Here is a 55,944-nt window from a genome sequence, read left to right as displayed (position 1 = left end):
CTGCCAGGCGACCTGATGATGCAGGGCAGTTCCTATGATGTGCGATCCCATCAAGAACAGTATCGCCGCGATCAGCGCGAAAGGCATCAGCAAATAGCGCGAAAGAACAAGCACCGCGCCCCCCCCGGCTCGACTATGGCTGCAGGAATATTATCCGACGTGTCTTTGAAACGCATTAAGCGGGTCGCGATAGTTTAAGCGATATCGAACCGGCGCAACCCGCTCTCGGTCAGTATTTCCGGAATGATGACGTCGTGGTCTTCATTGGGCACCAGCGGCACTTCCTGGCAGTCGAAGGCGATGCCGATCAGCCTGGGCTCGATGCCCTTGTCGGCGAGCTTGGCGATAGCGCGGTCGTAATAGCCGGCGCCATAGCCGATCCGGTGGCCGCGGGCGTCGAAGGCGGCGAGCGGCACCAGCATGAGCGTCGGGTCGAGCACCTCCGCCTCTTCATGCGGCCCGACCGTGCCGAACCCCATCTCGACCATCGGCGCGCCGCGCACCAGCTCGCGGAAGACGATCGTGGTCTTGTCGAGGATCGCCGGCAGGCAGAGTCTGGCGCCCTTTTCGCGCAGCGCGAACATCAGCGGCCGCACGTCGACTTCCGAGCGCATCGGCCAGAAGCCGGAGACGATCCGGCCGGGCTCGAAATCGATTTTTTCCTTCGCGGTCTCGGCCATTTCGAGCGCGATTTCCACGCGCCAGAATTCGTCGAGCGCATCGCGTCGCGCCAGCGCTTCCTTGCGAAGCTGTTTTTTCAGGTCTTTGGAAGGTGACATGCGGGGACGCTAGAAAAGGCCGAGCTTGGACGGCGTTGCAGGAACGACGTTTTCTAGCGTAATTCCAGGAAAGTGCGCAGCGCTATTCCGACCGGAATTGCGTCAAAACAGAGTGCAGGCGCAAGTCTCCCGAAATCGGCTACGCTATGCACACATCTTCCGTGACTGGCGTGACTGATCCGGCCGAGGCTTGATTGCCTCGTGGTTCCCCCAATCGGTCGCTGCTTCGCAGCGCCACCTTCCCCCGGAGGGAAAGGAAGGGAGCGTTGCAGAAAGCTCAGCGCCTTTCCTCTACCCCGTCGATCGGGGGAGAGGTGGCTCGGCGAAGCCGAGACGGAGTGGGGGTCGACCAGCGCTGCGTTGGACAATGCATGCGTCAAGCTGCCATGCTCGCCAAAGACCAGCCGTTTGTGTGCATGCCGTAGCCGAAATCGGGAGAGTGGCGATCCACACAACCGGTGGAGAGGTCGATCCCGGGTGCCTACAAAGTAGGTGGGCGCCGTGTGAGAAAACCCACGGGTCTTCCCAGGGACAGCTCCCTAAGGATCGATAAGGCCCCGGGGATAAGTTTCTCCTGCCGGGAAGCGCAGACCGCCGGGAGCAAATATAGGCCGATGGTTGGCCGTGCGCCAGAGAAACGAGCGACCATTGCGCGTAATTCGCCTTGCAGACCATCCCGACCAGAGGCTCTTCGGCAGCCGCCCTTGCGCGGCCCGTCCGGCCTCCTTACGGTCGCCGCAAAACGGCCAGGAGAAAAAATGCGTTTCGAAGGCACAGCGGCTTATGTCGCCGACAAGGATTTGATGGTCGCGGTCAACGCCGCGATCGCGCTGGAGCGGCCCTTGCTGGTCAAGGGCGAGCCGGGCACCGGCAAGACCGAGCTTGCCCGCCAGGTGGCGACCGCGCTGGGGCTCGAGTTCATCGAGTGGAACGTCAAGTCGACCACCAAGGCGCAGCAGGGCCTTTACGAATATGACGCCGTCTCGCGGCTGCGCGACAGCCAGCTCGGCGACGAACGCTTCAACGACATCGCCAACTACATCAAGCGCGGCAAGCTTTGGGACGCCTTCGCTGCCGGTAGGAAGGTCGTGCTGTTGATCGACGAGATCGACAAGGCCGACATCGAATTCCCCAACGACCTCCTGCAGGAACTCGACCGGATGGAGTTCTTCGTCTACGAGACCGGTCAGACGATCCGCGCCGAATTCCGCCCGATCGTCATCATCACCTCGAACAACGAGAAGGAACTGCCGGACGCCTTCCTGCGCCGCTGCTTCTTCCACTATATCCGCTTCCCCGACATCGACACGCTGCACCGCATCGTCGAGGTGCATTATCCCGGCATCAAGCAGAATCTGGTGCGGGCGGCGCTCACCCAGTTCTACGAGATCCGCGAGGTGCCGGGCCTCAAGAAGAAGCCCTCGACCTCCGAGGCGCTCGACTGGATCCGCCTTTTGGTCGCCGACGACATCGCGCCCGAGGATCTGCGCGCCGATCCGAAGAACATGCTGCCGAAACTGCACGGCGCGCTGTTGAAGAACGAACAGGACGTGCACCTGTTCGAAYGCCTGGCTTTCATGGCCAGACGGCAGCAATAACGCATGTCGCCCAGAAGTGTGCAGCGGTTCTGGGACAACGACATGCGTAAAAACAAGGAGCTAAAGCGCGTCGCGCTTTAGCTGCCAGCAATAGCGCTTTCCCGGTCCGTGGACCGTTGCCGGCCAGTCGTCCTCAGCGCAGCTTCGGCCCAAATGTTGGAGGAGAAAATGTCCGAGATCATCATCCGCCCACTCGCGCAGTCCGACCACGCCGACTGGCGCCGGCTGTGGACCGACTATCTGACCTTCTACGAGACCAAGCTGCCGGAAGAGGTCTACGCCATCACCTGGAAGCGGCTGTTCACGGACGGCGAGTTCGAGCCGAAGGGTTTCATCGCCAGGCTCGACGGCAGGGCCGTCGGCCTCACCCACTATCTCTATCACCGCTCCGGCTGGTCCGAGAAAAACAACTGCTACCTGCAGGACCTGTTCGCGGACCCTGAAGTGCGCGGCAAGGGCGTGGGCGCCGCGCTGATCAAAGCGGTGCAGGACGAGGCCGGCAAGATCGGCGTGAAGAACGTCTATTGGATGACGCACGAGACCAACGCCACCGCGCGCAGGCTCTACGACCATGTGGCGCGGCGGACGGGCTTCATCGAATACGATCTGCTATAACGGCTTGATGTTCATCCCCTTCTTCCTCGAACTGAAGGCCGCGCGGGTTCCCGTTTCGCTCAGGGAATATCTGTCGCTGCTGGAAGGGCTGGAAGCCGGGTTGGTCGATTATGACGTCGAGGCCTTCTACTACCTCGCGCGCTCGGCCCTGGTGAAGGACGAGCGCCATATCGACCGTTTCGATCAGGTCTTTGCGCATGTCTTCAAGGGCGTCGAGGCGCTTGGCGGCCCTGACGCCGTCGATGTCGCCAATATCCCGGAAGAATGGCTGCGCCGTTTGGCCGAAAAGCATCTGACCGAGGAGGAAAAGAAGCTGGTCGAGGCGCTGGGCGGCTTCGACAAGTTGATGGAGACGTTGAAGCAGCGGCTGGAGGAGCAGAAGGGCCGCCATCAGGGCGGCTCGAAATGGATCGGCACCGGCGGCACCTCGCCCTTCGGTGCCTATGGCTACAATCCGGAAGGCGTGCGCATCGGCCAGCATGAAAGCCGGCATCGTCGCGCGGTGAAGGTCTGGGACAAGCGCGAATTCCGTAACTTTGACGACACCGTCGAGCTCGGCACCCGCAACATCAAGGTGGCGCTGAAGCGGCTGCGCCGCTGGGTGCGCGAAGGCGCCGAGGAGGAGTTCGACCTGCCCGGCACCATCCACGCCACCGCCGAGCACGGCTATCTCGACGTGAAGACCAGGCCCGAGCGTCGCAATGCCGTGAAGCTCCTGATGTTCTTCGATGTCGGCGGCTCGATGGACGACCATATCCGCGGCGTCGAGGAATTGTTTTCCGCGGCGCGCGCCGAGTTCCGCCAGCTCGAATATTTCTACTTCCACAATTGCCTGTACGAGCGCGTCTGGAAGGACAACCGCCGGCGCTTGGCCGAGACGATCCCGACCTTCGACCTGATCCACAAATACGGGCCTGACTATAAGGTGATCGTGGTCGGCGACGCCTCGATGAGCCCGTACGAGATCGCCCATCCCGGCGGCTCGGTCGAGCATTGGAATCCGGAGGCCGGGAGCGTATGGCTCACGCGCCTGTTGCAGCAATGGCCAAACGCGATTTGGCTCAATCCAGAAGCCGAGAAGAACTGGCGCTACACGCACTCGATCGCCATGATCGGCGAGATCTTCGGCGGCCGCATGTTCCCGCTGACGCTGGCCGGGCTGGAGGCTGCGACAAGGCAGTTGTCGCGCAAGCATTAGTTCCCCAGCACAGGGATTTTGACCGGTCGGCTCTGTTTGCGTTGGCAGATGGCATGCTTTGGAGATTGGCCGAAACGCCCATCGCGGTCGTCATTCCAGGGCGGAGCAGGAGCGAAGCTCCGTCGCGAAGACCCTGGAATCCATGCCGTTCCCTTCGCCAAGGCGTGCAACGGAGCAGAATTCTGCACCGCGGCGGCGCTTCGAAGTCACGGCATGGATTCTATGGTCTGCGCCGCGTCGCTTCGCTCCTTGCTCCGCCATAGAATGACGAGGTTGGGGCGGCTTCGACCAATCCCCGGCGTTTGCGCTGATTTCACGGACATGAACGGAAAATCTTGCACCAAGACAAACGGCAACCTTTCAAAATCGCTGCGTCGGTGAACGTCAAGCTCGCTTTCGCTGGCAGCGCTTGTAACAAACGCCTATGTTTCGGCGAATACCCGTTGCAAGCAACAACGAGCCGCCAAGGCCGAGGAGATTTCATGGACACCCACGCCTATCCCGTCACCCGCACCGATGCCGAATGGCGCGCCCGGCTGACGCCGGAGCAATATGCCGTCATGCGCAACCACGGCACCGAGCGCCCCGGCAGCTGCGCCCTGCTCTACGAAAAGCGCGCCGGCACCTTTTATTGCGTCGGCTGCGACCAGCCGCTGTTCGAATCCAAGCTGAAGTTCGAGAGCGGCACCGGCTGGCCGAGCTTCAACGATCCGGTGCCGGGCTCGATCGAGACCACCATCGACCGCAGCTACGGCATGGTCCGCACCGAATGCCATTGCGCACGCTGCGGCAGCCATCTCGGCCATGTCTTCGAAGACGGCCCGCCGCCGACCGGACTGCGCTATTGCATCAATGGCGTGGCGCTGCGCTTCGAGCCGGCGGCTTGATGCCTCGGAAATGACCTCGCAAAGGGCGGCTTCGGCCGCCCTTTTTCGTACAGCTCACGCCACGACCGTCGCGATCAGCCAGAGCGCCGAGCCCAGCATCATCAGCTGCGCCTTCAAGCCGCCGCTCTTCTCCGCCGTTCGCCAGACGGCGATCGTCAGGAAGATGTTGTAGGGAACAGGCAGGAAATGCACCGCCAGCACCAGCCAGAGCGGCAGCTTGAACCCGAGCAGGATCAGCGCCAGCGCCGAAGAGGTGACGTTCAAGATCGTCCCCACCAGCAGCATGTCGCGCCAGAACAGCTGGTCGAGCGGCGCTTCACCCCTCCAGCGCGCACGGAAAAAGTCGATCATGACCTATTTCTGCCCCAGGACGTCGGTCACCGCTTCTTCGAAGCGCGAGCACTCCGTCACCAGCCAGTCGGTCATGGCTGGCCAGTTGTCCTCGGCATAGCAGTTCACGTGCCATAGTGAATTGATGCCGAGGTCTTGCGCGCTCTGTTCGGGCCTGAGCTTCAGCCTGGCCTCGATCGCCGGCTGGAACGGTTTCAGCCGCGACCACGATTGCGTGGCCCCGAGCTTCTCGTTACGCCCGAAGAAGACGCCGACATGGTTCTGCGCCGGCGCGACATACATGGAAAGCACCAGGGCGAAATCCGGCAACCCACGCTGCCAGAACCAAGGCCCGCGTCGCGCCATCCTTGGCCTTTCCTCCGGGTGCCGCTCGGCGAACAGCGCCCAGAAGCCGCGATGGCGGAACTCCGAGGCGCGACGGCCGCCGAAGTCGAATTCGTTCATGGCCGGCTCCCGGCCATGAGCCTTACACCATGCCGAGAGCGGCCTTGTAGAGATCGAGGATCGACTCCTCCTCCTGGCGCTCGGCCTGATCCTTCTTGCGCAACCGCACGATGGTGCGGATCGCCTTGGTGTCGAAGCCGGTGCCCTTGGCCTCGGCATAGACGTCCTTGATATCGTCGGAGATCGTCTTCTTCTCTTCCTCGAGCCGCTCGATGCGCTCGATGATGGTGCGCAGCTGGCCGGCGGCTACAGTCTGGCTGGTCTCGGTGATTTCGTCGGCCATTTTTCTCTCCGCGTCTTCTGGAGCCAAGGCGATTCCCGCCACGGCGAATTGGAGCGGGTTCCCTGCCCGAGCGGGCGCGGCGGGTCAAGCCACTTGTCGAACGGCTGTGGACGGCTGCTGTCAGTCGTCCGTCCGACTTCCAGTTCGGCCGTCACTTAAAGGCTATGAGCAGATCCTTCGCATCGATCTGGTCGCCGGCCTTGACCAGCACCTCTGCGATCTCGCCGTCGCGTTCGGCATGCAGCGCGGTTTCCATCTTCATCGCCTCGATCGACAGAAGCACGTCGCCCGCCTTGACCGCCTGTCCGGCCGCCACGGCAAGCGCCGACACGACGCCGGGCATCGGCGCGCCGACATGCCCCTCATTCCCGGGCTCGGCCTTGCGGCGCGCCTTGGCGGCGGAAGCGCCATGCGCCCTGTCCGGCACCTTGACGCGGCGCGGCTGGCCATTGAGCTCGAAGAAGACGGTGACCATGCCCTTGTCGTCGACGTCGCCGAACGCCTGGCAGCGGACCACCAGCGTCTTGCCCTTCTCGATGTCGAGGAAGATCTCGTCCTCAGACTTCATGCCGTAGAAATAGGTCGGCGTCGGCAGCACGCTCACCGGCCCGTAGGTTTCCTGCGCCGCGGCGAAGTCGGTGAACACTTTCGGATACATCAGCCACGACGCGAACTCGTATTCCGACAGCTTGCGCTCGAGCTTGGTCTCGATGTCCTTGCGGCTGGCCTTGAGATCGGCGGGCTTCAACAGCGAGCCGGGCCTGACCGTGATCGGCTTCTCGCCCTTCAGCGCCTTCTTCTGCAGCGCCGCCGGCCAACCGCCGGGCGACTGGCCGAGATCGCCGCGCAGCATCGAGACGACCGAGTCCGGGAAGGCGATATCCTTGGCTGGGTTCTCGACATCGGCGACGGTGAGATCCTGGCTGATCATCATCAGCGCCATGTCGCCCACCACCTTGGATGACGGCGTCACCTTCACGATGTCGCCGAACATCAGATTGACGTCGTGATAGGCCTGCGCCACCTCATGCCAGCGCGTTTCCAGGCCAAGCGAGCGCGCCTGTTCCTTGAGGTTGGTGAACTGGCCGCCCGGCATCTCGTGCAGATAGACTTCCGAGGCCGGCCCCTTGAGATCGCTTTCGAAGGCGGCGTACTGGTTGCGCACCGCCTCCCAGTAGAAGGAGATGTGGCGGATCCATTGCGGGTCGAGACCGGGATCGCGCTCGGTGCCCTTCAGCGCCTCGACGATCGAGCCGAGGCAGGGCTGCGAGGTGTTGCCGGAGAACGAATCCATCGCCGCGTCGATGGCATCGGCGCCGCTCTCCACCGCCGCCAGCACCGTTGCCGCGGAAAGCCCCGACGTGTCGTGCGTGTGGAAATGGATCGGCAGGTCCGTCGCCTCGCGCAGCGCCTTGAACAGCACGCGGGCAGCACTCGGCTTGAGCAAACCGGCCATGTCCTTGACGGCGATGATGTGCGCGCCGGCGGCCTCCAGCTCCTTGGCGAGCCCGACATAATATTTGAGGTCGTATTTGGCGCGGGCCGGATCGAGGATATCGCCGGTATAGCACATCGCCGCTTCGACCAGCTTGCCCTCGGCGCCGACGGCGTCCATGGCGACCCGCATGTTCTCGACCCAGTTCAGGCAGTCGAAGACGCGGAACAGATCGACGCCGCCGCTTGCCGCCTGGCGGACGAAATGCTGGACGACATTGTCGGGATAGTTGGTGTAGCCGACGCCGTTGGCGCCGCGCAAAAGCATCTGCAGCAGAAGGTTGGGCGCCGCCTCGCGCACCTTGCTCAGCCGCTCCCACGGATCCTCGGTGAGGAAGYGCATGGCGACGTCGAACGTGGCGCCGCCCCAGCATTCCAGCGACAACAGCTGCGGCAAGGCCCGAGCATAGGTGCCGGCGATGCCGACGATGTCATAGGTGCGCATGCGCGTGGCGAGCAGCGACTGGTGGCCGTCGCGCATCGTCGTGTCGGTGACCAGCACCTGGCGCTGCTCCCGCATCCAGCTCGCGAATTTCTCCGGGCCGAGCGCATTGAGCCTCTGCTTGCTGCCGTCCGGAATATGGCCGTTCAGGTAGGGCACCACGGGTGCCGCCGCATTCGGCTTCGGCATTGGCCGGCCGCGCGTCTCGGGATGGCCGTTGACGCTGACATCGGCCAGATAGGTGAGCAGCTTGGTGGCGCGGTCCTGCCGCTTCACCTGCTCGAACAGTTCCGGCGTCGTGTCAATGAACTTGGTCGTGTAGGAATTGTCGGCGAAGCGCGGGTGGTTGATGATCGCTTCGAGGAAGGTGAGGTTGGTGGCGACGCCCCGGATGCGGAACTCGCGCAGCGCCCGGTTCATGCGCGAGATCGCCTCGGCGGGCGTCGGCGCCCAGGCCGTTACCTTTTCGAGCAGCGGATCGTAGAAGCGGGTGATGACCGCGCCCGAATAAGCGGTGCCGCCATCGAGCCGGATGCCGAAGCCGGCCGCCTCGCGATAGGCGGTGATGCGGCCATAGTCCGGGATGAAATTGTGCTCCGGATCCTCGGTGGTGATGCGGCACTGCAGCGCGTGGCCGTTGAGCCGGATGTCCTTCTGCGCCGGCACGCCCGATTGCTTGGTGCCGATGGCGAAGCCGTCCAGGATGTGTATCTGCGCCTTGACGATGTCGATGCCGGTCACCTGCTCGGTGACGGTGTGCTCGACCTGGATGCGCGGATTGACCTCGATGAAGTAGAATTTGCCGGTGTCGGCATCCTGCAGGAACTCGACCGTGCCGGCGCCGATATAGCTGGTCTCACGCGCGATCTTGAGCGCATAGCCGCAAAGCTCCTGACGCAGCTCTTCGCTGAGATAGGGTGCCGGCGCGCGCTCCACGACCTTCTGGTTGCGGCGCTGGATCGAGCAGTCGCGCTCGAACAGGTGCACGGCGTTGCCGTGGGTATCGCCCAGCACCTGCACCTCGACATGGCGGGCGCGCTCGATCAGCTTTTCGAGATAGACCTCGTCCTTGCCGAAGGCGGCCTTGGCCTCGCGCTTGCCCTCCATCACCTCGCGCGCGAGGTCGGCCTCGGAACGGATGGCGCGCATGCCGCGGCCGCCGCCGCCCCATGAGGCCTTGAGCATCACCGGATAGCCGACCTCCGCCGCGAGCTTCTTCACCTCGTCCATGTCGTCGGGCAGCGGATCGGTCGCCGGCACCACCGGCACGCCGACCTCGACCGCCAGGTTGCGCGCGGCGACCTTGTTGCCCAGCCGGCGCATCGTTTCCGGCTTCGGACCGATGAAGGTGATGCCGGCCGCCGCGCAGGCTTCGGCGAATTCGGGGCTTTCCGAGAGCAGGCCGTAGCCGGGGTGGATGGCGTCGGCGCCCGACAGCCTGGCGACCCGGATCACCTCCTCGATCGACAGATAGCTCTCGATCGGGCCCATGTCCTTGGCAAGATGCGGTCCGCGCCCGACCTGATAGCTCTCGTCGGCCTTGAAGCGGTGCAGCGAATATTTGTCCTCCTCCGCCCAGATCGCCACGGTTTTGAGACCGAGCTCGTTGGCCGCGCGGAATACGCGGATGGCGATTTCGGACCGGTTGGCGACAAGGATCTTCGTGATGGCCAAGGACTGGGCTCCAGCAGCGGAAGGGACGATGAACCGGCGCAATGATTAGCGTGAAAATGCTGCAGTGCAAACAAATTTGCGCGACACCTAAAGCGATTTAACTCGCTTGTTTGCGTCAGACCGTCATTTGCTTTTCCGCCGACATCGGCGGTCTGGGGCGGGTATTCCGGGCGCGCGGCGCGGGAGCTCTCCTGCAAGGGCCGCAAACCCGCAAACGAAAATGCCCGGCGCACGCGCCGGGCATCCCGAAAAGTCGGCTTGAATTGGCCGGCTTATTTCTCGAAGTAGGCGTACTTGCCGTCGTCGCCCTTCTTCCATTCGTAGATGACATAGTCAGGACGGGTGATGTCGCCCTTGGCGTCGTAGCCGATGTCGCCGATGGCCGTCTTCCAGGTGTTGGCCCGGATGGTTTCGGCAACCTTCTGCGCGTCGTCGGCCGAGCCGGTCTTGGCGATGGCCTGGGCGATGATCTGCACGGCGGCATAGGAGTAGAGCGTGTAGGCTTCCGGCTCGAAGCCGGCGGCGCGGAACTTCTCCACCACTTCCTTGGCGGCCGGATTCTTGCGCGGATCCGGAGCGAAGGTGTTGAGCGTGCCGGCAACGGCGTCGCCGGCGATCGAAGCCAGTTCGTTGGAGACGATGCCGTCGCCCGAGAACAGCGGCGCCTTCAGGCCCTGGTCGGCCGACTGACGGATGATCAGGCCGGCTTCGGTGTGCAGGCCGCCCCAGTAGATGAGCGTGACGCCGTTTTCCTTCATCTTGGCGATGAGGGCCGAGAAGTCCTTGTCGCCGACATTGACGCCTTCATACATCACTTCCTTGATGCCGTTGGCGTTGAGATTCTTCTTGGTCTCGTCGGCGAGGCCCTGGCCGTAAGGCGTCTTGTCGTGGACGATGGCGATTTTGGCGTCCTTGAAGTTCTTGGCGATGTAGTCGCCGGCCACCTTGCCCTGCTGGTCGTCACGACCGCAAGTGCGGAAGGTGTTCCACATGCCGCGCTCGGTAAACTTCGGGTTGGTCGCGGCAGGCGTGATCTCGAGAATGCCGTTTTCCTGATAGACTTCCGAGGCCGGGATCGACACGCCCGAGTTGAAGTGGCCGTCGACATACTTGACGCCGTCGGCGACGAACTTGTTGGCGACCGAGATGCCCTGCTTGGGATCGGACACGTCGTCGCCGATCTCGAGCTTGAGCTGCTGGCCGAGGATGCCGCCCGCCGCGTTGATGTCGGCGATCGCCTGTTCCGCGCCCTTCTGCAGCTGTGCGCCGAAGGCGGCGTTCGGGCCGGTGATCGGACCGGCGACGCCGATCAGGATGTCAGCGGCCCACGCGCTGCCGCTGAGCGCGACGAACGCGGTCAGCGCAACGGCGGACAAGAGTGATTTTTTCATTGAAACGCTCCCATTTACGGAGTGGGCGTGGATGATACTTTCATGCGATGCCCACCCTTATCGCAGAAAGCATAGAATGCCGATTTTCAGGCACTTGTCACGCCGATTCATCCCCGAGACGGCGTTAATCATGAACGTCAACCTTTCGGTTTCCAGCTTAATAAGGAAGCTCTTTCATAGAGCCAGTTATACTGGGTGACCATCTGGTTGGTGCGCGTGTATTGATAGCCGAGGAAGCCAAGGATCATCAGCACGATGGTGTCGACGATATAGTAATGCAGCGAGAACATCGTGCCCTCGAACAGGGCATGATGGATGAACCTGATGCCGACGCCGAGGCCGAGCATGTAGAAGAACAGCTGCAAGTGGCTGCTCCAGGTCTGCGCCGCCGCCTTGCCGGTCATCCACGCCGCCCAGCCGCCGAGCAGGCATGTGACGAACAGGAACTGCCAGATCGAGGCCTCTTCGTAGAGAATACCCATGATTGATCTCCCCCGATCTCAGTGATGTCCGCCTTCGAGATAGGCGGCGCGCACTTCCGGATTGGCGAGCAGTTCCTTGCCGGTGCCGCTCATCGTCACATTGCCGTTGACCATGACATAGCCGCGATTGGCGAGCTTGAGCGCGCCGAAGGCGTTTTGCTCGACAAGGAACACGGTCAGTCCCTGCGCCTTGTTGAGCTCGCGTATGGCGTCGAAGATCTGCTTGACGATCAGCGGCGCCAGACCCAGCGACGGCTCATCGAGCAACAAAAGCTTCGGCCGCGCCATCAGCGCGCGCCCGATCGACAGCATCTGCTGCTCGCCACCCGACAGCGTGCCGCCGCGCTGGGCGATACGCTCTTTCAGCCGCGGGAACAGCGCGAACACTTTCTCGACGTCCTCGTCGTAATGTTTGAGGTTGTCGAGGCTGGCGCCCATCTGCAGGTTTTCCATCACCGTCATGCGCGGGAAGATGCGGCGTCCTTCCGGCGACTGGGCGATGCGCAGGCGGGCGATCTCGTGCGTAGGCAACTGGGTGATGTCGGTGCCCGCGAAGGTGATGGTGCCGGCTCGCGCGCGCGGAGCGCCGAAGATGGTCATCATCAGGGTCGACTTGCCGGCACCGTTGGCGCCGATCAGCGCCACGATCTCACCCTGGTTGACCTGCACGTTGACGCCGTTCAGCGCGCGGATGTTGCCGTAGTAGGTCTCGACGCCCTTGATGTCGAGCAGCGTTGTGCCGGCCATTATTTGCGCCCTCCACGCGTCGCGGGCTTGGCCGCCGCTTCCTTCGCCAGCGCTTTCGCCTGGCCGATCCAGTCTTCGCGCTCGATGCGCCCGTCAAAGGCGAGATAGGCTTCCGCCGCTTCGATGTCGGCCTTCTTCCAGGCGGCGATCTGGTCGAAATGGAAGATGCCGTGCTCGTTCAGCTTGCGCTCGTTGACCGGGCCGATGCCCTTGATGCGGATCAGGCTGTCGGCCTTGCCGCCGCGCGGCGCGTCGAGGCGGTTGGAGATGCCGGCGGTTTTCGCGGCGGGAGCCTTCGCGGCCGCCTTTGTCGATCGCGCTTTTGCTGCCGGCTTCTTCGCCGCCGGAGCAACGATCGGCTTGCTGGCGATCGACGCGGAGCGCGCGTCGACCTGGGCCGCCTTCGAGGCCCCTTTGGACACCGTGACCCGCTCGCCCTCGTTGGCATGTTCGACGCTGTCCGAAACCGGCCCCGCCATCATCGAAGCGGAATTGCCCGGCCCGTGCGCCRGGTCGGGGCCCGTATCGAGCTGCTCGATGACATCCTCGTCGCCGACTTCGGTGAGCACTTCTTGCACCTCCTCGTCGTCGACGCCGAGATAGGCGGCGATGACGCGCGGATCGGTGCGCACCGACTGCGGATTGCCGTCGGAAATCTTGCGGCCATATTCGAGCACCACGACGTGGTCGGAGATCTGYATCACCACCGACATGTCGTGCTCGATGAGCAGGATCGAGGTACCGGTGCTCTTGATGCCCATCAGGAGCTCGTTGAGCGCGGCCGATTCCTTCGGATTGAGGCCGGCGGCCGGTTCGTCCAGGCACAGAAGCTCCGGCCCGGTGCACATGGCGCGCGCGATTTCCAGCCGCCGCTGCGCGCCATAGGGCAGGTCGCCGGCCGGATCGTCGGCGCGGTCGACGAGGCCGGCCTTCTCCAGCCAATGCCTGGCGAGCTCGATCGATTCGGCCGAGGCCTGGCGATAGCTCGGGAAGCCGAACAGGCCGAGGAAGGTATAGCCCGAGGCCTTCATCAGCTTGTTGTGCTGCGCAACCAGAAGGTTCTCCAGCAGCGTCATGCCCGAGAACAGGCGGATGTTCTGGAAGGTTCGCGCCACATTGGCGCGCGCCGGGATCTCGTGGTTGGGCAAGCGTTCGAGCAGATAGGTCGAGCCGTCACGCTTGTTGAGCGTGATCATGCCCTCGGTGGGCTTGTAGAAGCCGGTGATGCAGTTGAACACCGTCGTCTTGCCGGCGCCGTTCGGCCCGATCAGCGCGGTGATCTCGCCGCGCCTGGCCTGGAACGACAGGTCGCCGATGGCGACAAGGCCGCCGAACTTCATCGACAGATGCTCGACCTGCAGGATGAAGTCGTTCGAGGAAGGGGTCGCGTTCATCAGCCGTGGCCCTCCTTGGTGAAGGAGGCTGAGACCGCTCTTCGCTCCTTCAGGAAGGCTGTCGGTTCCCGGCTGCCGACGAAGCCGCGCGGCTTCCACAGCATGACGATGACCATGGCCATGCCGAACAGAAGCATGCGGTAGAGTTCAGGCGTGAAGTCCGGCCCGAACACGGCCTTGAGGAAGTCGAGCTCGCGCAGGATTTCGGTGCCGCCGATCATCACCAGCGCCGCCACGGCGATGCCGCCGAGCGAGCCCATGCCGCCAAGCACGACGATGGCGAGGATGATAGCCGATTCCAGGAAGACGAAGGATTCAGGGCTGACGAAGCCTTGCCTTGCCGCGAAGAACGAGCCGGCGAAGCCGCCGAACATGGCGCCGGTGGCGAAAGCGGTCAGCTTGGTGGTGGTCGTGTTGATGCCGAGCGAGCGGCAGGCGATCTCGTCCTCGCGCAGCGCCTCCCAGGCGCGTCCCACCGGCAGGCGACGAAGCCTGATGGTGACGAAGGCGGTGAGGAAGCAGAGCGCCAGGATCAGATAATAGAGGAAGATCTTGTAGTAGGCGCCCGACTGAGCGATGTGCAGCACCTTGGCGATATAGTTCGGATCCGAGACGTTGAACGACATCAGGCCGAAGAACGACACTTTCGGAATGCCGGAGATGCCGGCCGAGCCGTTGGTCACCTCGCGCCAGTTGATCAGCACCAGACGGATGATCTCGCCGAAGGCCAGCGTGACGATAGCCAGATAGTCGCCGCGCAATCTCAGCACGGGAAAGCCGAGCAGGACGCCCCAGAAGGCGGCCATGGCCCCGGCGGCCGGCAGCAGGATCCAGAATGACAGGCCGAAATGCGTGCCGAGCAGCGCATAGGCGTAGGCGCCGACAGCGTAGAAGGCGACGTAACCGAGATCGAGCAGGCCGGCGAGACCGACGACGATGTTGAGGCCCCAGGCCAGCATCACGTAGATCAGGATCTGGATGCCGAAATTATCGACCCACTTCAGCGAGCCCTGGAAGCCGAAGGCGAGCACCATCGCAATGGGGTAGAGGATCAGCAAGGTGGCGCCGATCTTGTTGAAGTTCCGCCTGACAAAGCCGGGCTCGGCGACAATGGCGGGCGCTCCTGCCTTCTCGGCCTTACGCCGCTCCATGGCCGGGACGGCGTAAGCCACATAGAGGAAGCGGCCAACGGTGACGGCGCCCACCACGATGGCGAGCAAACCCCAGCGCTTCACCAGGATCAGCTCGTTGCTGATGTTCTGGTCGGTCCTCAGGCCGATGAACAGCACGAACAGGCCAAGCGAAATGGCGCCGGCGTAAAGCGCCTCGCGAAAAGCGCGTTGTACGGGAGTAGCGACGTCGTCGCGCTCCGAAGACACGGTAGCGGCCATGAGGATCAGACCTTTTCGACTTCAGGCCGGCCGAGGATGCCGGAGGGCAGGAAGATCAGCACGATCGCCAGGATCGAGAAAGCGGCGACGTCCTTGTAGTCGATCGAGAAATAGGCCGACCACATGCTCTCGATGAAGCCGATGAGCAATCCGCCGAGCACGGCGCCGGGCAGCGAGCCGATGCCRCCGAGCACGGCCGCCGTGAAGGCTTTCACGCCCGGCACGAAGCCGTCCGAGAACACCACGACGCCGTAATACATCAGGAACAGCGTGCCGGCGACGGCGGCAAGGGCCGCGCCCATGATGAAGGTGATGGAGATGGTGCGGTCGACGTCGATGCCGAGCAGCGCGGCCATCTTGCGGTCCTGCTCGCAGGCGCGCTGCGCCCGCCCGAGCGCCGTTCGGTTGACGAGGTACCAGAAGATCGCCAGCAGCGCGATGGTGACGATCACGATGATGATCTGTTTCAGCGAGATGCTGATGCCGTCGATCGTGTAGACCTGGCTGACCAGCGGCGGGATCGGCTTGTTGCGCGGACCTTGCGTGACCTGCACGAAGTTGGACAACGCGATCGACATGCCGATGGCGGTGATCAGCGGCGCCAGGCGGAACGAGCCGCGCAGCGGACGGTAGGCCACCTTCTCGATCGTCCAGTTGTAGAGGCTGGTGAGAAGCATAGCCACGATCATCATGATCAGAAGCGCCACCACGACCGGCACCGAGTAGAACAACGCGCCAAGGATCAGAAAGACGATGAGCGCGGTGAAGGCGCCGATCATGAAGATGTCGCCATGGGCGAAATTGATCATGCCGATGATGCCGTAGACCATCGTATAGCCGATCGCGATCAGCCCATAGATCGATCCCAGCGTCAGCCCGTTGATAAGCTGCTGGACGAAATATTGCATATTCATGCGGCTCCCCTGGAATGTCGCCTTTCAGGACGCATTCCTTTTCGTATTTCCCCTAGTCGTAAAGTTTCGAGCCCGGATTGCAACGTGATTTTTCAATCGCTCCGCGTGGTTTGGAAGCACGCCGTCCGATTGCCCGTTTTTTCGCACCCGACCCCTGGACTATCGCGGACCCTATCATTGGCACAACGCAATGTCTTTGACGATTCAACCTTATGATGATCCTCCTGTCGAAGGAATCAGCGTCAAAATAAGTTGATAAGAAGAATCCTTGCATGAACCGAAGCGCTCGGTTTTGCATCGCCGCATCTTCCGTAAGGTCAGGATTCCGCTCTGTGTGACGGCCACGTGACGGTGGGACGCCCTCGATGGAATGCGCCTCTCCAAATAGAAACGCCTTGAAGCAAAGTCTCGGCAAGCAGAGCCTGAGATCGGTTCTCAATCCCTTTGAGCGGCGGATGAAGGCGCCCACCAAGGCCGGAGCGCATGCCGGCTGATCCCGTCACGTCACGATGAACCCGTGCGCGAACGGATCGCGGTCGTCGATGAAGATGGTGTTCAACCCCGTCATCCGCGCCCAGCCGCCGATCGAGGGGATGATCGCCGGCTTGCCCGCCACGCTGACCTCCTTTTCGACCCTGCCCTTGAACAGCGAGCCGATGATCGATTCATGCACGAAACTGTCGCCTTCCTTGAGCTTGCCCTTGGCGTGGAGCTGCGCCATCCGCGCCGAGGTGCCGGTGCCGCAGGGCGAGCGGTCGATCGCCTTGTCGCCATAGAAGACGGCGTTGCGGGCGTCGGCCTCGGCCTTCTTCGGCTTGCCGGTCCACAGCATGTGCGACAGCCGGTTGATGCCGGGGTTCTCCGGATGCACGAAGGAGTATTTCTCGTTGAGGCGCTGCCGCACCACCGGGCTCCAGGCGATGAGGTCGCCGGCCGAGTAGTCGGCCATGTCGCGATAATTCTTCTGCGGCTCGACGATGGCGTAGAAATTGCCGCCATAGGCGACATCGACGCTGATCTCGCCGAGCACCGGGCATTCGACGGTCAGCCCTTCGGCATGGAGGAAGGACGGCACATTGGTGATGCGCACCTCCTCGACATATTCGCCGACCTGTTTGTATTCGGCGATGACCAGGCCGGCCGGCGTGTCGAGCCTCAAGACGCCGGGCGTCTTCGGCTTCACCAGCCCGTGCTCGATCGCCATCGTCACGGTGCCGATCGTGCCGTGGCCGCACATCGGCAGGCAGCCCGAGGTCTCGATGAACAGGATCGCGATGTCACAGTCATCGCGCGTCGGCGGATAGAGGATCGAGCCCGACATGACGTCATGGCCGCGCGGCTCGAACATCAGCCCGGTGCGGATCCAGTCATATTCGGCGAGGAAATGAGCCCGCCGCTCCATCATCGTCGAACCCTCGAGCAATGGCCCGCCGCCGGCGACCAGGCGCACCGGGTTGCCGCAAGTGTGGCCGTCAATGCAGAAGAAGGATTTCTTGGCCATGGTTGCTCTCTTGCTGTCAGAACCGTTGCGGACGGAAGGGCGTGAGGTCGAGCGGCGGAGTCTGCCCGAGAACGAGATCGCGGATCAAGCGGCCGGTCGCCGCCGACTGGGTGAGGCCGAGATGGCCATGACCGAAGGCATAATAGATATTCGGCGCGCGCGCCGCGCCGATCACCGGCAGCGAATCCGGCAGCGACGGGCRATAGCCCATCCACTCGCGGCCGCCCGACGCGTCGAGCCCGGGCAGGAAACGCTTCGCCTTCTCCAGCATCGCCTTGGAGYGGGCGAAGTTGGGCGGCCGCTCGATGCCGCCAAGCTCGACGGCGCCGCCGACGCGTAAGCCGGTTTGCAGCGGCGTGATGACGAAGCCATGCCCAGAAAAGATCAGCTGCCGCTTCACGTCGAAGGCCGACACCGGTAGCGTCGTGTTGTAGCCGCGCTCGGTTTCGAGCGGGATGCGGTCGCCGAGATTTTTTGCCAGGAGATGCGACCAGGCTCCCGCGGCGACCAGGAGCTTGTTCGCCCTCCGCCTGGTGCCGTCGGCCAGAACGATCGTCGCGCCGTTTGCGCCTGCTTCGATGCGCTCCACCCGCGCATGCTCGAAACRGGCGCCGAGCTTCTCCGCATAGGCCCACACCGCCTTGCCGAGCAGCTTGGGATCGGCGACCGTCTTCCAGCCCGGCACGAAGGTGCCCTTGACGAAGCGCGGCGCCAGGCCCGGCTGGAGCGCGGCCATCTCTTCGCCCTCGACATGGCGGAAGCCGATGCCGAAACGCTGGCGCTCGGCCCAGCCCGGCAGCGAGGCGCGGAACTCCGCCTCGCTCTCGTAGAATTCCAGCGAGCCGTCCTCGCGCAGCATCGGCCGCGTGCCGGAGCGGTCGAGCAGGCCCATCCATTCGGCTTCGGCGAGCTTCATCATGCCGGCCTGCGTGGCGAGGCTCGTCTCATAGTGCTTCGCCGCGCCCGCGCGCCAGAAGCGGACCAGCCAGGGCAGGAGTTTCGGYAGATAGGCCGGCGGAATGGTCAAAGGCCCGAGCGGGTCGGCGAGCCATTTCGGCAATTGCCGGATCATCCCCTTATGCGCCAGCGGCAGCACGTCGGAGAAGGCGAAGGCGGCGGCATTGCCGGAGCTCGTCTCCTCGCAGATGCCGGTGCGGTCGAAGACGGTGACGCTGCGCCCCGCCTCCGAGAGCAAGGCCGCGGCGCAGATGCCGATGATGCCGCCGCCGACGATGGCGATGTCTTCCGCTTCTCCCCGCGAACGGGAGGAAGATGCCCGAAGGGCGGATGACGGGCCGCCCCCCTCCTCGGAATTTCCCTGCACGCGAATGCTACCTCTTATTCGGCCGCCACCAACTTGTCCGTCGATCGGGGAGACGTCTGCAGCGACGGCAGCTTCGGCCGCGCCGCCAGCGCATCCCGGACGATCTTTTCCACCGCCTTGCGGCGTTCGCCCGACAGCGGCTGGCGCGGCATGCGCACGCGGTCATTGGTACCGATCGCCAGCACTTCGGCAAGCTTGATGTTTTGGACCAGATAGGTCGACACATCGAGGTCGAGCAAGGGCCGGAACCAGCGGTAGATCGCCAGCGCCTCGTCTCGGCGGCCCTGCCGCATCAGCTGATAGATCGCGACCGTCTCGCGCGGGAAGGCGGTGACCAGGCCAGCGACCCAGCCGATGGCGCCGACCGACAGCGCCTCGAAGGCAAGGTTGTCGACGCCGGTGAAGAGATCGTAGCGGTCGCCGAACCTATTGATGATCTCGGTCGAGCGGCGGATGTCGTCGGAGGATTCCTTGATGGCGACGAAGCGCTTGTCCGACGCCAGCTCCTCCATCAGGTCGACGGTGACGTCGACGCGATAGGCGAGCCGATTGGAATAGATCATCACCGGCAGGTCGCCGGCCTCCGCCACGGCGCGAAGCGCCGCGACGGTTTCTTCCGGATTGGTGTGGTAGATCGAGCTCGGCACCACCATCAGCCCGTCGGCGCCTTCCTTGGCGGCGCGCCTCGCGATAGCAGCCGCCTCGCGGGTGCCGGGCTCGTTGACGGTCAAGAGCACCGGCTTCTTCCCGGCGACTTTCTGCGCCGTCTTCAGCACCTCGATCTTCTCGTCAGGCGACAGCATCGGCCCCTCGCCGAGCGAGCCGCAGACGATGATGCCGTCGCAGCCGGCCTCCATTTGCAGCGAATAACAACGCTCCATCTCGGCATGGTCGAGACGATCGTCGGCGGTGAATTTGGTCGTGACGGCGGGGAAAACTCCGGTCCACATGGCTGTCTCTCCGTTGATATATCAGTCGTATATCTATTAAGAGCTGGCTCGTCAATGCTGAATCCGTTATGATATATGAAAAATATATCAGGAGCCCGCCATTGATCTCCCCACTGATATCCGCTGACGCGAACACGAGTTTCGAGCCGGCGGCGACCAAGGCCTATCGCGCGCTGGAGCATATGATCGTCACGCTCGAGCTGGCGCCGTCGAGCTTCGTCACCGAAGGCGCGCTGATCGACCGGCTGGGTCTCGGACGCACGCCGGTGCGCGAGGCGATCCAGCGGCTGGCCTGGGAAGGGCTTCTCGACATCAGGCCGCGCGCCGGCATCGCGGTCGCGCCGCTTCACGCCGGCGACTGGCTGCGGGTGCTGGACGCGCGGCGCGGCATCGAGGTCGTGCTCGCCCGCTCGGCCGCCCGCTTCGTCACCCGAGAGGCCGCCGACCTGTTCCATGAGGCGGCGCTCGCGATGCAGAAGGCCGTGATCTCGGGCAACGTGCTTGCCTTCATCCAGGCCGACAAGGCGCTTGACGAGGCGCTGGCCATCGCCGCCGATAATCCCTTCGCGGCGCGTGTCGCCGCTCCCTTGCAGACCCACAGCCGCCGCTTCTGGTATCGCTACAAGGCCGACACCGGGCTGGCCGAATCGGCCGAGCACCACGTCGCGCTGATCCGCTCCATCCTCGACGGCGACGAGGAAGGCGCCGCCAAGGACGCCAAGAAATTGATGGCGCTGCTGCGCGGCCACGCCGAGGTCGCCGCGACCCGATAAGTCCACTCCAGGCGATGACTCTCAGCTCGCGCGCGGTCCGATATCTCCGGCTGGGTTAAGGCATGTCTCCCGAAGCGGGAACCGGTTTCGCGACGCGCTTTAGGCGCCTGGCATCGCCGCCCTGATCGTCGGGCTGTCCCAGCCCTCGCCGACCGACAGAACGCAACTTTGCCCCTTGGTATCGGAAGCGAGCACGGTCCAGCTGCCCTGGTCCGAGACAAAAATCTCGAGCACGACGTTCGGGTTGATCAGGCCGCGCCCGGCTTCGGTTTCGTGGAATTTGTCGCCAAGGGCCTTGATGATGTCGGCGCGCGCCGCGCATTGCGCCGCAGCACTCGCCGGCGCGGCTCCAAYGGTCAGCGTCGCCGCCAATATCGTGGCCATAAGAAATCGTGTCATCCGACACCTCCTCGCGCCAGACGAGACCCCGGCTGAACCGGCGCTGTTTGATTGCCTGCACGCATGGCAGGAATACAGCCTAAGGCGAATGGTGGTCTGTTGGTTCCATCACGCGGCGATGGAATTATTAGAAGATGCGTATGCTCTCTCGACGTGCCGCGCTTCGAATCGAGCACCTGAAGCTGTGCCGCGACGACGACGCGCCGAAAAAGCGAGAGGTTGACGCGGCATAAAAAGAAAGCGCGGTTCGCACCGCGCTTTCTCAATGTCTGCTTGGAAACCGTCGGGCTAGTTCATCGTCGGAATGACGAACTCGGCGCCGTCCTTGATGCCTCGCCGCGCGCCCGCAGCCACGAAGTGGCGAGGACGCGCAAACGAGGAAACCGTCGGGCTAGTTCATCGTCGGGATGACGAATTCCGCGCCATCCTTGATGCCCGACGGCCAGCGCGAGGTGACCGTCTTGGTCTTGGTGTAGAAGCGGAACGCGTCCGGGCCGTGCTGATTGAGGTCGCCGAAGGACGACGCCTTCCAGCCGCCGAACGTGTAATAGGCGATCGGAACCGGGATCGGCACGTTGACGCCGACCATGCCGACCTGAACGCGGCTGGCGAAGTCGCGCGCGGCATCGCCGTCGCGGGTGAAGATGGCGACGCCGTTGCCCATCTCGTGGTCGTTGGCGAGCTTGATGGCGTCCTCATAGCGCGGCGCGCGCACCACCGAGAGCACCGGCCCGAAGATTTCTTCCTTGTAGATGCGCATGTCGGCGGTGACGTTGTCGAACAGGCAGCCGCCCATATAGTAGCCGTTCTCGTAGCCCTGCATCTTGAAGCCGCGGCCGTCGACGACGAGCTTGGCGCCTTCCTTGACCCCGATATCGACATAGCCCTTCACGCGCTCCAACGCCTGCGCCGTCACCAGCGGGCCGAAATCGGCGGAAGAATCCGTCGAGGGGCCGACCTTCAGGCTTTCGACGCGCGGCACCAGCTTTTCCATCAGCCGGTTGGCGGTATCGTTGCCGACCGGGACCGCCACCGAGATCGCCATGCAGCGTTCGCCGGCCGAGCCGTAGCCGGCGCCGATGAGCGCATCGACCGTCTGGTCCATGTCGGCGTCGGGCATGATGATCATGTGGTTCTTGGCGCCGCCGAAGCACTGCACGCGCTTGCCCGATGCCGTGCCGCGCGAATAGATGTAGTGCGCGATCGGCGTCGAGCCAACGAAGCCGATCGCCTTGATGTCCGGATCGTCGAGGATGGCGTCGACCACTTCCTTGTCGCCGTTGACGACGTTGAGGATGCCGGCGGGAAGACCGGCCTCGATGAAGAGCTCGGCGATGCGGATCGGCACGCCCGGATCGCGCTCGGACGGCTTCAGGATGAAGGCGTTGCCGCAGGCGATGGCCGGCGCGATCTTCCACAGCGGAATCATCGCCGGAAAGTTGAACGGGGTGATGCCGGCGACGACGCCGAGCGGCTGGCGCATCGAATAGACGTCGATGCCGGGGCCGGCGCCGTCGGTGAACTCGCCCTTCATCATATGCGGCGCGCCGATGCAGACCTCGACGACTTCGAGGCCGCGCTGGATGTCGCCGCGCGCATCGGCGATGGTCTTGCCGTGCTCGCGCGCCAGGATGTCGGCCAGCTCGTCATAGTCGCGCTGGACCAGCTCGAGGAACTTCATCAGCACGCGCACGCGGCGCTGCGGGTTGGTGGCGGCCCATTTCGGCTGCGCCGCCTTGGCGTTCTCGACCGCGGCGCGCAGCTCCGCCTGCGAGGCAAGCGCCACCGTGCCGCGCACGGAACCGTCCATCGGCTGCATCACATCCTGCTTGCGCCCGCTGGTGCCGGCGACACGCTTGCCGCCGATGAAATGACCGTATTCGATCATGGTTTCTCTCCCTGGATTTGGTGATGGCGCATTGTCCGCCTTTGCGACGGCGATGGCAACGCGAGGAAGATCGCAACCGTTGTGCGGAAAATGGACAGCGGTGATGGAGTGTGCATTAATTGTCGCAAATGACAGCGTCGCTAAGATATCCCAAAGGGACAACAGATTGAGTTCCTTCGCGCCCCCCTCTGTCCTGCCGGACATCTCCCCCACTTGGGGGGAGATCAGCAGCTTTACCGCCGGCACCATCTCCTGCAACGCTGGTGATTGGCGAAAGCCGGCGAGGCATCCAATCTCCCCACTTGTGGGGGAGATGTCCGGCAGGACAGAGGGGGGCGCCACAGAACGCTCCGTTGATGATTGTCATCCAGGTCATCCCCATGAACTGGGATGACGTCCGCATCTTCCTCGCCGTGGCACGCGCCGGCCAGATCCTCGGCGCGGCCAAGCGCCTGGAGCTCAACCACGCCACCGTCTCGCGCCGCATCGCCGCGCTCGAGGAGGCGCTGCGCACAAAACTCTTCCGGCGGCTCACCACCGGCAGCGAACTGACGCCGGCCGGCGAGCGCTTCCTCGAGATCGCCGAGCGCATGGAAGGCGACATGATCGCCGCGCGCTCGACCATTGCCGGCGAGGGCGACGACGTTTCGGGCACGGTGCGCATCGGCGCGCCAGACGGCTTCGGCGTCGCCTTCCTGGCGAAACGGCTGGGCGAACTGACCGCCTTGCACCGCGAGCTCACCATCCAGCTGGTGCCGGTGCCGCGCTCCTTCTCCCTGTCGCGCCGCGAGGCCGATATCGCCATCACCGTCGAGCGGCCGACCGAAGGCCGGCTGGTGGCGGGCAAGCTGGTCGACTACACGCTCGGCCTCTTCGCCTCCCGAGGCTATGCCGAGGCCAATGGCCTGCCCAAGACGCCGGCCGAGCTCGGTCGGCACACGCTGATCGGCTATGTGCCGGACCTCATCGTCAGCCCCTCGCTCGACTACGCCGCCGAGTTCAGCCCCGAATGGCGCACCAGCTTCGCCATCTCCTCGGCGCTGGGCCAGGCCGAGGCGGTTCGCTCCGGCGCTGGCATCGGCATCCTGCACACCTTCGTCGCCCGCTCGATGCCGGAGCTGGTGCCGGTCGACATCGTCGCGCCCATCCGCCGCGCCTACTGGCTGGTCTATCATGAATCGGTCAGGCCGCTGCGCCGCGTCCAGCTGGTCGCCAACTTCATCACCAAGGCGGTGGAACGCGAGCGGGGCCTTTTTGTCTAATCCGCGTCGAGCACGAACGAGCTCACGATCTTCTCGGCCTCATCCGCAAGCGGCGCCCATTTGCGCTCTACCTCTTCGGAGTTGTCGCCCGCGACCCCGCAATCGACGAAACCGTAATGCGATCGGCGCAGTGTCAGCGCAATGCGGGAATGGCCGTAGAAGCTGACATTTTCGTCGGCATAGTGGAAATCCATGTCGGCCATGCGCACCGGATAGCCGTCCGGAAAATGCGCCAACCTGTCCTTGCGGAAGGCGGCCGACTGATAGGCTACGCCAACCATGGTCTGCCAGTTGCTCACCTGCCAATCTTCCTCCATGAACGCCCTGACGTCGGGTGGATTGTCGGGAGCGGTCGGATCGTAGGCATTTTCCGACACGCGGCAGGTGAGTCCTCGTTCGCCGGATTTGATCTTGAGCCGAATGGTGTTGTCAAAGGCGGTTTCGCTCGCCCATTCCTCGGGATAGGTCAGCGAAAAGCCGTGCTCCCTATCGTGAACGGTCTTGTCGTGAACGGTCTTGTCCGCGGCAAACGCCGCCGCGGCGCAGCTCAGACATGCGGCCACCGCCGCGAAAAGAAAAAGACGCATGCCAAAGTCCCCTCGCTGCGGCCGATCCTATCACAGGCAGTTGGTGGTTGCCGCCTTGCCTCCGCCACAAATTCAGCCACTGTGGCACCGGCGCGCTTCGTCATGCTGTGGCTGGGCGCGAGGGGACAATTTTCACAACGCGGGCGGAGAAATGCGAGCCGTTCTTGCCATTCTGCCGCTGCTTTTCCTGTCGGGCTGCGCCAATCCCTGGGCGAAGGTTCCGGAAGCGGAGCTGCCGAAGCCGATCCGCTATGCCATGTCGCGCCCCTCGCCTTTCGTCATCGGCAACTATTGCGGCCCGGGCACCCGCACCGGCGATCTGTCGGCCAAACCGGTCGACCGCCTCGACGCCGCCTGCCGGGTCCATGACGCCTGCTATATCGCAAGGCACGATCATTGCGACTGCGACGGCGCGCTCGTCGCCTCCGCCAGGAAGATCCGCGACGACAGGACGGCGCCGCGCAAGATGCGCCGCGAAGCCGAACTGCTGATCGCCACTTTCGCGTTTCCCGTCTGCAGGATCTTTCCGCAGGGCTTCCTGCCGCCGCGCGATCCTGCCCAGCTCAAGACCCTGAATGGGGCGGCTGGATGAGCTTCAGGCCGGCTCTCGCCAAGGCATTGCTTGGACTGGCGCTGGCGGTATTTGCCGGTTGCGCCGGCATGCCCGGGCATTCGGCCTGCGCCTTCTTCCCCGGCGACGACGCCTGCGGCCGCCTGCCCGTCTCGGCGGACAGCAGCGGCGAGGAGATAGCCGGAGCCCACTACTTCGCAGGCGGCAACGGCGCCTACGAGAAACAGTTCCAGGCGCTGCTCGCCCAAAGCCGCCTCGACGCGCTCGACCGCGCCAACGGCACCGGCCGCTTCGGCCGCGACTGGCGCGATGTCCAGAACAGCGGCTTCCACGCGATCTATCCGGCGCTGCAGCGGTTGGCCCGACCGCTCGACGACGCTGAGATTGCGCCGACACAAGGCAGGCCGGGCGAAGGCCGGTTCGCCGGCCGCTGGCGCATGTCGCGGCAGACGCTCTATCTCGATGCCGCCGCGCGGCCCTTGGCGCCCAAAACCTTCAGCTTCTCCGGCCTGCAGGCGCGTTCGGTCGAGATCGTGCTGCGCCAGGCGGGCCAACAGCCCGTCCACATCAGCGGCACCTGCGACGGCCCGCTCGCGATCCGCGCCTCGGGCCGATCCACCACCGTCGGCAGGGCCTCGCCATTCCATCTCAGCTTGCCAGCCGCGGAAACCTCCGTCAGCCTGTTCCCCGACGAGACGCTCAGCCAGTGCGATCTTCGCGTGACCTCGGCGCTGGCGCCGGCCGGCGCGCCGCTGACCCTGCTGCGGGAGGAGAGCGCGAATCCCTGGATCGCGAGGCTCGACAGCCGCTACGACCGCTGCCCGGTGCCCGATCCGGCGGGTATGGAGGAGCTCGACCGCGCCTTCTATGCCGGCCGCTGGTTGTCGCAGACCTGCGCGCTGCCTCTCGGGTCGCCGGCCCTGCTGCGCAAGTCGCGCGACGGTTTCAACGCCAAGGTCGAGGCCTTGCTCGGCAAGACGCTGCCGGACAGCGCCTTCGACAAGGCCGACCCCGAGCTGCCGCTCGATTTCGCAGACGCGCCGAAGCTCAGGCTGATCTATCTGTCGTCGCTGGAGTTCAAGGCGGATTTCTCCGGCCGCATCATGGAGCGGCTGATCCGCCATCACGCGGYACTTGGCACCAAGGTGCGCATCCTGGTGACCGACGTGCTGGAGCGGGAGAAGGACGACGCCATGCTGCACCGGCTGGCGGCGGAATTCCCCAATGTCGAGCTGCAGGAATATCGCTGGCAGGCCGACCACGGCGCGCCGTTCGACGAGCAGATCTCGCAGCTGCACAAGGTTCACCACATCAAGATGCTGGCGACGCTGGCCGAAGAGCCTGGACGCTCGCGCGTCATCATCGGCGGCCGCAACGTCCATGACGGTTTTCTGTTCCACAAGCCGGTCGACCTGACGCGCTATCCGGACCTGGAGCAATACGGCAAGACCGACGGCTTCTCGCTGAACTACTACTCCAACTGGAGCGATTTCGACATCGAGATCGCCGACCCGGCGACCGTCGAGACGCTGGCCGCGCATCTGTCGACCGTATGGCTGCGCGACGCCGACACCAATCTGTCGCGGCCGTTCTCCATTCCGGTCCGCTCCAGCGCGGCCCCGCGCGGCGTGGCGCGGCATTTCATTTCCGTGCCCTATGAGGACGGGCACGCGCTGGAGGCCTATTTCGTCGAGCTGATCGACACCGCCGAGCACCGCATCCAGATCGTCAATCCCTATCTCAACCTGACGCCCGATATTGCCCGGGCCTTCGACCGGGCGCTGGCCAGAGGCGTGAAGATCGATGTCGTCGGCCGCATCGACCTCAAGGGCGATATCGGCGGCCGGTTCCTCACCGCGCTCAACAAGCTGTTCGTCGAGAGATATGGCGACCGCATCGACATCCGCGAGTTCAAGGCGCCGGATGTCGTGCTGCACTCCAAGATCATGATGATCGACGAGAGGCTGGTCGCCATCTCCTCGGTCAACCTCAACAACCGCAGCTTCTTCCATGACTCGGAGAACGGCATGGTCGTGCTCGATCCGGCCTTCTATCGCCGCATGAAGCCGGTCTATGACGATTACCTCGCCCATTCGCGCCCGGTCGCCACCAACGTCACGATCGGCTGGGCCTACCGGCTGCTGTTCAGTGACACCTGGGTCAGGGAGGCGTTTTGAGGCCGCCCGACACCAACTAAGGTGTGCTGAGATTCAGGTCAGGCCGAGTCGAGAATGGCGGATTCCGAGAACCGGAGCGGAGCGTACTTGAAGTACGTGAGCACCGGAAGCGCAGGAAGCCGTCATTCGCAGGCCGGCCTGACCTGAATATCAGCGCACCTTTAGATGGGTTTCAGATACCGCTCGGGGCTCAGGTCGCGCGCGTTGATCTCCGGCACCCGGTTCGACATGATGTCGGCCAGCACCTTGGCCGAGCCGCAGGCCATGGTCCAGCCGAGCGTGCCGTGGCCGGTGTTGAGGTAGAGGTTGGCAACCTCGCTCAGTCCGACCAGGGGCGGTCCGTCCGGCGTCATCGGCCGCAAGCCGCACCAGAAGCTCGCCGCCTTGAGGTCGCCGCCGCCGGGGAAGAGGTCGCCGACAGAATGTTCGAGCGTGCGGCGACGCGATTCATGCAGGCGAAGATCATAGCCAGAAATCTCCGCCGTRCCGCCGACGCGGATGCGGTCGCCGAGCCTAGTGATCGCCACCTTGTAGGTCTCGTCCATGACGGTCGACACGGGTGCTGCCCCGGCATTGCTGATCGGCACGGTGATCGAATAGCCCTTCACCGGATAGACCGGAATCGGCCGCCCCAGCGAGCGCATGAATTGCGCCGAGTAGCTGCCCATCGCCATCACGAAGGCATCCGCGGACCTCCACCCGTGGTCGGTGAGCACATTGGTGAGGCGGTTGCGGTTCCTGACGATGCGCCGGATGGTCGAGCCGTATTCGAAGGTCACGCCGCGCGCCACGCAGAGTTCGGCGAGCTTGTCGGTGAACATCTTGCAATCGCCGGTCTCGTCGCCCGGAAGCCTGAGGCCGCCGACGAATTTGTCGCGCACCGCCGCAAGCGCCGGCTCGGCGGCGACACAGCCGTCGCGGTCGAGGATTTCGTAGGGCACGCCGTATTTCTTCAGCACCTCGACGTCGCCACCGGTGCCGTCGAGCTGTTTCTGCTTGCGGAAGAGCTGCAGCGTGCCTTTGGCCCGTTCGTCGTAGGTGATGCCGGTCGCCTCGCGCAGCGCCTTCAGCGTGTCGCGGCTGTATTCGGCGAGCGGCACCATGCGCGACTTGTTGAGCGCGTAGCGCTCGGCCGTGCAGTTGCGCAGCATCTTGAGGAGCCAAGTCCACATATGCGGGTCGAAAGCCGGCCGCACCACCAGCGGGCCGTATTTCATCAACAGCCATTTGATGGCCTTGACCGGGATGCCCGGCCCGGCCCAGGGCGAGGCATAGCCCGGCGACACTTCACCGGCATTGGCGAAGCTGGTTTCGAGCGCCGGCCCCGGCTGGCGATCGTAGACGGTCACTTCATGACCGGCCTCGGCGAGGAAGTAGGCGGTGGTGACCCCGATCACGCCGCCGCCCAGCACGATGACTTTCATTCCATGCTCCCTCAAAGGCCGATCATGCCGCCGAAGGGCCCGGATCGTCCCCTTCTGTCTGCCGGATTTTGCCGCGCCCGCCAAGGGGCCAGTCAGCGGTGGGAGCGCTGTGGACCAGCTTCAGGACGTGGCGAGGCCGTTCGGCGACGCGGTCCTGCACCGCTCGCCGCGCCGCCTCCGGCTGATAGGCCACCTCCTCGAGAAGGACCTCCTCGGCCGGGCCGTCGGCCCGCTCGGCCAGCGCCGATTGTCCCGCCCTCATGCCAAGCAGGCAGAGGCCGTGCCACGTGGCGACCGGCAGGCCGGAGCCGACGGGAGCAGATGCTTCGGCCTGCACCAGCGTCCGCGTCTGCGATGAACCGCCGCCGGCGCGGAAGATCACCCGGCTGTTGAGCGTGGCAAGGTCGGGCTCGACGRCTCCCGTCGCAATGACGCGGCTTTCGGCGAGCTTGCGTTCGAGCATCGGCGCGATCGGATCGGCAAACGCGCGACGGCGCATCAGCATCGCCTCGATCACCGCGAAGTCCTTGGCCGTCAGGCGATAGAAAGTCCCGGTCATGGCGCTCTCCGCGTTTGTTCGACGGCGTCGATCGTTGCCGAGAGGACCCGGCTGTCACGGCTGCGCCACGAAACCGTGCGTCCGGCCCGCGCGCCGATCAGCGCCGTTCCAAGCGGCGTCAACACCGATATGCGTTTTTCGGCGATATCGGCCTCCGCCGGATAGACCAGCGTCACCGTCTGGGTGCTCCCCTCCGGGTCCTGAAGCGTCACCGTCGAGCCCATCCGCACCACGTCGGCGGGCAAAGCCGCCTCGTTGGCGACCCTGGCGCGATCCATCTCGGCAAGCAGGTCCTCGGCCATATCGGGTACGCGGTCGAGAAAGGCCCTGGCGAGACTGCTCAGCCGGTCGTGGTCCGCCGCGCTGACAAGGATGGTGTTTCGCGAACGCGCTTGCGTTGCTGCATGCATGGCATACCTCATAATCCGGCGCATCGGTTGCCCGAATGCGCGCAAGCCGCCACGTCGAGGGCGGCGAACAAAGCCGGACCGCAAGGGCCGCAGGCTCGATGAAAATATCTGGAATTCAAACGCCCCGGTTCACGCGGCCGCCGGCATTGGCGGCCACGCCGGGGCTACGCTCCCGCGATGGGGCAAACCCTGAAGCAGGTTTTGATATAAGCGAGGTTGCTCATATCCCGAACCTTGCCGAGAAGCTCCGGCTTGTCAAGCAAGGCGCCTGTTTCAACCGCCGAGGTAGCGGCGGTGAAAGCGCGCACCCAGGCTGGTCAATATCTCATAGCCGATGGTGCCGGCATGGCCGGCCGCGTCGTCGACGCTTTGGGACGGACCGATGAGCTCGACGAGATCGCCCTCGCTGAGCCGGCCGGCGGGAAGCGCCGAAATGTCGAGGATGATCGAGTCCATCGACACGCGCCCGATGAAGGGCAACCGCACGCCCCCGAACCAGGCGGCCGAAGCGGCGCGCCGGTGCCAGCCGTCGCCATAGCCCAGCGAAATGGTCGCCAGCCTGAGCGGACCGTTCGCCTGGTGGGTGTGGCCGTAGCCGATGCCGGTTCCGGCGCCGATCGCGCGCGTTTGCGCCACCTTGGCTTGCAGCCGTATCACCGGCAGCATCGGATTGGCTTCGTAGGGCGTCGGATTGACGCCGTAGAGCGCGGCACCCGGGCGGGCGAGGTCGTAATGATAGGCCGGCCCGAGAAAGATACCGGACGAGTTGGCCAGGGAGGCTGGCGCCGCAGGCAGCAGCATGCGCAGCCGCTCGAATTCGCGCCGCTGCGTCTCGTTGGCCGCCTGTTGCGGCTCGTCGGCGCGGGCGAGATGGCTCATCACGAAACGGGTGCCGATGCCGTCGAAGGCGCCCGCCTCCCCCGCGACCGCCTCGACTTCCGCCGGCGCCATGCCGAGCCGGGCCATGCCGCTGTCGACCTGGATGGCGGCCGGCAGGCTCCGGCCCGCGCTCCGCGCGGTCTCGCGCCAGGCCTTCAATTGGACCGCGCTGTTGATGACCGGGAAAAGCCCGGCCGCCAAGGCTTCCGGTTCCGAACCCGGCGGCAGCCCGTTCAGCACGAAGATATCCGGCCCGGGACCGATCGCCTTGCGCAGCGCGATGCCCTCGCCGAGCAACGCGACGAAGAAGATGTCGCAGCCCTCTTTCGCCAGCGCCAAGGCCACTTGGGCGGCGCCGAGCCCATAGCCGTCGGCCTTGAGCACGCCGGCGCAGCGGACGCCGTTCAGCCGCGCCTTCAGCCGGCGATAGTTTTCCCGGATGGCCCCGAGGTCGATCGTCAGGATCGCTCCGGCGGCCGCCTCGCTCACCGTCGAGCCGCTGCTTGCGTCATGTGCCGGAAACCTGCGTCCGGTGTCGTCGTTCATGGCGACCCCCGCTTAAAGCATGTCTCCCGAAAGTGGGAACCGGTTTCGGGATAAAGACATGCGCCAAATCAAAAAACCTAAAGCGCATGGAGCGAACCTGAAAGATCGCGACGCGCTTTGGTGCATCGGCAATCAATACGGTCACAGCGCCGCCGCGACAACCGGGTGGCTATAGGGCCAGGTGCTCGAACGCCGCCACCACCTGCTCATAGACCTTGCGCTTGAACGGCACGATCAGCTCCGGCAGCTCCCGCATCGGCCGCCACGCCCATTCATCGAATTCGGCCGTGTGGCCGCCGGGCGGCGGATTGATCTCGATCTCGCTTTCGTCGCCCTCGAAGCGGTAGGCGAACCATTTCTGCGTCTGGCCGCGATAGCGGCCCTTGAAGGCGACGCCGACCAGATGCGGCGGCAAGTCGTAATTGATCCAGCGCGGCGCCTCGGCAAGCAGCGAAACGCTGCGCATGCCGGTTTCCTCGTAGAGCTCGCGCCCGGCGGCTTCGATCGGCTCTTCGCCCTTGTCGATGCCGCCCTGCGGCATCTGCCAAAGCTGCGTCGTGCCGGCGAACTCGCTGTCCGGTTCGGCGATGCGGTGGCCGACCCAGACCAGGCCTGCTCTGTTGAGGATCATCAGCCCGACGCAGGGACGATAGGGCAGCGTTTCGGGATCGATCTTCTTGGCCATGTGGATTTCCAGCCGTTTTGGGGATTGATTGCGCGAGGCGGGTAGAGTTATCCCTTTTGCGGATCAACAGCCACCGCCGAGATCGGCACGATCTCGATGCCGCGCTTCTTCGCTTCGGCGATCCAGGACGTCACCGTGTCGACGGTGATATCGAAGGCCGAACCGATGCCGACCGCCGAGCCCTTGGCCCGTGCCGTCGCCTCAAGGCTGTCCAGCTTCTTGAGGATTTCGCCGCGATCCTGCACGGCATCGATCGCCATGTCCCCGGCGGCGAACGGCACGCCGTCCTTCAAGGCAAGCTCGGGCGCAACGCTGCGCGCGGTAGACCCGTCGTCGATATAGGCAAGCCCCCGCTTCCCGAGCTCGGCCATGAACGGCTCCATCGCGTTCGCATCGGCCGAAAAGCGCGCGCCCATATAGTTCATCACGCCTGTGTAGTTGGTCGTGCGCGACAACGCCCAGTGCAGGCTCTTCAGGTTCTCCTCGGGACTGGCCGAGACCGTCAGCGTGTTGCGGCCGGGATTGACGTTGGGATAATCGAACGGCTCGAGCGGCACCTGCATGACGATCTCATGCCCGCTCTGCCTTGCCGCCTGCATCCAGCGGCCGATGCTGTTGCCTTGCGGCGCGAAGGCCAGCRTCACTTCGGCCGGCAGCTTGGCGATCGCCGCTTGCGTGCCGGTCTGCGACACCGCGAGCCCGCCGATAATAATCGCAACGCGCGCCCCGCGCGCCCCCGACCACGGCCGCGCATAGACGTCGAACGGCCTCCGGCCATCAGCAGAACGCATCGGCAACGGACCGGTGTCGCTGGCCTCGATCAGCGCCCTGTCCGGGATATGGGCGACCTTGAGGTTCTGGCCGAGCGTCGAGGGATCGCGGATGACGATCGCCGCTTTCGGCGGGCCGTCGCCCTCCTCGGTCTGGACGTGGATGATCTGTGGCCCGCCGCTCTTCATCGGCGTGCTGGCCTGCGGCGTTGCCGTGGCGACCGGAGCCGGTGCAGGCGCCAGCGCCGGCGTGGYGGGAGCAGCGACGACCTTCGGTGTCGAGACCGCCACCTCTTCCGGCTTGCGGAACGGCTTTTCACGCAGCGCGATCGCACTGGAGACGCCGATCACGGCAAGCACCGCGACCGCCGCGACAGCTGAGCCGCCGCCTATGCCGCGCCGCGCCGGCCGCTTGGGTGGGAGCGACTGTCCGAGCGGGCGTTCGATATCTTTGCCGATGTCTGCCAAGTTAAGTTCCCAGCACGCCGCCCCGTGAATGTCACGTTAAACGTGAGATCCTGCGCAACCTTCGGCGCTATACCCCAGACGCGTGGCGCCTAGATCAGGATGACGTTTCGTTGAACCGCCACCCCGATCTAAATTTTTGTTGGAGCATGATCTTTCCCGAAAACCGGTTCCCACTTTTCGGGATCATGCTCTTAGCCTCGGTCCCCGAATCAAACTGCCGGAACCTCGCGGTCCCGGCAGCATTGCATTGCTTAGCTCGATCGGCCAGAGCCCAGCCTAGTGCATGTCGCCCAAAAGTGCGTCGCGGTTTTGGGATAACGACATGCACATACTCAAAGCCCGAACCGCATTACTGGTTCAGCACGGCCTTGTCCGGGTTCGGCGGGAAGGCCGGATCGGTCTTCTCGCCGCGCAGCAGCTGCTCGGCATAGATCAGCTGCAGGTCGTCCTTCGGATCCGGCGGCACATAGGCGGCCGAGCCCGAGCCGGTCGAGTTCTCGTCGGCGCCCTTGATGTGGCCCTTGAGGTCGGATTCGCCGCGGGTCAGGTCACGGCCCTGCAGGTCAGGCGGCAGCGGCTGGTCGACCTTGATGTCGGGCGTGATGCCCTTGCCCTGGATCGACTTGCCCGACGGCGTGTAATAGAGCRCCGTCGTCAGCCTCAGCGCGCCGTTCTCGCCGAGCGGGATGATGGTCTGCACCGAGCCCTTGCCGAAGGACTGCGTGCCGACCACGGTGACGCGGCGCAGATCCTGCAGCGCGCCGGCGACGATTTCCGATGCGCTCGCCGAGCCGCCGTTGATCAGCACGATCATCGGCTTGCCGTTGATGTCGTCGACCTGCTTCGGCTTGGCGTCGAAGCGGGTCACGTCCTTCGGGTCGCGGCCGCGGGTCGAGACGATCTCGCCGCGCTTGAGGRAGGCGTCCGACACGCTGACCGCCTGGTCGAGCAGGCCGCCCGGATTGAGGCGCAGGTCGAGCACATAGCCCTTCAGCTTGTCGTTCGGCACCTGCTTCTTGATGTTCTCGATGGCGTTCTCGAGATCGTCATAGGTCTTTTCGGTGAAGGAGGTGATCTTCATATAGCCGATGTCGTTCTCGACCCGGTACTTCACCGCCTTGACCTTGATGATGTCGCGCACCACCGTCAGCTCGATCGGCTTGTCGGCGCCCTGGCGCAGGATGGTGAGCTTGATCGGCGTGTTGACCGGCCCGCGCATCTTCTCGACCGCGTCGTTGAGGGTGAGGCCGCGAACCTCCTCGCCGTCGATCTTGGCGATGTAGTCGCCGGCAAGCACGCCCGCTTTGGCGGCCGGCGTGTCGTCGATCGGCGTGATCACCTTGACGAGGTCGTTCTCCATGGTGACCTCGATGCCGAGACCGCCGAACTCGCCCTTGGTCTGCACGCGCATGTCCTGCGCCTGTTCGGCATTCATGTAGGAGGAGTGCGGGTCGAGCGAGGCGAGCATGCCGTTGATGGCGTTCTCGACCAGCGACTTGTCGTCCGGCGGCGTCACGTAATTGGCGCGCACCCGCTCGAAGATGTCGCCGAAGATCGCCAGCTGCTTGTAGGTTTCCGAGCCCGCAGCGTTCGCCGCCGAGCCCGGTGCGCCGTAGACCAGGCTCATTGCCGATGCGCCCATCAGCGCGCCGGCAAACAGAAGCGACAGTTTCCGCATCATTTCACGTCCTTCCAGAGAATCGGTCCGCCCACCATGGGGCCGGATCGACGGGTTTTCCATCCTTGCGGAACTCGACATAGAGTTCCGGCGTCGCATTTCCATTTCGCGAGGCCGAGGTGCTTGCCACCCGGGCCTCTCCCATCGCGCCGATCGGCTCTCCCGCGAGCACCGACTGTCCCGTCGCGACGCTGATTCTGCTCATCCCCGCCAGGACGACATGATACCCGTCGCCCGCATTGAGGATCAAGAGTTGACCATAGGAGCGAAACGGCCCCGCATAAAGCACGTTTCCATCCGCCGGCGCGGTGACGATGGCCCCCGATTGTGTCGCAACCATGTCGCCCTGCATTGCCGCGCCATTGCCGTCGTCGGTGCCGAAACGCCGTTTTATCTTGCCGATGACCGGCAGCGCGATCTGGCCCTGCAAGGCCGAAAATGGCGCCGATCCCGTAAGGCGGTTGGCCTCCGGCACCGGCAGGGCGGCGAGCTCGGTGGTCGAGGCCGTCGTGTCGGCGTCGGTCGACTTTCGCTCACCGGCCTTGACCTGGTCCTGCGCCTTGCGCGCCTTGTCGGCTTCCAGCGAAGCGATCAGGTCCTTGAGGCTGCTCGCCTTCGCCGCCAGCTGCTGCGAATGCTGCTGCTCGGCCGCGATCGCGGCCTGGGTGTCGGCCTGCAGCTTCTTCTTGGCCTCGAGCAGCATGGTGAGCCGCTTCTTCTCCGCCGTCTGGTCGGTGACGGCGCTGGTGAGTCTCGCCCGTTCGGCCTCGATCGAGGCCGTCACCCTTGTTTGCTCCTTGAGATCGGCCATCAGCCGGTCGGTCTGCTGGCGCAGTTCCGGCACCACGGCGCCGAGCAGGATGGCGCTGCGCACCGACGACAGCGCATCCTCGGGCTTGACCAGGATCGCCGGCGGCGGGTTGAGCCCCATGCGCTGCAGGGCGCCCAGCACCTCGGCCAGCACGTCGCGCCGCGCCATGAGCGAGGCGCGCAGCTTCTTTTCCTCGGCCTTCAGCCCTTCGAGCTTGGCGCCGATGTCCTCGATGTCCTGGCCGAGCTTCTGCTCGGTCATCGCCGACTGGATGAGCGCAGCGGTGATCGAGGCATAGTCCTTGCGGACCGAGGCGATATCGGCGGCAAGCTTGGCCAGCCGCTCCGACGAAAGCGTGATCTCCTTGGAAACCTGCTCGTATTCGGCCCGGCTCTGATCGGGATCCGGCGCCGTGTCGAGCGTGTTCTCGGTCGCCCGGACCGGCCCGAGCGCGACCAGGGCGGCGACGAGGGTCAAGCCGCAGCGGCTGCGCCAGGCGCGCGTGATCGGGTACCAGCCTTCAGACATCAGGCCCCTAACCTATCCGCCGCTTCGTTAACGAACCATCAACCATGTTGGAAGCGGTGCCGTGATCGTGGTGTCGAGTTATTGCGGCGGAAATCCGGATAGTTACGTGTCACCTATTTCTCAGCATAGGATTTTGACCGGTTGCCGGTTGTCCTGGTGTAAGGCTTCCGTGAAAGCAGCGCAAACGCCGGGGATTAGCTGAAGCCACCCCAACCTCGTCATTCTATGGCGGAGCAAGGAGCGAAGCGACGCGGCGCAGACCATAGAATCCATGCCGTGACTTGGAAGCGCCGCTGCGGTGCAGAATTCTGCTCCGCAGCACGCCTTGGCGAAGGTAACGGCATGGATTCCAGGGTCTACGCGACGGAGCTTCGCTCCTGCTTCGCCCTGGAATGACGATCGCGATGGGCGTTTCCGCCAATCTCCAAAGCATGCCGCCTGCCAAACGCACCGCGAATCACGATCGATGATAAGGATGCCCCGCCAGGATGGTCGCGATCCGGTAGAGCTGCTCGCCCAGCATCACGCGCACCAGCTGATGCGGCCAGGTCAGCGCGCCGAAGGACAGCACAAGATCGGCCTGATCGCGCAGGGATTTGTCATGGCCGTCGGCGCCCCCGATGGCGACGACCAGCGCCTTGCGGCCGCCGTCGCGCAACTGGCCGATGCGGGCGGCGAGCTCCTCCGACGAAAGCGACTTGCCGCGCTCGTCGAGCAGGATGAGAACGCTACCGGCCTGCAATTGGGCCTGCAGCTTCTGGGCTTCCTCGCGGCGGCGCTCGTCGGCGCTCTGTCCGCGGCTCTCGGGGACCTCGACGATGCCGGCAAATTCCAGCCCGACCGCGGGTCCGCTTTTGGCGAAGCGCTCGAAATAGCGGTCGGCGAGCTCTCTCTCGGGGCCGGTCTTCATCCGGCCCACGGCATGAACGGTGATCTTCATCCTCGCCCCGGCGAGCTTGTCCTAGCGCCTACCGTGACGGTCCACGGCAGGCGGATCAAGGCTCAGTGCAAGGTCTCTTCCTCGAGGTCCGGCGCCAGCCACATCTTTTCGAGATTGTAGAAGTCGCGGACTTCGGGGCGGAAGACATGGACGATGATGTCGCCCGAATCGATCAGGACCCAGTCGGCGCTGGCCAGCCCCTCGACGCGCGCGGTGCCGAGACCGGCATCCTTGAGCGCCTTGAGGAGGTGATCGGCGACAGCCGAGACATGACGGTGCGATCGGCCCGAGGCGATGACCATATAGTCGCCGAGGCTCGATTTTCCCTGGATGTCGATTGAGACGATGTTTTCGGCCTTGGAGTCTTCCAGACTGGCAAGGACTGTGGCGATGGCGTGGGACGCGGCGTCGTTTACGCTGATCCCGGCCGGCGAAGGCATGATGTCAGCCTTCTTCCGCAGTGCTGTTCTCAGTGTGTTTCCTTTCCCAACAAGAACAACCAAATCACCTATGCAAATCAGGTGACACCACTTAGATAGGCAGAGTTCCATTGCAGTTTCAAGACGACGGCCCCGAAGCGTGATCGTCGCGCGATGCTCCGGAAGCCTTCCGCCGGACTGCAAGAGGCGGGAACTGATCCCGGGCRCATGGGTTATCGGCGCACCGACCAACGGGATCCCCGTCATGCCCACCGACCCGCAAAGCGCCCTCATCACCATCCAGGCCGGGCTCGCGCAGCTCAGCACGCTGATCGTTTCCTATTCCTTCTCGGCCATCGGCGCCGTCATCCTCCTGGTCGTCGGCTACTTCGTCGCCGGCCTGGCCGAACGCTCGATCCGTGCCGGCCTCAGTCATATCCACGGCTTCGACGCGACCTTGCGCAATTTCTTCTCCAAGATCGTGCGTTACGCCATCCTGATCCTGGTCGTCATCATGGTGCTCGGCCAGTTCGGGGTGCAGACGGCCTCCATCATCGCGGCAATAGGCGCTGTCGGCCTCGCCATCGGGCTGGCGCTGCAGGGCACGCTGCAGAACATCGCCGCGGGCATCATGCTGCTCGCGCTCAGGCCCTTCCGCATCGGCGAATATGTCGAGGTCGGCTCGATTGCCGGCACCATCGAGGAGATCGGCCTCTTCGCTACCAAGCTGCGCTCCGCCGACGGCGTCTATGTGCTGGCGCCCAACTCGACGTTGTGGAACCAGCCGGTGCGCAATTTCACCCGCAACGGCGTGCGCCGCACCGACGTGGGCTTGAGCATCGGCTCCTGGAACGATATCGACCGCGCGCAAAAGACGCTGCTTGCCATCGCCGGCGCCGAAAAGCGCATCCGCCGCGAACCGGCGCCGATCGCCTTCGTGGCCAGTCTCGGCGATGCGACCGTTTCGCTCACCTTGCGTTACTGGACATCGGCCGCCGACTACTTCTCGACCCAGATCGACATGACCCAGCGCGCCAAGCAGGCTTTCGACAGCGAAGGCATCTCGATCCCGCTGCCGCCGCCGGAGGTGCCGGCGCCGGAGGCACGCAAGCAGTAGCCCGACCAGCGCTTCCCCGCTCAGTGCTTCGTTGCCGCCTCGTCCGGCGCAAAGGCAAGCTCCACCGGCAAGGGCGTCTGCGCCGACATCGGCGCGAAACTGCCGCTTGTGGGCGCGGGCGTCGGCCGGCCCGCCATCACGCGCCACAGCACGAACAGACAGAAGGCTGATGCGATGACGATGCCGACATAGATGAAGGCCGCCGTRCCGAAGACGGCGGAAAGCGCCGTGACGAAGCCCGGCACGATGAAGCCGGCCAGCGACCAGGCGAACAGCATCGAGCTCGACAGCGCCAGAAGCTCGTCCTTGGCGGCACGGTCGGCGGCATGCGCGCTGGACAGTGCATAGATCGATTCCGACGCCCCGTCCCAGATGAGATAGATCACCACCAGCACCATCAGCGCGCCGCCGTCGAAGGCGATGGCGAGCACGCTGGCGACGGTCGCGAGCGCCGCCGCGCCCGCCAGCACGTAGCGCCGGTCCGTGCGGTCCGAAATCCAGCCGAGCGGTATCTGCAGGATCAGCGTGCCGACCGGCATCGCCGACAAAAGCAGCGCCACATCGGCCTGGCTGTAGCCCTTGGCGGTGGCGTGGATAGGCGCGAAGCCGGATACGATCATCGACAAGCCGCCGACGGCGAGCATGCCGGCGACGCCGACCGGCGAGATGCGCCAGGCGCGGCGCAGCGCCACCGACGCGGCCTGCGGCGCCGGCGGCTGCGCAAGCCGCGTCATGCCGACCGGCAGAATGGAAAGCGCCGTGAAGGTGATGCCGATCAGCGCTGCCGCGGCCGTGTGGATGTCGACCGCGGCGAGCGTCGCATATCCCACGCCCAGCCCGGCGATATAGGCGACATAGAACACCGCCATCACCCGGCCGCGGATCGAGTTCGGCAAGGCGTCGTTCAGCCAGCTCTGCGCGACGATGAACAGCCCACAAATGGCGAAGCCGTAAAGCGCCCGGGCGGCGATCCATAAAAGCGGGATCGGCCCGGCGCCGATCGCGGCGTTTGAGAGTGCGATCAGCGCCGAAAGCACCATGAAGGCGCGGGCGTGACCGACCCGCCTGACGAGCGGCCCGGTCAGGATGCAACCGGCCAGCCCCCCGGCCGAGAGCCCGGTGACGATCAGGCCGGCCCAGGTCGGGTCGAAGCCGTCGGCGCCGAGACGCACCGGGATATAGGCGAACATCAGCCCATTGCCGATGGCGATCAGCGCCATCGACACGATGACGCTGGCAATGGCGATCAGCGGCGCCGGTTGTTCGGCCTGTATCCGATCGGTTGTGGCTTGGTCCTGCTGCAGCATGCTCCAGCATCTCCTGCCGGCGAGCAAAAGGCAGCCGTAAAAGCGACATGGCCGGACTTCCTTCCCCCTTGTGGGCCAAGGGAAAGTGCTACCCCTTCGCCGCCTTGCGGATCGCGGTGGAGGAGAGCGACGAGCGCGGGCCGTGGATGAAGGTCCAGGCCGGCGCCTGCATGCGGGCGAGCAGCGGCGCGTCGCCCTCGTCGATGCGGGCATAGTCAAAGGTCTTGGCGACCACCGACGACAGGAAGGAGAGCGTGGCGCCCGGACGGTCGATGACCGCGATCGGGAAGGTCAGCACGATCTCGCGCCAGCGCTGCCAGCGGTGGAAGTCGCGTAAGGAGTCCGCGCCCATGATCCAGACGAAATCGACACCCGGATTGCGCGCCTTGACCAGAGCAAGCGTGTCGGCGGTGTAGCGCACGTGGTGCGCCGCCTCGAAGGCGGTGACCTTGATCCTGGGATTCCTGGCGATCCTTTCGGACAATTCGATGCGTTCGGCGAGCGGCGCCAGTTCCCGCCCGCTTTTCAGCGGGTTGCCCGGTGTCACCATCCACCAGAGCTGATCGAGCGCGAGCCTTCTCAGCGCAATCTCGGCGACCAGCGAATGTCCGGCATGCGGCGGGTTGAACGAACCGCCGAACAGGCCGACGGTCAGGCCCTTGGCGGCGTGCGGCATGCGGAGGTAGCGAGCGGGGACAGGCTGCTCGGCTTGCGAAAGCATTCGCCTTGGCCTCCCTCAGGCCCGCCGGGCGAAAAAGGTCAAGGCCTCACCTGTCCCGATCCGCGCACGCGGTATTTGAACGAGGTGAGCTGCTCGACGCCGACCGGCCCGCGCGCATGCATCTTGCCGGTGGCGATGCCGATCTCGGCGCCCATRCCGAACTCGCCGCCATCAGCAAACTGCGTCGAGGCATTGTGCAGCAGGATCGCCGAGTCGATCTCGTTGAAGAATTTTTCGACCGCCTGTGCGTCCTCGGCGATGATCGCCTCCGTGTGGTGCGAGGAGAAAGTCTCGATGTGCTCGATCGCGCCGGCGACGCCGTCGACCAGTTTCACCGCGATGATGGCGTCGAGATATTCCGTCACCCAGTCGGCGTCGGTCGCGGGGCTGGCGTCGGCGAAGGCCTTCATCACCTCTTGATCGGCATGGATCTCGCAGCCGGCGGCGCGCAGCGCTTCGAGGATCGGCACCAGATGCGTGGCGGCCACCGCGCGGTCGACCAGCAGCGTCTCGGCGGCGCCGCATACCCCGGTGCGCCGCATCTTGGCGTTGACGGCGATCTTCACCGCCATGTCGAGATCGGCCGAGCGGTCGATATAGAGATGGCAGATGCCTTCCAGATGCGCGAAGACCGGCACCCGCGCCTCGGTCTGCACGCGCCCGACCAGGCTTTTGCCGCCACGCGGGATGATGACGTCGAGATTTCCGCCAAGCCCTTTCAGCATTTCACCGACAGCCGCGCGGTCGGTGGTCGGCACCAGCTGGATGGCATCCTCAGGCAGGCCGGCCGCCTTTAGCCCTTCGGTCATGCAGGCATGGATCGCCGACGACGAATTGAGCGAGTCGGACCCGCCGCGCAGGATGACCGGATTGCCCGCCTTTAGGCAAAGCGCGCCGGCATCCGCCGTCACATTCGGCCTGCTCTCATAGATGACGCCGATCACGCCGAGCGGCGTGCGGACGCGCTCGATATGCAGCCCGTTCGGCCGGTCCCATTCGGCGATCACGTCGCCGACCGGATCCTTGAGCGCGGCGATTTCTCGGATGCCGTCAGCCATCGCCTTGATGCGCGAAGTGTCGAGTTTCAGCCGATCCATGAAGGACCCGGACAGCCCGGCCTCCTCGCCATTCGACATGTCGATGGCGTTGGCGTCGAGGATCACCTGCTCGTTGCGCAGGATGGCGTCCGCCATCGCGGCAAGCGCGTCGTTCTTGGCCTTGGTGGAAGCGACGGCCAGCGGTCGGGCGGCCGCACGGGCGCGGCGGCCCATATCGGCCATCAGCGCAATCGTGTCTTCGCCGGATTTTTCATGCAGTTTCAGCATGGTTATCCTCCGCTTTGGTCAGTCGTCGGCCAATATCTGGTCGCCGGCCAATATTTGATCGCCGGATTGGCTTACCACAAGGTCGTCGCGATGGATCATCGCCGAACGCGCCTCGTAGCCGAGCACGGTTTCGATCTCGGCCGTCTTCAGACCCGCGATCCTTACGGCATCGGCGGCATCATAGGCAACCAGCCCGCGCGCGATCTCGCGGCCCTCGGGCGACAGGATCGCCACCGTGTCGCCGCGCGAGAAATTGCCGCTGACCAGTTTTACCCCGGCCGGCAGCAAAGACTTGCCGGATTTCAACGCGCCGATGGCGCCGGCATCGACGGTGAGCCGGCCGGCCGGTTCGAGCTGCCCGGCGATCCAGGTCTTATAACCCTTCACCGGGTTGGCGCTCGGCTTGAAGAAGGTCGCTCGCTCGCCGCGTTCGATCGCCATCAACGGCGACAGCCTGGTGCCGGAGGTGATGATCATGGCGGTGCCGGCGGCGTTGGCGATCTTGCCGGCATCGAGCTTGGTGCGCATGCCGCCGCGCGACAATTCGGAAGCGGCCGCGCCCGCCATCGCCTCGATGTCGGGCGTGATGCGGTCGACGACTGGGATGAACTTTGCCTGCGGATCCTTGGCCGGCGGCGCGGTATAGAGCCCGTCGATGTCGGAAAGCAGCACCAGAAGATCGGCGCCCATCATGGTCGCCACCCGCGCCGCCAGCCGATCGTTGTCGCCGTAGCGGATTTCGGACGTCGCCACCGTGTCGTTCTCGTTGATGACCGGCACCGCCTTCATCTTGAGCAGCGTCGAGATCGTCGCGCGCGCGTTGAGGTAGCGGCGTCGCTCCTCGGTGTCGCCAAGCGTCAAGAGGATCTGGCCGGATCTCAGCCGGTTCTTGCCGAGCGCATCCGACCAGGCGCCGGCAAGCGCGATCTGGCCGACGGCGGCAGCCGCCTGGCTCTCCTCGAGTTTCAGCGCGCGCTTGCCCAAGCCGAGAATGGTGCGGCCGAGCGCGATCGCGCCCGAGGAGACGACGAGCACTTCCGCGCCGGCATCGGCAAGCACGGCGATGTCATCGGCCAAGGAGGTCAGCCAGTCGCGCTTCAGCCCTGCCGCGCGGTCGACGAGCAGCGCCGAGCCAATCTTCACGGTGATGCGCCGGTATGATTTCAGCGATTTCATGGGTCTTACCGCCAGCGCGTGTCGACGGGGGCCGGAACGGCGTCGCGCGATTCCGCGACCACCGCCATCAGCGCGCGCAGCACCGCTTCGACGCCTTCGCCGGTGACGGCCGACAAAAGCATCGGCGCGCGGCCGGCCGCGCGTTTCAGCGAGGCGGCCTTCTTCTTGCGGGCGTCCGCATCGAGGATGTCGACCTGGCTGAGCGCGACGATCTCGACCTTGTCGGTCAGCCCATGGCCATAGGCTTCGAGCTCGGCGCGTACGGTCTTGTAGGCCTTGCCCGGATTTTCCTCCTGCGCGGAGACGAGGTGGAGCAGCACGCGCGTGCGCTCGACATGGCCGAGGAAACGGTCGCCGATGCCCACCCCCTCATGAGCGCCCTCGATCAGGCCGGGAATGTCCGCCAGCACGAATTCGCGGCCATCGATGCGGGCGACGCCGAGGCCGGGATGGAGCGTCGTGAACGGATAATCGGCGATCTTCGGCTTGGCGGCGGTGACGGCCGCAAGGAAGGTCGACTTGCCGGCATTGGGCATGCCGACCAGGCCGGCGTCGGCGATCAGCTTGAGCCGGAGCCAGATGCTGAGTTCCTCGCCGGGCAGGCCGGGATTGGCGCGGCGCGGCGCCTGGTTGGTCGAGGTCTTGAAATGCTGGTTGCCGAAGCCGCCATTGCCGCCCTTGGCGAGCAGGAAGCGCTGGCCGACAATCGTCAGGTCGCAGATCAGCGTCTCATTGTCCTCGGCAAAGACCTGCGTGCCCGCCGGCACTTTCAGCGTCACGTCGGCGCCCTTGGCGCCCGTCATGTTGCGGCCCATGCCGTGCATGCCGGTCTTGGCCTTGAAATGCTGCTGGTAGCGATAGTCGATCAGCGTGTTCAGCCCGTCGACCGCTTCCACCCAGACATCGCCGCCGCGGCCGCCGTCACCGCCATCCGGTCCGCCGAATTCGATGAATTTCTCGCGGCGGAACGACATCGATCCGGCGCCACCGTCGCCGGAACGTATGTAAACCTTGGCCTGATCGAGGAATTTCATCGGATTTTCAAGTTTCTGCTGATGGCTGTGAGCGATTGCTCTAAGGCATGCCTTAAACCAAGGCGGAGCCAAGGGCGAGGCCCGTTTTGCGACTAAAGCGCCTGATGCCCTTAGGCCAAGGACGCGGTAGCACTGTTTGGGGGCGAGACTGGGAGGCGCGGGAATGAAGATCGTCACCTACAACATCCAATACGGCATCGGCCTCGACGGCAAATATGATGTCGGCCGCATCGCCGACGCGGTGCGCGGCGCCGATGTCATCGCGCTGCAGGAAGTGACCCGCAACAACCCGCGCAATGGCGACCGCGACATGGTGGCCGAGATCGGCGAGGCGCTGCCCGATTATTTTGCCGCCTATGGCAGCAATTTCGAGGTCAATATCGGCTCGCGCCTGGAGAACGGCCGCGCCATCTCGACCTCCTTCCAGCTCGGCAACATGGTGCTGTCGAAGACGCCCATTCATCTGTCGCGCAATCTCCTTCTGCCGCGCAGCCGCAGCCTCGAGACCATGAACTTCCAGCGCGGCGCGCTCGAGGCGCTGATCGAGACGCCGCTCGGCTTCATCCGCTTCTATTCCACCCATCTCGACCACCGCAGCCCGGTCGAGCGCCAGGGCCAGATCCGTTTCCTGCGCCAGCGCCTCCTGAACTACGCGCTGGAAGGCGGCGGCCTGTCGGGCATTCCCGAGATCGGCCTGCCGGACCTGCCCTATCCGGAAGCCTTCATCGTCATGGGCGACTTCAACATGCTGCCGGGCTCGCCCGAATATGTCGAACTCGCCGGCCGCCCGGACCATGAGTTCGGCATGCCGCTGACCGCCGATCTCGCCGTCGACGTCGCCCAGCGTCTTGCCGTCGCCGACCTCGTCACCTGGGTCGATCCCGACCGGCCCGCCGACAAAAGCCGCCATAAATGCATCGACTACATCTTCACCAGCGCCTCGCTCGCCAAATCGCTGCAGCGCCTGTGGTCCGACCGTGACGCCGTCGGCTCCGACCATTTGCCGCTCTGGGCCGAACTCGGCTGATGGATCCTCATCCGGCCGCTACGCGGTCACCTTCTCCCCTCGGGGAGAGGCCGGATTGCCCCGAATTGACCTTGGCAATTCGGTTGACAATCCGGGCGAGGGCGCGCCGCTCAACCTTCCGAAGCCCCGATCAATAGTGGATCCAGTTGCGAAGACTGTTCCACGTCTTCCTGTCGAGCCGGTAACGCTCGACCGGAACCTGGCCGGCGACGATCGAGTTCAGCATGCCCTGGCCGGCATACTGGAAGCCGCATTTGTGGATGACCCGCCGCGAGGCCGGATTGATCACCCTGGTCGAGGCATGCAGCACCTGGATCGAGGTCCGCTGGAAGGCGAGGTCGACGAGCGCGTGCGCGGCTTCCGTGGCATAGCCGCGCTTCCAATAGGGCTCGCCGATCCAGTAGCCCAGCTCCAAGCCGCGATCGGTGGTGTTCAGGCCGGCGCAGCCGACGAAGGTGCCGCCATCCTTGAGCGTCAGCGCATAGACGATGCCGGCGCGGCGCGACGCCGCCATGGCAAGGAAGGTGCGGCCTTCGGCTTCGCCATAGGGATGCGGCATGCGGGCCAGCATTTCGGCGACATGTCGGTTGTCGGCAAGCGTGACGAGTTGCTCGAGATCGCTTTCGCGCGGGGCGCGCATGACCAAGCGCTCGGTGGCCAGCACCGGGCAATCGATCGCATAACTTTCGTCTTCGGTATCTTCCGCTTCGGCAACCATTTTAGTCCTCCAGGGCAAGAAATGAAAAAGGAGAGAGGGCAAGCCCATCTCTCCTGATCCTTTTCCTGGCCTGGCCAGACACCGGTTCCCGAGATGGGCGCCGGTGTTATGGTGCGGAACCGGCTACTCCGCTGCTTTGGTAATCGGGTTCACCGATACGTAGGTTCGGCCGTTGGCTTTCTTGTTGAAGGTGACTGCGCCGGCTTCGAGCGCAAAAAGGGTGTGGTCCGTGCCCATGCCAACATTGGTGCCCGGATGCCATTGCGTGCCGCGTTGACGGATGATGATATTGCCGGCGACGACGGCTTCGCCGCCGAACTTCTTCACGCCCAGACGCTTGGAGTGCGAATCGCGCCCGTTGCGCGAAGAACCGCCAGCTTTCTTGTGTGCCATTTGACTAACTCCGATGCGCCCTGAGGCGCTTGAATGGTCTTATGAACGCGTTCGCGTTCCGTTTCAAGTCCGTACCGGCGACGATCGTCGCCGGAGAAATTACTTCTTCGCCAGTTCCTTGGCCTGCTCGCGCCAGTCCTTGATCTGGTCGGCGCTGAACGGCATATGCTCGTCGATCTTGGCGACATCCTTGTCGGTGAGCTTGGCGAGCTGCGCGAAGGTGACGATGCCCTGCTCGGCGAGGTCCTTCGCCGCGACCGGGCCGATGCCCTTGATCACGGTGAGGTCGTCCGGCTCGCCCTTCGGCGCCTTGAACAGCGGCGCGGCCTTTGCCTCTTCGCTGGCGGCAGTTTCCTTCGGGGCGGCTTCCGCCTTCGGAGCAGCTTCCTTCTTGGCCTTCGGCTCCTTCGGAGCAGCCTCGGCCTTCGCCTCGGCGGCGACTTCAGCCTTGGCCTCTGCCTTGGCTTCCGGCTTCGCAGCAGCCTTCTTCGACGGCTTGGCGCCGCCCAGCAGGATCTCGGCGATCCGGACCGTGGTCAGCAGCTGGCGATGGCCGATCTTGCGGCGCGAATTCTGGCGGCGGCGCTTCTTGAAAGCGATGACGGTGCGGTTCTTGCCCTGCTCGACGACTTCCGCCGTGACCATGGCGCCATCGACGAACGGCGCGCCGAAGGTGACATTCTCGCCCTCGCCATGCGCGAGCACATTGCCGATCTCGACGATATCGCCGACCTTGGCTTCGAGCTTCTCGATCTTCAGGAGATCGTTGGCGGCGACGCGATACTGCTTGCCGCCCGTTTTGATGACTGCGAACATTTTTAGCCTTTCGCTGTTCGGTCGGCCTTGATGAGCCGCCTGAGGCGGTTCGGCCGTCTTTTTGTCAGTCTGCGGGTTCAAAAAACAAGCGGCGCGGAAGAGCCTCCACGCCGAATGCGGGCTGTCCCTAACCGAAGGTTGCGCCGGAGTCAAGGCAAGCGGCCTTGTTCCGAGAGGCCGCGAGCGGCGTTGCCGGCAAATATCGGTCCGCCCCGTCGCAATCGCTTTTCACGGAAGCTGGAATTCGCTCGAATAAGGCCTTGTATCTCCGGCAGTCAGCCGTTATCTAGTGCGCCGCGCCGGCAACGGCCGACCATGACCTCGCGGAGAGGTGGCAGAGTGGTCGAATGCACCGCACTCGAAATGCGGCATACTCGCAAGGGTATCGGGGGTTCGAATCCCTCCCTCTCCGCCATATTGTCGTTGCCGTTACGCCGCGCCGCCCAGGAACATTTCGATGGGTCCGACGTTCCCGGCCATGGTCAAAAAGCAATCCAACGACAACCGTTCATACTTCGAATTCGACGTGATGCGCGAAGCGTTCAAGCGCTGGGTCGAGGAGGACAAAGTTCCCGAAGATCAATGGCGGCCGCGCGCAACGAAACTGGTCCGTATCGTGACCGGCGACGACTACGTTGATCCCAACATGGTGGAATGGATCGTACGGAGCAAAAGCTCCACCCCCGCGGATGAAGAGTGAAGCGCTCACATGCCGAGCATTACAATCCTGTCGGGTTGATGAGTAGCCGCTACCAAAGCAGCCGCCGCCTGCTCGACCTCGTCGGCCAGGTGGTCCACCTTATCCATCCGCTTGACCACGCGCTCATGAAGCATCGAAAGCCGAGCGGATCTGTGGATCTCGGCGCGCTTTTCGCCATGCATATCGAGGGGCGCAAACATTACCATCCCCGCCAACGGCCATCTGCGGCGTTTGTTCCGCGGTCGTCTGTTGGAGCAGCTGTGCCCCCTTGGCCGGCACGCCTATGCCGTTTCGGCAAGTCCGGCCTGAACTCACCGCTGCATGGACGGGACAGGTGAGTACATTTATATTAGCGATACCTAATCATAGGAACGGTCCTCGCGTATCGCAGCACGCGACATCCGCTCGAAAGGCTTTTTGTTCGGAGGGGACGCAAGCATGACAAGCGAACGTCGTTACGAATACGAACTGGGGCATTCGGAAAAAGAACTGAGAAGGCTCGCGACGCAGGCGGCCTTGGTTGACCCCATGACGCGCGACTACCTGCGGCGGGCCGGGCTCCGAACGGGAATGCACGTTCTCGACATCGGAAGCGGCGCCGGCGACGTGGCTTTTCTGGCGGCCGATATCGTTGGGCCTACAGGTCTGGTCATCGGTTCGGATACATCGCCGGCAGCTCTCGAAGCAGCTCGGGCGCGAGCCGCGCAACGCGGACTGGAGAATGTGATCTTCCACCAATGTGATCCCGCAAGCTTTGCCTTCGACATATCATTCGACGCAATTGTCGGCCGTTATGTGCTGATGTTCTCGCCCGATCCCGTCGAAATGTTGAGAGGCGTTGCGCGAAATCTTCGTCCGGGGGGCGTGGTCCTATTCCACGAAGTCGATTGGACYGGGGCCGCCTCGTTTCCGCCCGCCCCAACCTACGACAACTGCTTTCGGTGCATTGCCGAGACGTTCCGTCGGGTGGGCACCAATCCCAATATGGGCCTCGCGCTCCACTCGACCTTCATCAAAGCTGGACTGCCGGCCCCCAGCATGGCGATCAGTGCTTTGGCCGGAGGCGGGTCGGACAGCCTGAGCGGTATTGACCTTGTTTCGGATCTTGCGGCGACCATGGCTCCGGCGATGGAACAGATGGGTGTCATCGCAGCTTCGGAACTCGGCCCGGACACCCTTCAAGACCGAATTCGCGCCGAGGCTGCCGCAAACGCCAGCGTGGTGATCGGCCGCTATGAGGTGGGAGCCTGGTCACGACGGATTTAGGTGGGGCAATCCCGACGGCCTCCCACACCGACCACAGCCCTTGCCAGGACGTTGAACGTGCCGCCCTTCGGCATCTCCTTTGCTTGGAAAAGGACCAACCACCACCGGGCGGTGCGATCCTTATAGTTGCCATTGTCTGTCGCGGGGATGAACGGCAACTTATGATATAATATGATCTCAGGGGAACATCCTGTGGAGGGCCGTCAGACATGCGCTCGGGGCAAAATCCAACCGTATCCGGTCGCTGTTTCACAACGGGTGACAGGATGACAGGGCGAACCATAGCGGCTGCCCTTGCACTTGCGTTTTCCTTTTCGCCTTCGCACGCGCAACCGCAGCATCGTCTGCCGAGCGGTTACAAATGGGGCCGCTGCCTGCTGGTCGTTCACGGTGAGACCCGCATCTCCGGAAAATGCTCCTATCAAATCGAGAAGGGCGGCGATTTCAACATCCAGGGTCCCAAGCAGGTCTTCGCAGGCATCGAGTATCCCGATACGCATAGCGGGGCCGGTGAGATGTCGAAGGATTACTGGGCCGTTGTCTACAAGGACGGGGATTCTTGGGCAGGCTATGCGAACGGGGATATCCGCGACACGCATGGCGAGGCAGGAGATTGGGGGGAGCTTCGCCGTGAAGGCGCCTGCTATGTCGGGAAGGACGTCAAGGTCTGCCTTTGGCGTTAGCCGGCTCAAGCGGTCGTAGGGTTGGCGCGAGCAGATCGATCGGTGAGTAAGCTGACGCCGCCTGGATCCATTGGGCGGCGACCGGGCAAGACCTACCCCAGCGACACCAGACGTTCGAGGAAGCGCCCCTTCCCGGCATGGCGCTCCCGAATCGACTGAAGTCGGACACGGAATTCCTCGGCGCCGCCCTCTCTTTCGGCAAGCACCGACAGATCGGAAAGAAGCGCCGCCGCCTTGTCGTAACCGGCGGGATTGCGCCGCATGATCTCGGTCTCGACCTCTTCCCAGACGGTTTCGCCCCTCTGGCGAAGGGCCTCGACCCGCACGTCTTGCGCCTTCTTCGCCGCTTCCGCCCGCAATCGCCGCTGCGCTTCCGCCAGCTCCGCCTCGGCGCGCTCGCGGGCAAGGCGAATGTCTTCGGCCCGTGCCTGCAGATCCGCCGCTGTGCGCAATGCGCCAGGCGAGATTGTCGTTTCGGGTTCCAGACGTGTCCGGACAGTGGCCCGCAACTCGGCGGACATGTTGGGCTCGCCGTTGAAAACCCGCATGAGCAGATCGGTTTTCTCAGCGTCGCTCATCGCCGCGACCACCCGCCGGACCATTTCCGGCGCGGGGTCGGCGGGCGCAATTGCCGCGTTTCGCTCGGCCGCCGCCTGGACGAGATCATGATCGATGCCGAAGAACGCGGCAAACGCTTCGAGCGCCTCGGTCAGCGGTCCGATCCCCGGCATCGGCTCCGGTTCATCGGATTCGATCGCTTCGGCTTCGACCGCCATCAGCCAAGTGAGATAGAAAAGCCGAAGATCGCCCGCGAGCAGATCGGCCCGCAATGGCGCCAAGGCCACGAGCCAACTCGAATCCTCATCGTCCAGATATTCGAGCTCCAACTCATCACGCGAGATGCTTATGATGACGTTCTCGCCGGCGTCTTCGAGCATGACGTCGTCGGTCGCCGCGAGGAAGGCCCCTATGCGATCCCGATCGACCAGCCGGGCCGGCAGCTTCATCATCAGGCGGCGGGAGCCCCAGTTCGCGAAATAGAGATGAAGATCGAACCAGCGCGCCATAAGCTCGTCCGGATCGCCTCTGAAATCCCCCCACTCGTAGAAATTTGTGAAGCTGGTGGCGGTGATCCGCGCCCGCGAGGATAGACCGCGAAGCACCTGGCGATCCGCGTTGCTGAGAGGACGATCGACCGCCTGGAATTCATAATATTGGTATTCGCTCATTGCTAGACCGGGTGCAGGAGTTCATCGGCTTCGAGAATATGTAGCGCCTCGACGAGCGTTACATTCGCATGCAATGGCCACCATTTGCCTGTATGCCGCATCCAATAAATGTCGAATCTGTCTGGTCCGATGCGGTCCAGCCTGGCGAATGGCGCGTCGAACTCCTCGCCGCGATTTTGCTCCCAGCCCGACCGAAAGCGCTGGATGAAGCGGTATCGTCCACCAGCCCATGCGCCCCGGATGTCGACTGTGTAGTTCCATTGCGTCGGTCGTATCTCGGACAGATACTTGGGCTTGAGGACGTCCTGAATAAACTTTTCGCATGACGTGACAATCGCCTGTTTTTCCCGGGGGTCTATCGTTGCGGGCCTTGTGGCTCTACGGCCCCACTGCTTGCCTTGGACCATAGGGTTGATCCATCCTCTGTTTACCGGCCGTATCTCTTGCGACCGCCAACATCCTGTCGATTCACAACTCGGCGAGCAAACATGAAACCGGAACAACGGGCAAGGAAGTGGATCGAGAAGAAAGCCAAGAAAGGAGTGCGAAGCTACCCTGTTGGCACCATCGCCTTCTATGGGCCCGATGACAGCCGCGCCACCAAGGTGGCCGCCGCGATACTTCCCTACCAAGACTCAGAGGTGACCGAGCTGCGTCGGTGGTTCGGCGAAACGGGCGATCTGCGCAAGGATGACAAGATCTTTGCCGAAATCGCGGCGTTCTTGTGGGAGCAAGACGTCCATTCCGTGGTCATGGTCGACGGAATTCTCGGGTGTCCGCATGAGGAAGGGACTGACTATCCTGAAGGCGGCGTCTGCCCGAAATGCCCCTATTGGGCAGGGCGAGATCGCTGGGCGGGCAAGCTCAAAGCCTATTGATATCCCGTCGAGATTGATCGGTGGCGGCGCGCCGCACGATACTGCGATGAGGCTTCAGTCCTACCCGCTCGCCTGATGCGCCGCGATCGCAGCCAAGAAAACCTCGCCGAACTCCTTGAGCTTGGCTGCACCCACGCCATTCACTTCGGCGAAGTCGTCGAGGTCGCGCGGACGGCGCTCGGCCATGTCGATCAGGGTGCGGTCGGAGAACACCACATAGGCCGGCACCTGGCGTTCCTTGGCGAGCCGCAGCCGCAGCGTCTTGAGCGTCGCCAGAAGCGATGCATCGACGCCCTCGCCGTCCATGGCGGCGCCTTGCGCGGCACGCTTCCTGCCTCGCGCGAGACGGTCCCGACCCTCGACACGATACTCGAACGCGACCTCGCCACGCCCGAGCGCGCGGCCGCTTTCGGAGATGACGAGACCGCCATGGCCGTCGGGATCGGGCGCAAGGAAGCCGCCGGCGACGAGTTGCCGGACGAGCGACAGCCAGACCGGCTTCCTGTGCATGATGCCTGTCCTGAAGCTTTCGAGCTTCTGATGGCCTCTCGCCAGCACCTTCTCGGTCTCATGGCCGAGCAGGATGTCGATGACATGGGAGGCGCCGAAGCGCTCGCCGCTCTGCGCGATCGCCGCAAGGATGAAGCGCGCCTCGGCGCTGCCATCGGCGCGCGGCGCCTGGTCGAGGCAATTGTCGCAATTGCCGCAGGCCTGCGCCTCCTCGCCGAAATAGCCGAGCAGCACCTGGCGCCGGCACTGCGCCGTCTCGCAATAGCCGATCAGCGTGTCGAGCCGGCGATGCGAGCGCCGCTTGTGCTCGGGCGAGGTATCCTCCTCGTCGATGAACATGCGGCGCGTGCGGATGTCGCCGGCGCCGTAGAGCATATGCGCTTCCGCCGACCGGCCGTCGCGTCCGGCGCGTCCGATCTCCTGGTAATAGGCCTCCAGGCTGCCCGGCAGGTCGGTGTGGAAGACATAGGCGACGTCGGGCTTGTCGATGCCCATGCCGAAAGCGATGGTCGCCACCATGACGACGCCCGACAGGCTCATGAAGGCGTTCTGGTTGGYCTCCCTCGCCTCCTTGCTCATGCCGGCATGGTAGGCAAGCGCCCGCACGCCGTTCTTCTCGAGGAAGGYGGCCATCTCCTCCGTCTTGCGACGCGACAGGCAATAGATGATGCCGCTCTTGCCCTGGTGGCGCTCGATGAAGCGCAGCAGCTGGCGCTTGCTGTCCTGCTTGGCTTCTATCGCCAGCTTGATGTTGGGCCGGTCGAAACCCAGCACCAGGGTTTCGGCGCGCCCGGCGAACAGCCGCGCTTCGATATCGGCGCGCGTGGCCTCGTCCGCCGTCGCCGTCAGCGCGATGATCGGCACTTGCGGAAAGAGCCCGCGCAGCCGCGACAGGTCCTCATATTCGCGCCGGAAGGCCGGGCCCCATTGCGAGATGCAATGCGCCTCGTCGATGGCGATCAGCCCGACATCGAGCCGCGACAGCGCGTCCAACATCCGCTCCGTCATCAGCCGTTCCGGCGCCAGATAGAGCAGCCGCGTCTGCCCGGACGCCACGCGGCGCCAGGCCGCCACATTGGTCTCGCGGTCGAGCGAGGAATTGATGGTGTCGGCGGCGACGCCCGCAAGGCGCAAGGCGGCGACCTGATCCTGCATCAGCGCGACCAGCGGCGACACCACGATGGTGAGCCCGCCCTTGACCAGCGCCGGAACCTGATAGCAGAGCGATTTGCCGGCGCCTGTCGGCATCACCGCCAGCACATGCCGTCCGGAGAGCAGCGCCTCGATCACGGTCGCCTGTCCGGGGCGGAAATCGTCGAAGCCGAACACGTCTTTCAGGACGCGCCGCTTGTGGTCCCCGGCCCGGATGCTCGTCGCCTGTGCCGGCATCAGGCAGACACCGGGCAGCAGTTCGTTTTCGGGAAGGTGAGAAGAGCAGACAAGTGATTCACCACGTGATGCCCTGAAGTAGCGCAGGGCCCATCCGGCCACAACCGTGCTCGGCTGGAATCCCGTCGCTCCGTGCCAATGTCGTCATTCGAAAGCGACCGCTGGCATAGCGCCCGGGAGTTCCGCCGATGCATTCCGAGGTGCTATGGTTTCGAGTCGCCGAGGCCCGCCGGTCGACGCAAAAGGAACCTTCGCATGATCGATCCCGCCACGCTCATCACTTACGTCGCGGTCGTGTTCGGCTTCGTCTTCATTCCGGGACCGGCGACGCTGCTCACGGTCGCGCGGGCGACGAGCTCAGGCACGAAGGTCGGCATCGCCACCGGAGCCGGTGTCGCCGCAGGCGATGTGATCCACACCATCATGGCCATCGTCGGCATCTCGGCCATCATCGCCGCGTCGGCGATGCTGTTCAGCATCGTCAAATATATCGGCGCGGCCTATCTCGTTTATCTCGGCATTCGCGCCATTCTCGAAAAGGCGCCGGCCGGCCTGGCAGGCAGGACGCTGCCCATCTCCGCGGGCAAAGCCTTCCGGCAGGCGATCCTGACCGAAGTGCTCAATCCGAAGACCGCTTTGTTCTTCCTCGCCTTCCTGCCGCAATTCGTGCACCCGCAAGGCGGTTTCGTGATGCTGCAGCTGATGCTGCTCGGCATCATCTTCGTCCTGCTCGGGCTCTTCAGCACAATCGTCTTCGCCGTCAGCGCTGGCGGCCTGGGTTCTTTCCTGCGCCGCAATCCGGCGGTGCTGAAATGGCAGGGCAAGGTGGTCGGCGGCATCTATTGCGCGCTCGGCATACGCCTGGCGCTGCAGCAGCGCTAGGAAAGGCGAAACACTCTAAGGACGCTTTCGTCCGGTAGCGCCGGCCCAGGCCGGCATGTCATAGCCGAATTCGCGACAGAAGGCCCGCATGGGTCCAAGAACGGCCGCCGACAGCTGGCTTTGAAGATAGGCACGATAGTCTTCGTTGCGCTCCCACTTGCGCAGCGAGCGTAAGTGGATGGGGCGCCCTCCGTCCCCGGTCACCGGCACTCTCGGGCGAAGTCCGAACCGGTCTGCGATCCGTTGCTGCACGGCGTCCGGATCGGCGATCGTGTCTTCGTAGCGCAGGTAGAGAATATCCCGCGCCGGCTGCGCCTTCCGCAAGCTCAGCAGGGCATCGTATTCCTGGACCCAGCGGTCGGCCGTGGTATGAAATCGACGCTCCTTCATGGTCTGCGGATGCACGCTGGTAAGCACATCCAAGGGATGTCGAACGCAACAGATGAGACCGATGTCGGCGGGCAGTTTCGCAAGATGGGCGAAGGCCCGGGAATCGCGCTTGATGACCAGATTGCTTTCCTGGCGGTCCAGCAGATAGAACTTCGTGTGCCGCGCCTCGGGCGGCCAGACGAAAGTATCCTCGAAGCTTTCCATGACGCGTTGCGTCAGGGTCGTTCCGCTGCGCGCGCATCCGGCTATGAATATCTTGTTGGTCCGCGCGGCCCGCGCATTCGGCCTCGACCGCCAGCGAATTTTGACGGCCGTCACAAGGCGATCGAGCTCCCTGCTCGATCGGGCAACCAGAAAACCGACAGCCGCCTGAAGTTTCCGCACAATCCCCTATCCCCGATCGCGCCGGATCACATTGCCGTGACCGCCACTAGCTGATTGGCCGATATGCGGGCGGGTTTCAAGGGCTGGAGACCAAGGGGGGCTGTTAAACCTATCTTTACCCTGCTGCAGCACCCTCGCTCTTCTGCGGCGATGTTTGAGTACCGCGGCGGCGCGATAAGCGCCCAGGCAACAAGCCCGCGCCCGACGGCGCGGGCTTTTCTTTTGGTACTCAGCCCAGGAAATCGGCCCGGTAAGGCGCGAAGCTGTCGATCAGGCGGCCGGCCTCCAGCGCCTTGACGCCATGCACGAGGTTGGACGGCACGATGAAGCTGCTTCCTGTTTCGAGGATCTCCGATCGGCCGTCGA

The 55,944-nt window shown here is 64.3% G+C and carries 56 protein-coding genes, 1 tRNA gene, 1 other RNA gene and 1 pseudogene (1 of these 59 only partly in view); 16 read left to right on the top strand and 43 right to left on the bottom strand.

All coding sequences use genetic code 11. The features are described from left to right. From LCM4577_RS11775 to ssrS, 3 genes are all read right to left on the bottom strand, one after another. Window positions 1–114 carry the 5' end (the start) of a DUF3592 domain-containing protein gene (locus LCM4577_RS11775; protein WP_071071291.1) on the bottom strand. It extends 327 nt beyond the left edge of the window, so 114 of the gene's 441 nt are visible here — the first part of the coding sequence; its start codon is at window positions 112–114; its stop codon lies beyond the left edge, outside the window. 80 nt (window positions 115–194) lie between these two features. After that, entirely contained in the window at window positions 195–779 is a 585-nt protein-coding gene (locus LCM4577_RS11770) for a 5-formyltetrahydrofolate cyclo-ligase (protein WP_071031381.1), read from the bottom strand. A gap of 440 nt (window positions 780–1,219) precedes the next feature. Beyond that, window positions 1,220–1,375: non-coding RNA, 6S RNA (gene ssrS / locus LCM4577_RS11765), on the bottom strand. A 162-nt stretch (window positions 1,376–1,537) separates the two neighbouring features. On the opposite strand from ssrS, the gene LCM4577_RS11760 reads away from it, so the two are divergent. The 4 genes from LCM4577_RS11760 to msrB all read left to right on the top strand — a co-directional run bounded on the left by LCM4577_RS11760 (window position 1,538) and on the right by msrB (window position 5,077). Continuing rightward, window positions 1,538–2,377, top strand: coding sequence for a MoxR family ATPase (locus tag LCM4577_RS11760; protein WP_071071289.1), 840 nt, complete (start codon window positions 1,538–1,540; stop codon window positions 2,375–2,377). 168 nt (window positions 2,378–2,545) lie between these two features. After that, window positions 2,546–2,992, top strand: a complete 447-nt coding sequence (locus LCM4577_RS11755) for a GNAT family N-acetyltransferase (RefSeq protein ID WP_071031489.1) — start codon at window positions 2,546–2,548, stop codon at window positions 2,990–2,992. 7 nt (window positions 2,993–2,999) lie between these two features. Beyond that, window positions 3,000–4,190 (top strand): VWA domain-containing protein, encoded by a 1,191-nt coding sequence (locus LCM4577_RS11750; RefSeq protein ID WP_071071288.1) that lies wholly within the window; start codon window positions 3,000–3,002, stop codon window positions 4,188–4,190. Between the two features lie 482 nt (window positions 4,191–4,672). Then, a complete protein-coding gene (msrB, locus tag LCM4577_RS11745; protein WP_071071286.1) occupies window positions 4,673–5,077 on the top strand; it encodes a peptide-methionine (R)-S-oxide reductase MsrB in 405 nt (134 codons plus the stop codon). Between the two features lie 54 nt (window positions 5,078–5,131). Here the strand turns inward: msrB and LCM4577_RS11740 are convergent, their stop codons facing one another. From LCM4577_RS11740 to LCM4577_RS11680, 13 genes are all read right to left on the bottom strand, one after another. Then, window positions 5,132–5,428, bottom strand: coding sequence for a hypothetical protein (locus LCM4577_RS11740; RefSeq protein WP_071031373.1), 297 nt, complete (start codon window positions 5,426–5,428; stop codon window positions 5,132–5,134). Between the two features lie 3 nt (window positions 5,429–5,431). Next, window positions 5,432–5,872 carry a hypothetical protein gene (locus LCM4577_RS11735; protein ID WP_071071284.1) on the bottom strand — a complete coding sequence of 147 codons (441 nt, stop codon included), beginning with the start codon at window positions 5,870–5,872 and terminating at the stop codon, window positions 5,432–5,434. A 22-nt stretch (window positions 5,873–5,894) separates the two neighbouring features. After that, window positions 5,895–6,155, bottom strand: a complete 261-nt coding sequence (locus LCM4577_RS11730) for a DUF2312 domain-containing protein (RefSeq protein WP_040991643.1) — start codon at window positions 6,153–6,155, stop codon at window positions 5,895–5,897. Window positions 6,156–6,306: 151 nt separating this feature from the next. Next, window positions 6,307–9,765 carry a pyruvate carboxylase gene (gene pyc / locus LCM4577_RS11725; RefSeq protein WP_071071283.1) on the bottom strand — a complete coding sequence of 1,153 codons (3,459 nt, stop codon included), beginning with the start codon at window positions 9,763–9,765 and terminating at the stop codon, window positions 6,307–6,309. 272 nt (window positions 9,766–10,037) lie between these two features. After that, a complete protein-coding gene (locus LCM4577_RS11720) occupies window positions 10,038–11,156 on the bottom strand; it encodes a branched-chain amino acid ABC transporter substrate-binding protein (RefSeq protein WP_071071282.1) in 1,119 nt (372 codons plus the stop codon). 137 nt (window positions 11,157–11,293) lie between these two features. Next, entirely contained in the window at window positions 11,294–11,641 is a 348-nt protein-coding gene (locus LCM4577_RS11715; RefSeq protein WP_040991640.1) for a DUF6867 family protein, read from the bottom strand. 15 nt (window positions 11,642–11,656) lie between these two features. Beyond that, window positions 11,657–12,385: an ABC transporter ATP-binding protein gene (locus tag LCM4577_RS11710; protein ID WP_040991639.1), complete on the bottom strand. Its 729-nt coding sequence runs from the start codon at window positions 12,383–12,385 to the stop codon at window positions 11,657–11,659. Beyond that, the gene (locus tag LCM4577_RS11705; protein WP_071071281.1) at window positions 12,385–13,779 is read right to left on the bottom strand and encodes an ATP-binding cassette domain-containing protein; all 1,395 of its coding nucleotides are present in this window, start codon (window positions 13,777–13,779) and stop codon (window positions 12,385–12,387) included. Before LCM4577_RS11705 ends, LCM4577_RS11710 begins: the two co-directional genes overlap by 1 nt. Then, window positions 13,779–15,170 (bottom strand): high-affinity branched-chain amino acid ABC transporter permease LivM, encoded by a 1,392-nt coding sequence (livM, locus tag LCM4577_RS11700; RefSeq protein WP_040991637.1) that lies wholly within the window; start codon window positions 15,168–15,170, stop codon window positions 13,779–13,781. Before livM ends, LCM4577_RS11705 begins: the two co-directional genes overlap by 1 nt. 5 nt (window positions 15,171–15,175) lie before the next feature. Continuing rightward, window positions 15,176–16,078 carry a branched-chain amino acid ABC transporter permease gene (locus tag LCM4577_RS11695; RefSeq protein WP_040991823.1) on the bottom strand — a complete coding sequence of 301 codons (903 nt, stop codon included), beginning with the start codon at window positions 16,076–16,078 and terminating at the stop codon, window positions 15,176–15,178. Window positions 16,079–16,583: 505 nt separating this feature from the next. Then, the gene (locus LCM4577_RS11690; RefSeq protein ID WP_071071280.1) at window positions 16,584–17,585 is read right to left on the bottom strand and encodes a 4-hydroxyproline epimerase; all 1,002 of its coding nucleotides are present in this window, start codon (window positions 17,583–17,585) and stop codon (window positions 16,584–16,586) included. A 16-nt stretch (window positions 17,586–17,601) separates the two neighbouring features. Beyond that, window positions 17,602–18,909, bottom strand: a complete 1,308-nt coding sequence (locus tag LCM4577_RS11685) for an FAD-binding oxidoreductase (protein WP_244508298.1) — start codon at window positions 18,907–18,909, stop codon at window positions 17,602–17,604. Window positions 18,910–18,923: 14 nt separating this feature from the next. Continuing rightward, window positions 18,924–19,859, bottom strand: coding sequence for a dihydrodipicolinate synthase family protein (locus tag LCM4577_RS11680; RefSeq protein WP_071071277.1), 936 nt, complete (start codon window positions 19,857–19,859; stop codon window positions 18,924–18,926). A 68-nt stretch (window positions 19,860–19,927) separates the two neighbouring features. On the opposite strand from LCM4577_RS11680, the gene LCM4577_RS11675 reads away from it, so the two are divergent. Next, entirely contained in the window at window positions 19,928–20,632 is a 705-nt protein-coding gene (locus LCM4577_RS11675; protein ID WP_244508297.1) for a GntR family transcriptional regulator, read from the top strand. Between the two features lie 99 nt (window positions 20,633–20,731). On the opposite strand, the gene LCM4577_RS11670 is transcribed toward LCM4577_RS11675, so the two are convergent. Beyond that, entirely contained in the window at window positions 20,732–21,031 is a 300-nt protein-coding gene (locus tag LCM4577_RS11670; RefSeq protein WP_071071276.1) for a hypothetical protein, read from the bottom strand. 391 nt (window positions 21,032–21,422) lie between these two features. Further along, window positions 21,423–22,919: a CoA-acylating methylmalonate-semialdehyde dehydrogenase gene (locus LCM4577_RS11665; RefSeq protein WP_071071275.1), complete on the bottom strand. Its 1,497-nt coding sequence runs from the start codon at window positions 22,917–22,919 to the stop codon at window positions 21,423–21,425. Window positions 22,920–23,299: 380 nt separating this feature from the next. On the opposite strand from LCM4577_RS11665, the gene LCM4577_RS11660 reads away from it, so the two are divergent. Further along, a complete protein-coding gene (locus LCM4577_RS11660; protein WP_071031483.1) occupies window positions 23,300–24,181 on the top strand; it encodes a LysR family transcriptional regulator in 882 nt (293 codons plus the stop codon). Here the strand turns inward: LCM4577_RS11660 and LCM4577_RS11655 are convergent. Then, window positions 24,178–24,768 (bottom strand): hypothetical protein, encoded by a 591-nt coding sequence (locus LCM4577_RS11655; RefSeq protein WP_071071273.1) that lies wholly within the window; start codon window positions 24,766–24,768, stop codon window positions 24,178–24,180. The genes LCM4577_RS11660 and LCM4577_RS11655 overlap by 4 nt on opposite strands. 151 nt (window positions 24,769–24,919) lie before the next feature. Between LCM4577_RS11655 and LCM4577_RS11650 the strand changes: the two genes are divergently transcribed. Together LCM4577_RS11650 and LCM4577_RS11645 are read left to right on the top strand one after the other, a co-directional pair. Beyond that, on the top strand, window positions 24,920–25,360 hold the full coding sequence (locus LCM4577_RS11650; protein WP_041001008.1) for a hypothetical protein: 441 nt from the start codon (window positions 24,920–24,922) through the stop codon (window positions 25,358–25,360). Next, window positions 25,357–27,516, top strand: coding sequence for a phosphatidylserine/phosphatidylglycerophosphate/cardiolipin synthase family protein (locus LCM4577_RS11645; protein ID WP_071071272.1), 2,160 nt, complete (start codon window positions 25,357–25,359; stop codon window positions 27,514–27,516). The genes LCM4577_RS11650 and LCM4577_RS11645 overlap by 4 nt, the downstream gene beginning before the upstream one ends. Window positions 27,517–27,677: 161 nt before the next feature. Here the strand turns inward: LCM4577_RS11645 and LCM4577_RS11640 are convergent, their stop codons facing one another. From LCM4577_RS11640 to rsfS, 10 genes are all read right to left on the bottom strand, one after another. After that, complete coding sequence (locus LCM4577_RS11640; RefSeq protein WP_338012031.1) at window positions 27,678–28,985, bottom strand: D-amino acid dehydrogenase; 1,308 nt, start codon at window positions 28,983–28,985, stop codon at window positions 27,678–27,680. After that, window positions 28,963–29,499: a nucleoside-diphosphate kinase gene (locus tag LCM4577_RS11635; RefSeq protein ID WP_071071271.1), complete on the bottom strand. Its 537-nt coding sequence runs from the start codon at window positions 29,497–29,499 to the stop codon at window positions 28,963–28,965. The genes LCM4577_RS11640 and LCM4577_RS11635 overlap by 23 nt, the downstream gene beginning before the upstream one ends. Next, window positions 29,496–29,909 carry a nucleoside diphosphate kinase regulator gene (rnk, locus tag LCM4577_RS11630; protein WP_040991625.1) on the bottom strand — a complete coding sequence of 138 codons (414 nt, stop codon included), beginning with the start codon at window positions 29,907–29,909 and terminating at the stop codon, window positions 29,496–29,498. Before rnk ends, LCM4577_RS11635 begins: the two co-directional genes overlap by 4 nt. Before the next feature lie 273 nt (window positions 29,910–30,182). Beyond that, window positions 30,183–31,334, bottom strand: a complete 1,152-nt coding sequence (gene alr, locus LCM4577_RS11625; RefSeq protein ID WP_071071270.1) for an alanine racemase — start codon at window positions 31,332–31,334, stop codon at window positions 30,183–30,185. Window positions 31,335–31,503: 169 nt separating this feature from the next. Further along, a complete protein-coding gene (locus LCM4577_RS11620) occupies window positions 31,504–32,019 on the bottom strand; it encodes an RNA pyrophosphohydrolase (protein ID WP_041001020.1) in 516 nt (171 codons plus the stop codon). 47 nt (window positions 32,020–32,066) lie between these two features. Further along, complete coding sequence (locus tag LCM4577_RS11615) at window positions 32,067–33,257, bottom strand: divergent polysaccharide deacetylase family protein (RefSeq protein WP_071071269.1); 1,191 nt, start codon at window positions 33,255–33,257, stop codon at window positions 32,067–32,069. Window positions 33,258–33,606: 349 nt separating this feature from the next. Continuing rightward, on the bottom strand, window positions 33,607–34,938 hold the full coding sequence (locus LCM4577_RS11610; RefSeq protein WP_071071268.1) for a S41 family peptidase: 1,332 nt from the start codon (window positions 34,936–34,938) through the stop codon (window positions 33,607–33,609). Between the two features lies 1 nt (window position 34,939). Next, complete coding sequence (locus LCM4577_RS11605) at window positions 34,940–36,274, bottom strand: murein hydrolase activator EnvC (protein WP_040991620.1); 1,335 nt, start codon at window positions 36,272–36,274, stop codon at window positions 34,940–34,942. 457 nt (window positions 36,275–36,731) lie between these two features. After that, the gene (gene rlmH / locus LCM4577_RS11600; protein ID WP_071031336.1) at window positions 36,732–37,214 is read right to left on the bottom strand and encodes a 23S rRNA (pseudouridine(1915)-N(3))-methyltransferase RlmH; all 483 of its coding nucleotides are present in this window, start codon (window positions 37,212–37,214) and stop codon (window positions 36,732–36,734) included. A 62-nt stretch (window positions 37,215–37,276) separates the two neighbouring features. After that, window positions 37,277–37,654 (bottom strand): ribosome silencing factor, encoded by a 378-nt coding sequence (gene rsfS, locus LCM4577_RS11595; RefSeq protein WP_071071267.1) that lies wholly within the window; start codon window positions 37,652–37,654, stop codon window positions 37,277–37,279. Window positions 37,655–37,898: 244 nt separating this feature from the next. Between rsfS and LCM4577_RS11590 the strand changes: the two genes are divergently transcribed. Further along, complete coding sequence (locus LCM4577_RS11590; RefSeq protein WP_071071394.1) at window positions 37,899–38,750, top strand: mechanosensitive ion channel family protein; 852 nt, start codon at window positions 37,899–37,901, stop codon at window positions 38,748–38,750. 20 nt (window positions 38,751–38,770) lie between these two features. On the opposite strand, the gene LCM4577_RS11585 is transcribed toward LCM4577_RS11590, so the two are convergent. The 5 genes from LCM4577_RS11585 to obgE all read right to left on the bottom strand — a co-directional run bounded on the left by LCM4577_RS11585 (window position 38,771) and on the right by obgE (window position 44,313). After that, complete coding sequence (locus tag LCM4577_RS11585; protein ID WP_071071265.1) at window positions 38,771–40,057, bottom strand: MFS transporter; 1,287 nt, start codon at window positions 40,055–40,057, stop codon at window positions 38,771–38,773. 88 nt (window positions 40,058–40,145) lie between these two features. Then, window positions 40,146–40,733 (bottom strand): nicotinate-nucleotide adenylyltransferase, encoded by a 588-nt coding sequence (locus LCM4577_RS11580; protein WP_041006934.1) that lies wholly within the window; start codon window positions 40,731–40,733, stop codon window positions 40,146–40,148. A gap of 83 nt (window positions 40,734–40,816) precedes the next feature. Continuing rightward, on the bottom strand, window positions 40,817–42,103 hold the full coding sequence (locus LCM4577_RS11575; protein WP_071071264.1) for a glutamate-5-semialdehyde dehydrogenase: 1,287 nt from the start codon (window positions 42,101–42,103) through the stop codon (window positions 40,817–40,819). Window positions 42,104–42,121: 18 nt separating this feature from the next. Next, on the bottom strand, window positions 42,122–43,279 hold the full coding sequence (proB, locus tag LCM4577_RS11570) for a glutamate 5-kinase (protein WP_071071262.1): 1,158 nt from the start codon (window positions 43,277–43,279) through the stop codon (window positions 42,122–42,124). Between the two features lie 5 nt (window positions 43,280–43,284). After that, complete coding sequence (gene obgE / locus LCM4577_RS11565; RefSeq protein WP_071071260.1) at window positions 43,285–44,313, bottom strand: GTPase ObgE; 1,029 nt, start codon at window positions 44,311–44,313, stop codon at window positions 43,285–43,287. Between the two features lie 163 nt (window positions 44,314–44,476). Between obgE and LCM4577_RS11560 the strand changes: the two genes are divergently transcribed. Then, window positions 44,477–45,340, top strand: coding sequence for an endonuclease/exonuclease/phosphatase family protein (locus LCM4577_RS11560; protein ID WP_071071258.1), 864 nt, complete (start codon window positions 44,477–44,479; stop codon window positions 45,338–45,340). A gap of 130 nt (window positions 45,341–45,470) precedes the next feature. Here the strand turns inward: LCM4577_RS11560 and LCM4577_RS11555 are convergent, their stop codons facing one another. From LCM4577_RS11555 to LCM4577_RS11545, 3 genes are all read right to left on the bottom strand, one after another. Then, window positions 45,471–46,058, bottom strand: a complete 588-nt coding sequence (locus LCM4577_RS11555; RefSeq protein ID WP_041011112.1) for a GNAT family N-acetyltransferase — start codon at window positions 46,056–46,058, stop codon at window positions 45,471–45,473. A gap of 123 nt (window positions 46,059–46,181) precedes the next feature. After that, window positions 46,182–46,451, bottom strand: a complete 270-nt coding sequence (gene rpmA / locus LCM4577_RS11550) for a 50S ribosomal protein L27 (protein ID WP_040991608.1) — start codon at window positions 46,449–46,451, stop codon at window positions 46,182–46,184. Window positions 46,452–46,550: 99 nt separating this feature from the next. Beyond that, window positions 46,551–47,267: a 50S ribosomal protein L21 gene (locus tag LCM4577_RS11545; RefSeq protein WP_040991607.1), complete on the bottom strand. Its 717-nt coding sequence runs from the start codon at window positions 47,265–47,267 to the stop codon at window positions 46,551–46,553. 325 nt (window positions 47,268–47,592) lie between these two features. On the opposite strand from LCM4577_RS11545, the gene LCM4577_RS11540 reads away from it, so the two are divergent. Next, window positions 47,593–47,682, top strand: a tRNA-Ser gene (locus LCM4577_RS11540). A gap of 42 nt (window positions 47,683–47,724) precedes the next feature. After that, window positions 47,725–47,967: a hypothetical protein gene (locus tag LCM4577_RS11535; RefSeq protein WP_040991606.1), complete on the top strand. Its 243-nt coding sequence runs from the start codon at window positions 47,725–47,727 to the stop codon at window positions 47,965–47,967. A 5-nt stretch (window positions 47,968–47,972) separates the two neighbouring features. Here the strand turns inward: LCM4577_RS11535 and LCM4577_RS11530 are convergent, their stop codons facing one another. Next, window positions 47,973–48,167, bottom strand: a complete 195-nt coding sequence (locus tag LCM4577_RS11530; protein WP_131803232.1) for a hypothetical protein — start codon at window positions 48,165–48,167, stop codon at window positions 47,973–47,975. 238 nt (window positions 48,168–48,405) lie between these two features. Here LCM4577_RS11530 and LCM4577_RS11525 point away from each other — a divergent pair, with 238 nt between their 5' ends. Together LCM4577_RS11525 and LCM4577_RS11520 are read left to right on the top strand one after the other, a co-directional pair. Next, window positions 48,406–49,233, top strand: coding sequence for a class I SAM-dependent methyltransferase (locus LCM4577_RS11525; RefSeq protein ID WP_071071393.1), 828 nt, complete (start codon window positions 48,406–48,408; stop codon window positions 49,231–49,233). A 209-nt stretch (window positions 49,234–49,442) separates the two neighbouring features. Beyond that, window positions 49,443–49,916: a hypothetical protein gene (locus LCM4577_RS11520; protein ID WP_131803456.1), complete on the top strand. Its 474-nt coding sequence runs from the start codon at window positions 49,443–49,445 to the stop codon at window positions 49,914–49,916. Window positions 49,917–50,008: 92 nt separating this feature from the next. Here LCM4577_RS11520 and LCM4577_RS11515 read toward each other — a convergent pair whose 3' ends face one another. Both LCM4577_RS11515 and LCM4577_RS11510 read right to left on the bottom strand, forming a co-directional pair. After that, window positions 50,009–51,145, bottom strand: coding sequence for a hypothetical protein (locus LCM4577_RS11515; RefSeq protein WP_071071255.1), 1,137 nt, complete (start codon window positions 51,143–51,145; stop codon window positions 50,009–50,011). Between the two features lie 2 nt (window positions 51,146–51,147). Beyond that, entirely contained in the window at window positions 51,148–51,552 is a 405-nt protein-coding gene (locus LCM4577_RS11510; protein WP_071071253.1) for a hypothetical protein, read from the bottom strand. Window positions 51,553–51,633: 81 nt separating this feature from the next. Here LCM4577_RS11510 and LCM4577_RS11505 point away from each other — a divergent pair, with 81 nt between their 5' ends. Continuing rightward, on the top strand, window positions 51,634–52,023 hold the full coding sequence (locus LCM4577_RS11505) for a hypothetical protein (protein ID WP_071071251.1): 390 nt from the start codon (window positions 51,634–51,636) through the stop codon (window positions 52,021–52,023). Between the two features lie 60 nt (window positions 52,024–52,083). Here the strand turns inward: LCM4577_RS11505 and recQ are convergent, their stop codons facing one another. Further along, complete coding sequence (recQ, locus tag LCM4577_RS11500; protein WP_071071249.1) at window positions 52,084–53,922, bottom strand: DNA helicase RecQ; 1,839 nt, start codon at window positions 53,920–53,922, stop codon at window positions 52,084–52,086. Window positions 53,923–54,177: 255 nt separating this feature from the next. Between recQ and LCM4577_RS11495 the strand changes: the two genes are divergently transcribed. Next, window positions 54,178–54,804, top strand: coding sequence for a LysE family translocator (locus LCM4577_RS11495; protein ID WP_071071247.1), 627 nt, complete (start codon window positions 54,178–54,180; stop codon window positions 54,802–54,804). A gap of 15 nt (window positions 54,805–54,819) precedes the next feature. Here LCM4577_RS11495 and LCM4577_RS11490 read toward each other — a convergent pair whose 3' ends face one another. Continuing rightward, the gene (locus LCM4577_RS11490; RefSeq protein WP_371410044.1) at window positions 54,820–55,578 is read right to left on the bottom strand and encodes a sulfotransferase; all 759 of its coding nucleotides are present in this window, start codon (window positions 55,576–55,578) and stop codon (window positions 54,820–54,822) included. A 229-nt stretch (window positions 55,579–55,807) separates the two neighbouring features. Beyond that, window positions 55,808–55,944: pseudogene (locus LCM4577_RS11485) on the bottom strand (cupin); the annotation flags it as partial.

The sequence above is a fragment of the Mesorhizobium sp. LCM 4577 genome (assembly GCF_001854795.2).
In the GTDB taxonomy this organism is placed as follows: Bacteria; Pseudomonadota; Alphaproteobacteria; order Rhizobiales; family Rhizobiaceae; genus Mesorhizobium; species Mesorhizobium plurifarium.
The sequence above is the reverse complement of the archived record's forward strand: the minus strand, read 5'-3'. Positions and strand labels throughout refer to the sequence as shown.

Bases quoted from the DNA above. Each gene is read 5' to 3' on its own strand.
- LCM4577_RS11770 (WP_071031381.1), bottom strand. From the start codon at position 779: ATGTCACCTTCCAAAGACCTGAAAAAACAGCTTCGCAAGGAAGCGCTG.
- LCM4577_RS11755 (WP_071031489.1), top strand. From the start codon at position 2,546: ATGTCCGAGATCATCATCCGCCCACTCGCGCAGTCCGACCACGCCGAC.
- LCM4577_RS11750 (WP_071071288.1), top strand. From the start codon at position 3,000: ATGTTCATCCCCTTCTTCCTCGAACTGAAGGCCGCGCGGGTTCCCGTT.
- msrB (WP_071071286.1), top strand. From the start codon at position 4,673: ATGGACACCCACGCCTATCCCGTCACCCGCACCGATGCCGAATGGCGC.
- LCM4577_RS11740 (WP_071031373.1), bottom strand. From the start codon at position 5,428: ATGATCGACTTTTTCCGTGCGCGCTGGAGGGGTGAAGCGCCGCTCGAC.
- LCM4577_RS11735 (WP_071071284.1), bottom strand. From the start codon at position 5,872: ATGAACGAATTCGACTTCGGCGGCCGTCGCGCCTCGGAGTTCCGCCAT.
- LCM4577_RS11730 (WP_040991643.1), bottom strand. From the start codon at position 6,155: ATGGCCGACGAAATCACCGAGACCAGCCAGACTGTAGCCGCCGGCCAG.
- LCM4577_RS11720 (WP_071071282.1), bottom strand. From the start codon at position 11,156: ATGAAAAAATCACTCTTGTCCGCCGTTGCGCTGACCGCGTTCGTCGCG.
- LCM4577_RS11710 (WP_040991639.1), bottom strand. From the start codon at position 12,385: ATGGCCGGCACAACGCTGCTCGACATCAAGGGCGTCGAGACCTACTAC.
- livM (WP_040991637.1), bottom strand. From the start codon at position 15,170: ATGGCCGCTACCGTGTCTTCGGAGCGCGACGACGTCGCTACTCCCGTA.
- LCM4577_RS11690 (WP_071071280.1), bottom strand. From the start codon at position 17,585: ATGGCCAAGAAATCCTTCTTCTGCATTGACGGCCACACTTGCGGCAAC.
- LCM4577_RS11680 (WP_071071277.1), bottom strand. From the start codon at position 19,859: ATGTGGACCGGAGTTTTCCCCGCCGTCACGACCAAATTCACCGCCGAC.
- LCM4577_RS11675 (WP_244508297.1), top strand. From the start codon at position 19,928: ATGATATATGAAAAATATATCAGGAGCCCGCCATTGATCTCCCCACTG.
- LCM4577_RS11665 (WP_071071275.1), bottom strand. From the start codon at position 22,919: ATGATCGAATACGGTCATTTCATCGGCGGCAAGCGTGTCGCCGGCACC.
- LCM4577_RS11660 (WP_071031483.1), top strand. From the start codon at position 23,300: ATGAACTGGGATGACGTCCGCATCTTCCTCGCCGTGGCACGCGCCGGC.
- LCM4577_RS11655 (WP_071071273.1), bottom strand. From the start codon at position 24,768: ATGCGTCTTTTTCTTTTCGCGGCGGTGGCCGCATGTCTGAGCTGCGCC.
- LCM4577_RS11650 (WP_041001008.1), top strand. From the start codon at position 24,920: ATGCGAGCCGTTCTTGCCATTCTGCCGCTGCTTTTCCTGTCGGGCTGC.
- rnk (WP_040991625.1), bottom strand. From the start codon at position 29,909: ATGCATGCAGCAACGCAAGCGCGTTCGCGAAACACCATCCTTGTCAGC.
- alr (WP_071071270.1), bottom strand. From the start codon at position 31,334: ATGAACGACGACACCGGACGCAGGTTTCCGGCACATGACGCAAGCAGC.
- LCM4577_RS11620 (WP_041001020.1), bottom strand. From the start codon at position 32,019: ATGGCCAAGAAGATCGATCCCGAAACGCTGCCCTATCGTCCCTGCGTC.
- LCM4577_RS11605 (WP_040991620.1), bottom strand. From the start codon at position 36,274: ATGTCTGAAGGCTGGTACCCGATCACGCGCGCCTGGCGCAGCCGCTGC.
- rlmH (WP_071031336.1), bottom strand. From the start codon at position 37,214: ATGAAGATCACCGTTCATGCCGTGGGCCGGATGAAGACCGGCCCCGAG.
- rsfS (WP_071071267.1), bottom strand. From the start codon at position 37,654: ATGCCTTCGCCGGCCGGGATCAGCGTAAACGACGCCGCGTCCCACGCC.
- LCM4577_RS11590 (WP_071071394.1), top strand. From the start codon at position 37,899: ATGCCCACCGACCCGCAAAGCGCCCTCATCACCATCCAGGCCGGGCTC.
- LCM4577_RS11580 (WP_041006934.1), bottom strand. From the start codon at position 40,733: ATGCCGCACGCCGCCAAGGGCCTGACCGTCGGCCTGTTCGGCGGTTCG.
- proB (WP_071071262.1), bottom strand. From the start codon at position 43,279: ATGAAATCGCTGAAATCATACCGGCGCATCACCGTGAAGATTGGCTCG.
- obgE (WP_071071260.1), bottom strand. From the start codon at position 44,313: ATGAAATTCCTCGATCAGGCCAAGGTTTACATACGTTCCGGCGACGGT.
- LCM4577_RS11560 (WP_071071258.1), top strand. From the start codon at position 44,477: ATGAAGATCGTCACCTACAACATCCAATACGGCATCGGCCTCGACGGC.
- LCM4577_RS11555 (WP_041011112.1), bottom strand. From the start codon at position 46,058: ATGGTTGCCGAAGCGGAAGATACCGAAGACGAAAGTTATGCGATCGAT.
- rpmA (WP_040991608.1), bottom strand. From the start codon at position 46,451: ATGGCACACAAGAAAGCTGGCGGTTCTTCGCGCAACGGGCGCGATTCG.
- LCM4577_RS11545 (WP_040991607.1), bottom strand. From the start codon at position 47,267: ATGTTCGCAGTCATCAAAACGGGCGGCAAGCAGTATCGCGTCGCCGCC.
- LCM4577_RS11535 (WP_040991606.1), top strand. From the start codon at position 47,725: ATGGGTCCGACGTTCCCGGCCATGGTCAAAAAGCAATCCAACGACAAC.
- LCM4577_RS11530 (WP_131803232.1), bottom strand. From the start codon at position 48,167: ATGTTTGCGCCCCTCGATATGCATGGCGAAAAGCGCGCCGAGATCCAC.
- LCM4577_RS11520 (WP_131803456.1), top strand. From the start codon at position 49,443: ATGCGCTCGGGGCAAAATCCAACCGTATCCGGTCGCTGTTTCACAACG.
- LCM4577_RS11515 (WP_071071255.1), bottom strand. From the start codon at position 51,145: ATGAGCGAATACCAATATTATGAATTCCAGGCGGTCGATCGTCCTCTC.
- LCM4577_RS11510 (WP_071071253.1), bottom strand. From the start codon at position 51,552: ATGGTCCAAGGCAAGCAGTGGGGCCGTAGAGCCACAAGGCCCGCAACG.
- LCM4577_RS11505 (WP_071071251.1), top strand. From the start codon at position 51,634: ATGAAACCGGAACAACGGGCAAGGAAGTGGATCGAGAAGAAAGCCAAG.
- LCM4577_RS11495 (WP_071071247.1), top strand. From the start codon at position 54,178: ATGATCGATCCCGCCACGCTCATCACTTACGTCGCGGTCGTGTTCGGC.